This is a genomic window from Nostoc sp. DedQUE05 (assembly GCF_034530955.1).
Taxonomy (GTDB): domain Bacteria; phylum Cyanobacteriota; class Cyanobacteriia; order Cyanobacteriales; family Nostocaceae; genus Nostoc.
This window is the reverse complement of the sequence record NZ_JAVRCB010000044.1, coordinates 1-57671: the sequence shown is the minus strand read 5'-3', so window position 1 is coordinate 57671 and position 57671 is coordinate 1. Positions and strand designations below refer to the sequence as shown.

At 41.8% G+C, this 57671-nt stretch carries 48 protein-coding genes, 1 tRNA gene and 2 other RNA genes (1 of these 51 running past the window's edge); 22 read left to right on the top strand and 29 right to left on the bottom strand.

The window, feature by feature from the left end; translation table 11 throughout:
- Together RMZ42_RS27050 and RMZ42_RS27045 are read right to left on the bottom strand one after the other, a co-directional pair.
- On the bottom strand, positions 1-1198 hold the 5' portion of the coding sequence (locus RMZ42_RS27050; protein ID WP_322674313.1) for a diflavin flavoprotein. Its footprint begins 515 nt before the window's first position; the window shows 1198 of its 1713 coding nt (coding positions 1-1198); the start codon lies at positions 1196-1198; its stop codon lies off the left edge, out of view.
- Positions 1199-1350: 152 nt separating this feature from the next.
- Positions 1351-3090 (bottom strand): diflavin flavoprotein, encoded by a 1740-nt coding sequence (locus RMZ42_RS27045; protein ID WP_322674312.1) that lies wholly within the window; start codon positions 3088-3090, stop codon positions 1351-1353.
- A gap of 1093 nt (positions 3091-4183) precedes the next feature.
- Here RMZ42_RS27045 and RMZ42_RS27040 point away from each other — a divergent pair.
- Positions 4184-4639, top strand: a complete 456-nt coding sequence (locus RMZ42_RS27040) for a helix-turn-helix domain-containing protein (protein ID WP_322674311.1) — start codon at positions 4184-4186, stop codon at positions 4637-4639.
- A gap of 387 nt (positions 4640-5026) precedes the next feature.
- On the opposite strand, the gene ssrA is transcribed toward RMZ42_RS27040, so the two are convergent.
- The 10 genes from ssrA to petL all read right to left on the bottom strand — a co-directional run bounded on the left by ssrA (position 5027) and on the right by petL (position 12308).
- Positions 5027-5417, bottom strand: a transfer-messenger RNA (tmRNA) gene (gene ssrA / locus RMZ42_RS27035).
- Positions 5418-5588: 171 nt separating this feature from the next.
- Entirely contained in the window at positions 5589-6536 is a 948-nt protein-coding gene (locus RMZ42_RS27030) for a F0F1 ATP synthase subunit gamma (RefSeq protein ID WP_322674310.1), read from the bottom strand.
- A gap of 96 nt (positions 6537-6632) precedes the next feature.
- Positions 6633-8147 carry a F0F1 ATP synthase subunit alpha gene (atpA, locus tag RMZ42_RS27025; RefSeq protein ID WP_322674309.1) on the bottom strand — a complete coding sequence of 505 codons (1515 nt, stop codon included), beginning with the start codon at positions 8145-8147 and terminating at the stop codon, positions 6633-6635.
- Between the two features lie 208 nt (positions 8148-8355).
- On the bottom strand, positions 8356-8910 hold the full coding sequence (gene atpH / locus RMZ42_RS27020; protein ID WP_322674308.1) for an ATP synthase F1 subunit delta: 555 nt from the start codon (positions 8908-8910) through the stop codon (positions 8356-8358).
- The gene (locus tag RMZ42_RS27015; RefSeq protein WP_322674307.1) at positions 8907-9479 is read right to left on the bottom strand and encodes a F0F1 ATP synthase subunit B; all 573 of its coding nucleotides are present in this window, start codon (positions 9477-9479) and stop codon (positions 8907-8909) included. Before RMZ42_RS27015 ends, atpH begins: the two co-directional genes overlap by 4 nt.
- Before the next feature lie 193 nt (positions 9480-9672).
- Positions 9673-10104, bottom strand: a complete 432-nt coding sequence (locus RMZ42_RS27010; protein WP_322674306.1) for a F0F1 ATP synthase subunit B' — start codon at positions 10102-10104, stop codon at positions 9673-9675.
- Positions 10105-10286: 182 nt separating this feature from the next.
- Positions 10287-10532: an ATP synthase F0 subunit C gene (gene atpE / locus RMZ42_RS27005; RefSeq protein WP_012411162.1), complete on the bottom strand. Its 246-nt coding sequence runs from the start codon at positions 10530-10532 to the stop codon at positions 10287-10289.
- Positions 10533-10681: 149 nt separating this feature from the next.
- Positions 10682-11443, bottom strand: a complete 762-nt coding sequence (gene atpB / locus RMZ42_RS27000; RefSeq protein WP_322674305.1) for a F0F1 ATP synthase subunit A — start codon at positions 11441-11443, stop codon at positions 10682-10684.
- Between the two features lie 60 nt (positions 11444-11503).
- Positions 11504-11944, bottom strand: coding sequence for an ATP synthase subunit I (locus RMZ42_RS26995; RefSeq protein WP_322674330.1), 441 nt, complete (start codon positions 11942-11944; stop codon positions 11504-11506).
- Between the two features lie 268 nt (positions 11945-12212).
- Complete coding sequence (gene petL / locus RMZ42_RS26990) at positions 12213-12308, bottom strand: cytochrome b6-f complex subunit PetL (protein WP_099101760.1); 96 nt, start codon at positions 12306-12308, stop codon at positions 12213-12215.
- Positions 12309-12528: 220 nt separating this feature from the next.
- On the opposite strand from petL, the gene aroB reads away from it, so the two are divergent.
- The 3 genes from aroB to RMZ42_RS26975 all read left to right on the top strand — a co-directional run bounded on the left by aroB (position 12529) and on the right by RMZ42_RS26975 (position 14914).
- On the top strand, positions 12529-13641 hold the full coding sequence (gene aroB / locus RMZ42_RS26985) for a 3-dehydroquinate synthase (RefSeq protein ID WP_322674304.1): 1113 nt from the start codon (positions 12529-12531) through the stop codon (positions 13639-13641).
- Between the two features lie 111 nt (positions 13642-13752).
- The gene (locus RMZ42_RS26980) at positions 13753-14331 is read left to right on the top strand and encodes a Uma2 family endonuclease (RefSeq protein ID WP_322674303.1); all 579 of its coding nucleotides are present in this window, start codon (positions 13753-13755) and stop codon (positions 14329-14331) included.
- A 262-nt stretch (positions 14332-14593) separates the two neighbouring features.
- Positions 14594-14914 (top strand): hypothetical protein, encoded by a 321-nt coding sequence (locus RMZ42_RS26975; protein WP_322674302.1) that lies wholly within the window; start codon positions 14594-14596, stop codon positions 14912-14914.
- A gap of 157 nt (positions 14915-15071) precedes the next feature.
- Here RMZ42_RS26975 and RMZ42_RS26970 read toward each other — a convergent pair whose 3' ends face one another.
- On the bottom strand, positions 15072-15287 hold the full coding sequence (locus tag RMZ42_RS26970) for a hypothetical protein (RefSeq protein WP_322674301.1): 216 nt from the start codon (positions 15285-15287) through the stop codon (positions 15072-15074).
- A 465-nt stretch (positions 15288-15752) separates the two neighbouring features.
- On the opposite strand from RMZ42_RS26970, the gene RMZ42_RS26965 reads away from it, so the two are divergent.
- Both RMZ42_RS26965 and trxA read left to right on the top strand, forming a co-directional pair.
- Positions 15753-16064 (top strand): hypothetical protein, encoded by a 312-nt coding sequence (locus RMZ42_RS26965; RefSeq protein WP_322674329.1) that lies wholly within the window; start codon positions 15753-15755, stop codon positions 16062-16064.
- A gap of 228 nt (positions 16065-16292) precedes the next feature.
- Positions 16293-16631: a thioredoxin gene (gene trxA, locus RMZ42_RS26960; protein WP_322674300.1), complete on the top strand. Its 339-nt coding sequence runs from the start codon at positions 16293-16295 to the stop codon at positions 16629-16631.
- Positions 16632-16713: 82 nt separating this feature from the next.
- On the opposite strand, the gene RMZ42_RS26955 is transcribed toward trxA, so the two are convergent.
- From RMZ42_RS26955 to RMZ42_RS26940, 4 genes are all read right to left on the bottom strand, one after another.
- Positions 16714-17247, bottom strand: coding sequence for a dihydrofolate reductase family protein (locus RMZ42_RS26955; protein WP_322674299.1), 534 nt, complete (start codon positions 17245-17247; stop codon positions 16714-16716).
- A gap of 211 nt (positions 17248-17458) precedes the next feature.
- Entirely contained in the window at positions 17459-17713 is a 255-nt protein-coding gene (locus RMZ42_RS26950) for a TIGR03643 family protein (RefSeq protein WP_322674298.1), read from the bottom strand.
- A gap of 41 nt (positions 17714-17754) precedes the next feature.
- Positions 17755-19557 carry an ABC transporter ATP-binding protein gene (locus RMZ42_RS26945; RefSeq protein WP_322674297.1) on the bottom strand — a complete coding sequence of 601 codons (1803 nt, stop codon included), beginning with the start codon at positions 19555-19557 and terminating at the stop codon, positions 17755-17757.
- Positions 19558-19643: 86 nt separating this feature from the next.
- The gene (locus RMZ42_RS26940; RefSeq protein WP_322674296.1) at positions 19644-21422 is read right to left on the bottom strand and encodes an ABC transporter ATP-binding protein; all 1779 of its coding nucleotides are present in this window, start codon (positions 21420-21422) and stop codon (positions 19644-19646) included.
- Between the two features lie 212 nt (positions 21423-21634).
- Between RMZ42_RS26940 and RMZ42_RS26935 the strand changes: the two genes are divergently transcribed.
- The gene (locus RMZ42_RS26935) at positions 21635-22696 is read left to right on the top strand and encodes an L-histidine N(alpha)-methyltransferase (protein ID WP_322674295.1); all 1062 of its coding nucleotides are present in this window, start codon (positions 21635-21637) and stop codon (positions 22694-22696) included.
- Positions 22697-23054: 358 nt separating this feature from the next.
- On the opposite strand, the gene RMZ42_RS26930 is transcribed toward RMZ42_RS26935, so the two are convergent.
- Positions 23055-23267 (bottom strand): type II toxin-antitoxin system HicB family antitoxin, encoded by a 213-nt coding sequence (locus RMZ42_RS26930; protein WP_099103575.1) that lies wholly within the window; start codon positions 23265-23267, stop codon positions 23055-23057.
- Positions 23251-23517, bottom strand: coding sequence for a type II toxin-antitoxin system HicA family toxin (locus RMZ42_RS26925; RefSeq protein WP_322674294.1), 267 nt, complete (start codon positions 23515-23517; stop codon positions 23251-23253). The genes RMZ42_RS26930 and RMZ42_RS26925 overlap by 17 nt, the downstream gene beginning before the upstream one ends.
- 525 nt (positions 23518-24042) lie before the next feature.
- Here RMZ42_RS26925 and RMZ42_RS26920 point away from each other — a divergent pair.
- A complete protein-coding gene (locus RMZ42_RS26920; RefSeq protein ID WP_322674293.1) occupies positions 24043-24813 on the top strand; it encodes a pentapeptide repeat-containing protein in 771 nt (256 codons plus the stop codon).
- A gap of 158 nt (positions 24814-24971) precedes the next feature.
- Positions 24972-25595, top strand: coding sequence for a TenA family protein (locus RMZ42_RS26915; protein ID WP_322674292.1), 624 nt, complete (start codon positions 24972-24974; stop codon positions 25593-25595).
- 287 nt (positions 25596-25882) lie between these two features.
- On the opposite strand, the gene RMZ42_RS26910 is transcribed toward RMZ42_RS26915, so the two are convergent.
- Positions 25883-27487, bottom strand: coding sequence for an iron uptake porin (locus tag RMZ42_RS26910; protein WP_322674291.1), 1605 nt, complete (start codon positions 27485-27487; stop codon positions 25883-25885).
- Positions 27488-27900: 413 nt separating this feature from the next.
- Here RMZ42_RS26910 and RMZ42_RS26905 point away from each other — a divergent pair, with 413 nt between their 5' ends.
- The 6 genes from RMZ42_RS26905 (at position 27901) to RMZ42_RS26880 (ending at position 32275) form a co-directional block, all read left to right on the top strand.
- Positions 27901-28833 (top strand): metal ABC transporter substrate-binding protein, encoded by a 933-nt coding sequence (locus RMZ42_RS26905; RefSeq protein ID WP_416211838.1) that lies wholly within the window; start codon positions 27901-27903, stop codon positions 28831-28833.
- Between the two features lie 204 nt (positions 28834-29037).
- The gene (locus RMZ42_RS26900) at positions 29038-29814 is read left to right on the top strand and encodes a metal ABC transporter ATP-binding protein (RefSeq protein ID WP_322674289.1); all 777 of its coding nucleotides are present in this window, start codon (positions 29038-29040) and stop codon (positions 29812-29814) included.
- 47 nt (positions 29815-29861) lie between these two features.
- Positions 29862-30743 carry a metal ABC transporter permease gene (locus RMZ42_RS26895; RefSeq protein ID WP_322674288.1) on the top strand — a complete coding sequence of 294 codons (882 nt, stop codon included), beginning with the start codon at positions 29862-29864 and terminating at the stop codon, positions 30741-30743.
- Positions 30744-30817: 74 nt separating this feature from the next.
- Positions 30818-30890 (top strand) — tRNA-Phe (locus RMZ42_RS26890).
- Positions 30891-31057: 167 nt separating this feature from the next.
- Positions 31058-31747 carry a Uma2 family endonuclease gene (locus RMZ42_RS26885; RefSeq protein WP_322674287.1) on the top strand — a complete coding sequence of 230 codons (690 nt, stop codon included), beginning with the start codon at positions 31058-31060 and terminating at the stop codon, positions 31745-31747.
- Positions 31748-31888: 141 nt separating this feature from the next.
- Positions 31889-32275, top strand: a complete 387-nt coding sequence (locus RMZ42_RS26880; protein ID WP_322674286.1) for a hypothetical protein — start codon at positions 31889-31891, stop codon at positions 32273-32275.
- A 71-nt stretch (positions 32276-32346) separates the two neighbouring features.
- Here the strand turns inward: RMZ42_RS26880 and RMZ42_RS26875 are convergent, their stop codons facing one another.
- Positions 32347-33309 (bottom strand): ankyrin repeat domain-containing protein, encoded by a 963-nt coding sequence (locus RMZ42_RS26875; protein WP_322674285.1) that lies wholly within the window; start codon positions 33307-33309, stop codon positions 32347-32349.
- 380 nt (positions 33310-33689) lie between these two features.
- Positions 33690-35024: a lipid-A-disaccharide synthase gene (locus tag RMZ42_RS26870; RefSeq protein ID WP_322674284.1), complete on the bottom strand. Its 1335-nt coding sequence runs from the start codon at positions 35022-35024 to the stop codon at positions 33690-33692.
- 544 nt (positions 35025-35568) lie between these two features.
- Here RMZ42_RS26870 and RMZ42_RS26865 point away from each other — a divergent pair.
- The gene (locus RMZ42_RS26865) at positions 35569-37950 is read left to right on the top strand and encodes a hybrid sensor histidine kinase/response regulator (protein WP_322674283.1); all 2382 of its coding nucleotides are present in this window, start codon (positions 35569-35571) and stop codon (positions 37948-37950) included.
- Positions 37951-38060: 110 nt separating this feature from the next.
- Complete coding sequence (locus RMZ42_RS26860; protein ID WP_322674282.1) at positions 38061-39362, top strand: response regulator; 1302 nt, start codon at positions 38061-38063, stop codon at positions 39360-39362.
- Between the two features lie 49 nt (positions 39363-39411).
- Here RMZ42_RS26860 and RMZ42_RS26855 read toward each other — a convergent pair whose 3' ends face one another.
- On the bottom strand, positions 39412-39963 hold the full coding sequence (locus RMZ42_RS26855; RefSeq protein ID WP_322674281.1) for a 2'-5' RNA ligase family protein: 552 nt from the start codon (positions 39961-39963) through the stop codon (positions 39412-39414).
- A gap of 214 nt (positions 39964-40177) precedes the next feature.
- Here RMZ42_RS26855 and RMZ42_RS26850 point away from each other — a divergent pair, with 214 nt between their 5' ends.
- From RMZ42_RS26850 to queF, 5 genes are all read left to right on the top strand, one after another.
- Positions 40178-40444: a YciI family protein gene (locus tag RMZ42_RS26850; RefSeq protein ID WP_322674280.1), complete on the top strand. Its 267-nt coding sequence runs from the start codon at positions 40178-40180 to the stop codon at positions 40442-40444.
- Positions 40445-40481: 37 nt separating this feature from the next.
- Positions 40482-40578: signal recognition particle sRNA small type (gene ffs / locus RMZ42_RS26845), an RNA gene on the top strand.
- 25 nt (positions 40579-40603) lie between these two features.
- Entirely contained in the window at positions 40604-40990 is a 387-nt protein-coding gene (locus tag RMZ42_RS26840) for a phasin family protein (protein WP_289795595.1), read from the top strand.
- Between the two features lie 164 nt (positions 40991-41154).
- The gene (locus tag RMZ42_RS26835) at positions 41155-41556 is read left to right on the top strand and encodes a hypothetical protein (RefSeq protein ID WP_194046692.1); all 402 of its coding nucleotides are present in this window, start codon (positions 41155-41157) and stop codon (positions 41554-41556) included.
- 107 nt (positions 41557-41663) lie between these two features.
- Positions 41664-42050, top strand: coding sequence for a preQ(1) synthase (queF, locus tag RMZ42_RS26830; protein ID WP_322674279.1), 387 nt, complete (start codon positions 41664-41666; stop codon positions 42048-42050).
- A gap of 420 nt (positions 42051-42470) precedes the next feature.
- Here queF and RMZ42_RS26825 read toward each other — a convergent pair whose 3' ends face one another.
- The 6 genes from RMZ42_RS26825 to RMZ42_RS26800 form a co-directional block, all read right to left on the bottom strand.
- Positions 42471-45767 carry a filamentous hemagglutinin N-terminal domain-containing protein gene (locus tag RMZ42_RS26825; RefSeq protein WP_322674278.1) on the bottom strand — a complete coding sequence of 1099 codons (3297 nt, stop codon included), beginning with the start codon at positions 45765-45767 and terminating at the stop codon, positions 42471-42473.
- A 292-nt stretch (positions 45768-46059) separates the two neighbouring features.
- Positions 46060-46656: a hypothetical protein gene (locus tag RMZ42_RS26820; protein ID WP_322674277.1), complete on the bottom strand. Its 597-nt coding sequence runs from the start codon at positions 46654-46656 to the stop codon at positions 46060-46062.
- 412 nt (positions 46657-47068) lie between these two features.
- Positions 47069-48148 (bottom strand): phosphate ABC transporter substrate-binding protein PstS, encoded by a 1080-nt coding sequence (pstS, locus tag RMZ42_RS26815; RefSeq protein ID WP_322674276.1) that lies wholly within the window; start codon positions 48146-48148, stop codon positions 47069-47071.
- 228 nt (positions 48149-48376) lie between these two features.
- Positions 48377-49777, bottom strand: coding sequence for a cytochrome c biogenesis protein (locus tag RMZ42_RS26810; RefSeq protein ID WP_322674275.1), 1401 nt, complete (start codon positions 49775-49777; stop codon positions 48377-48379).
- Positions 49778-49808: 31 nt separating this feature from the next.
- A complete protein-coding gene (locus RMZ42_RS26805; protein ID WP_322674274.1) occupies positions 49809-50549 on the bottom strand; it encodes a cytochrome c biogenesis protein CcdA in 741 nt (246 codons plus the stop codon).
- Between the two features lie 57 nt (positions 50550-50606).
- Positions 50607-57248, bottom strand: a complete 6642-nt coding sequence (locus tag RMZ42_RS26800) for a HAMP domain-containing protein (RefSeq protein ID WP_322674273.1) — start codon at positions 57246-57248, stop codon at positions 50607-50609.
- Positions 57249-57671: the final 423 nt, after the last annotated feature.

Genomic DNA, 57671 nt, shown 5'->3' with positions numbered 1-57671 from the left:
CTTGGGCAAAGTCTGTACCTAATTCTTCACAGAACTTGAGGGTAACATCATCAGGTTTAAACTTCACCTTCAAAGTGTCAAAACCGAAGCGATACCCAGCATCCCGGAGTTTACCTTCGATTAAGTCAAAGGCTTCGCCACTCCAGCCGTAGGAACCAAAAACTCCAGCGAGTTTGCTGTTGTCACCACTCGATAACACAATCCCTAAAGCAGTATGAATCGGAGTTGGCGCATGACCACCAATGGTAGGAGAACCGATGATAAAACCCTCTGACTGCGCGAGGTTGATGCGAATTTCATCAGGGGTAGCAAATTCACAGTTAATCGATTTAACTGCAACTCCACCTTTAGTTAATCCCAGAGCGATCGCTTGTGCTAAAGTCGCTGTATTTCCGTAAGCTGAAGCGTAAAGTAGGGCAACAGAAATTTCGCGATCGTTGTGAGAACGGCTCCACTCTCCATAAGCTTTGGTAAGTTCGATTAAGCCGGTGCGTACCAAGGGCCCGTGACCTACAGCATACATTCTCACCTGCAAATCTGATATTTTCTCCAAAGCTGCTTGCACATGAGGAGTTTGGGGAGCCATCAGGCAGTTAAAGTAGTAACGCTGGTCTTCTTTGAGCGCTTCCCAGTTATCATCAAACACATCATCACCACAAAGATGAGTTGCAAATAACTTATCTGTGTAGAGAATTTGGGTTTGCTGGTCGTAGGTACAAAGTCCTTCCGGCCAACGCGGACTCGGAGTGGGTAAGAATTTCAAAACATGACCCTTGCCTAAATCCAGAGTTTCTTTCCCCCGCATCACCAAGACATTTAAATCTTGCTCTAAGAAAGCAGCACGCAAATTGTTCGCACCAGGAAGAGAACAGACAAAAGTTACCTGTGGTGCTAGTTCTAAAATTGCTTTGAGGGTTGCAACTCGATTGGGACTAAAATGACCCAAGATTATATAATCCAAACTTTGTAAATCTAAAGTCTGCCGCAATGCCTCTAAATAAATTTCGGTAAAGCTTTCTGGCGGTGGATCGATAAGTGCGGTTTTATCAGCTTCAATTAAATAGCAATTGGAAGTAGTACCTCTTTCAAGTGCGTATTCAATTTCAAACCGCAGACGTGACCAACTACGCGCTCTGATAGCCTTAGTATTGGTAGCAATTGGTAAAACTTGTACGTCGCGTGGCTTGGAATTGGTCATAGCTGTTAAAAGTTAGCGAATTGGGCATTGGGCATTGAAAATAGGGCATTGGGAATAGGGCATTGGGCATTGGGAATTGGGCATTGGGAACAAAGATAAATAACCCATACCCCGTACTCCATGCCCTATGCCCCGTGCCCCATGCCCAATATTTAGTAGTAATTACCTACTTTGCGATGGCGAACGGCTGTCAATCCATCGTTTTTGGAGACACGACCTTCTTGGACGGTGCAGTATAATATCCAGTGGTCGCTGCATTCCATGCTGGTCTGGATTTCACATTCCATGTATGCCAAAGCATCAGTTAGAATCGGCGAACCGTTTTTCGCAATTTGAGTTTTCACTCCTGCAAAGCGGTCAGCACCAGGATGTAAGCGCTTGAGGAAGTGTTTCTTGAGTTCTTGATAATTGCCTTCTTCCAAAACGTTGAGGACGAAGCGATCGCCTACTTGCATTAAGGAATCAATGGCGCGGTCTTTAGCAACGGCAATTGTGAATCCTAATGGTTGCAAACTCGCTTGCGTTACCCAAGATGCCAGCATTGCACTTGAGACATTATCTTTTTTCGTGGTGACTATATATAGTCCGCTGCTAATGCGACCCAGTGCCTTTTCCATGTTGACATCAAGGGACTTGATTTGCTTGATGTTGCGATCGCGCACTAGCAATTGTCCGATGTCTTTACCCGCTTCTTCACACAACTGGAATGTTGAGGCGCTGGGAGTCTCTTTAATCCGAATGGGTGGAAAAGCTTCTTTGATGCCAGAGTCAAGAAATTGTCTGCGGAGTGTATCAATGGGTTCATCATCCCCACCGTAACATTCAAACAGCCCAAGAAATTGCTTGTTCTTGGCGACAGCTAGCACCGAACTGATACTAGCTTGGGCGGCGGCGGAGGTAGTTGGAGGCATCCCGATAATGATGCCAGCTGCTCTCCCAGCTAATTCTTGAATTTCTTGGCTTTCAGCAGTACTCAGATCCAGTACTTCTACGCCAACGCCAGTTTTCAGGATACCTTCGGCAATTGCGTGACCAAGGCGTTCGCCATATCCATATTCTGAGACAAAAAACAAGCCAACTGTGGTTTCTGCTTTCGCTTGTTTTTGGCTCCAATTTTCGTAGCACCCGGTCAGAACATCTAAATGGTGGTATAATAAAGGCCCATGACCATTGGCGATAATATTAATCTTTCCGAGATCGCCCATCCGCTTCATCGCATTCAGCAACGAACGAGCGTTAGGGCCCATCAAGCAGTCGTAGTAAAATCTAAAGTCAGCTTCGATCGCTTCTAAATCTTCGTCGAAGGTGCGATCGTCACAGAAGTGCATTCCAAAAGCATCACAGGTGTAGAGAATTTGGGTTTTGCGGTCAAAGCTAAAGATTGTATCCGGCCAGTGCAGGTTAGGCGCACTCACGAATTCCATTTCGTGCCCTTTGCCGATATCGATGCGATCGCCAGTTTTCACAACCCGCTTGGAAAAAGGATCGTGTACTAATCCCTCAAGGAATTGCAGCGCAACTTTTGAGGCTAAAACAGTGGCTCTAGGAGCTAATTGAAGGACATCTTCTACCAAGCCGCTATGGTCTGGCTCTGTGTGACTAACAATTATGTAATCAATTGTTTTGGGGTTGACAAGACTTTTGAGGGTCTCTAAATACAAATCGCGAAACTTCTGGTGAGAAGTATCGATCAAAACTGTTTGTTCGCCCCTAATTAGATATGAATTGTAGGTTGTACCGTTTTGCAGTCCGAATTCGATATCAAAGCGATCGCGATCCCAGTCAAGAGAGCGAATCGCCGTTGTGTTAGGGGCAATTTCTACAGTTTGTATAGTTAACCGATGTTGAACGTTCTCTGCGTGGGCCTTGCCGGTCGTAGACATCGTTACCATTATTCGTCTCCGAGCGCAAATTAACAGGTTTTTCTTCTGCCCCCATTCTCTCTATTATTTTTCTTTGAAGTTGTAATGAATATCAGTTTTTTAAAAATTTAACTTGTATCAATTATTGCTGTTTTTTAGCAAAAAATATGACTCAAAAAATATACTAAATATTAATTGATTCCTAAATTTTACTGAGTACTTGTTTTTGCTATTTATCTGGTTTTATCTTAATTTAAAAATATCATAGTAATTATATTTTTAACTAAAAAGATATAATTTTACTATTATTATATTGCTGGTCTACCTACCAAGTCGAGATTACTTTTAATATTTCATATTGTCAAAAAATATATTTATAAAGTAGAAAATAGGAAAATTTATGTTTTTCGGGTACTCACTTAATTAAAAAAGTAGGAAAGGTAGGAAAGGTGGGAAAAGTAGGAAAGGTAGGAAAAGTGGGAAAAGTAGGACAAACCTTATTAGGCTTCCAAAAAGCGTTTATTCAATGGGTATTCAATATCTTGTCTTAATCAAAAATATGGTGCAGAGAATATAAACTTTATGTAAAGTCGATAAAAAAGATATTTTTTTGGAGATAATCAAGGCAAATTTCCAGAGACTAGTTGAATAAAAAGAAAGTAGGCTTGTATATATTTTTCCACTCATCTAAAAGGAAACTAGCATAAAAATAATTTTTAAAGTTTCGATAAACCTCCGTAAGCATAAGAATAATCTCAGGAATTTAATGATACAGTCCTTTATTATCGACTTTAAACATTAATCAAGATAACGCCAACAAATTTTTCTTGTTATAGCTATAAGCTACAGCTTCAGGCTATCAGATAAGTTTACCTATATAGGTTAATGTGTAATCTTGATGTGCCGAACTTCTTATCAAAATCCATTGTTGATGAAAAAATGCAAATTTTGATAGTTTTCCCAAGCCAATACTTATTGCGTAGTAGCCTTATAAACGCCGACATCCCTAATACTTGTAGTTAAGATATTTGAAATGTATCATGAAATACCTAAATAGTTTCAGTATACAGGCGTAAATAGATACAAAAATGACAAAAATTGATTTTGTAAAAGGTTATTGTTTATGGGATGCCGATTAAAAGTGTTTCTCACAGAAGAAGAAAAGCTAACTTTAGAAGAATTGAGAAAAGCCAAAGATGTTCCTCAACGTACTAAGGATCGCGCTCAAGTTTTACTGCTGAATACTCGCGGCTTAAAAAATGAGCAAATTGCAAAAGGCTTGAATTGGGCGATTTCAACAGTGCGTCAAACCCTTCATCGCTGGGAAAAAATGGGTTTAGCAGGTTTATGGGATGCTCCTGGGCGAGGAGGAAAACCACGATATTCAGAATCAGATTTGGTTTATCTCGAAAATTGTTTAGCTCAAGAGTCAGAGACTTATAACTCTAAACAATTAGCAAAAAAACTAGCATCTGAGCGTCAAGTAAACTTGAGTGCAGATCGACTACGACGGGTACTGAAAAAAAGAGGAAGAAGGCTTGGAAGCGCACACAAACCCAGAAACAGCGTGATTAGTTGATTACACCATCTTGGAATCGGATCGCTTGTTTCGTTTGGGTAGCGATCGCTAGATTTTGGTTGAAAACCAAGATTATATTCTTGAAAAGTTCCTGCTTTTTGCAGAGATAATACTTGTTGCGCTTTTTGGTGTTATTTGGGCTTGGGCGCTGAAGTCTACACATTTTTGTTTAAGCTTTGCCGAGAAAATTGTAGAGACACCTTAGCGCAACAGGATAACAGTCCAGTTTCGCATCTTTACCAAAAATTTTGAGCTTCACTGAAGGGTATTGCTATTTTAGCCGTTGAACTCAAGTTAATTGTGCATTATAGAAAATTATGATGGAGTTTTCCATAAAACAAAGTCCACTTACACATCACAGTGTCAAGTGGACTTGTTAACTATTTTTAGTGGATCCGAGCAGAGTCGAACTGCTGTCCAAATTGGGTATTGACCCCCCGCTCATTCACAGGTTTAGCCTTTCTGACCCTCAAGGCGGGAATCGTTCATTATCCCGAACGTAGGATGCTCTGATTTAATCTTAGCCAGCAAGCCAACCAGAGAACGCTTGCTAGAGCATCCGTTGGGGTTTGGTCTTCAGTCCTTAACGGAGTCAAACCGAAGACGCTCGAACCTATAAGAGGTGTTTTAGGCTGCTACTAGAGCATCCTTACGAGCAAAGTTAACGATGTTATTCGCATTTACTTTTTGTTTGAGCCTTTGATTTGCGAGAGGAGACTCACTCTCGACCTGAATCACAGAGCAGCGTTCGCCAACCTGTCGAAACCGTGACGGACCCATGCGCTTCATATTTCAATTATAGTACGCGATTCTTAATTCGTAATTCGTAATTCGTAATTCGTAATTATCAAAGTCAGGATATATGGCTGCCATTACTCAAAATAGCCAATCGTTAATGGTTTTAAAATTAGCGATTGGCTATTTACGACGATCCACAACAAGTATTTTTCTAAGTTAGTGCTTCAGCACCACCAACAACTTCTAGGAGTTCTTGAGTAATTGCAGCTTGTCGGGCTTTATTGTAGGACAGCGTGAGGGTGTTAATCAATTCACCAGCATTTTCACTGGCATTACTCATGGCTGTCATCCGCGCTGCTAGTTCGCTAGCCGCCGATTCTTGTAGCGCCCGCAATAGCTGGTTACTCAGATACAGGGGCAATAGAGAATCGAGAATCTGCACTGGATCTTGCTCAAAGATCATGTCAGGAGCCAACGTGCGGGCTTGGCTAGTCACTTTCTCCCGTTCAACTTCAAATTTACCGCCACGGGTTGTCAAACGGAAGATTTCATCATCGCCTGCTTCTAGACCTTGCGGATCGAGGGGCAATAGAGTTTGTATCACAGGACGGGAGCTAACTAAGGAAAGGAATCTGGTGTAAATTAATTCGATGCGGTCAACTTCTTCCGAAAGGAACAAGGAAAGTAGTTGGTCAGCAATCTGATTAGCTTCTGCTGCGGTGGGAATTTGCTCTAAGCCGCTGTAGGTGGCGTCAATTGGCTGATTGCGGCGCTGAAAGTACTGTGTAGCTTTCCGTCCGACTAACACAAATTGATAGTTTAAACCTTCTGCCTTGATTTCCTTGGCGCGATTTTCTGCACGACGGATAACGTTACTATTGTAGCCGCCGCATAGACCGCGATCGCCTGAAATTACCAACAACCCGACTGATTTAACTTGGCGTTTTCTCAGCAGTGGCAAGTTTGCTTCTTCAAAGCGCAGACGGCTTTGCAAACCATACAATACTTGTGCCAAGCGATCGGCAAAGGGGCGAGTCGCTAGCACTTGTTCTTGCGCCCGGCGCACTCTAGCCGCAGCTACCAGACGCATGGCTTCTGTGATTTTTTTGGTGTTTTTGACCGACTGAATGCGATCGCGTATTGCTTTTAGATTGGCCATATTCTTGAGTTAGGAGTTAGGAGTTAGGAGTTAGGAGTTAAGAGGTAGGAGTATTTCATTAACTTTTAACTCTTAACTCTTCACTCCTCACTTTAATTACGCTGCTGCTTTGAAGGTCTTCTTGTATTCGGTAAGTGCTTCCTTTAAGGCAGCTTCTTCTGCATCACCTAGCGCTTTGGAGGCTCTTACTCCTTCGGCGTACTTACCAGTCTTTAAGTACTCGCGCAAACCTTGGGTAAAGGTTGTGACTTTATCTACGGAAACGTCATCTAAGTAACCATTGATACCAGCGTATAGAATTGCTACTTGCTCGTATACTGAGAGTGGCGAATTTTGTGGCTGCTTGAGGAGTTCGCGTAACCGTTGACCCCGTGCCAACTGGTCTTGAGTGGCTTTATCTAAGTCAGAAGCAAATTGAGCGAAGGCTTGCAGGTCGTCAAATTGGGCTAGTTCCAATTTAATCTTACCGGCAACTTTTTTCATTGCTTTGGTTTGCGCAGCAGAACCCACGCGGGATACAGAAATACCGGGGTTCACAGCCGGACGGATACCAGCGTTGAACAAGTCAGAAGACAGAAATATCTGACCATCGGTAATGGAAATTACGTTGGTGGGGATGTATGCTGAAACGTCACCAGCTTGGGTTTCGATGATTGGTAGGGCGGTCATACTGCCTTTACCTAATTCGTCACTTAGCTTTGCTGCTCTTTCTAGCAAGCGGGAGTGAATGTAGAATACATCTCCAGGGTAAGCTTCGCGTCCGGGTGGACGACGCAGCAGTAGTGACATTTGGCGATAAGCTTGGGCTTGCTTGGAGAGATCGTCATAAATTACCAGGGTAGCTTTGCCTTTGTACATAAAGTACTCGGCAATAGTTGCGCCTGTGTAAGGAGCTAAGTATTGTAGGGTTGCTGGTTCGCTGGCGCTAGCGGTGACGACGACGGTGTAATCAAGTGCGCCTTTTTCTTGCAATGTTTGTACTACGTTGGCGACTGTGGAAGCCTTTTGACCGATCGCAACGTAGACACAAATTACATCTTCTTCTTTCTGGTTGATGATTGTGTCAATAGCGATCGCAGTTTTACCGGTTTGACGGTCGCCAATAATCAATTCCCGTTGACCGCGACCGATGGGAATCATTGAGTCAATAGCTGTAATCCCCGTTTGCATGGGTTCGTGTACAGACCGACGAGCAATGATACCGGGTGCTGGAGATTCAATCAAACGGCTTTCTGAGGATTTGATGTCTCCCTTGCCATCGATGGGGCGACCCAAAGCGTCTACAACTCGTCCAATTAAGGCTTCTCCTACTGGAATCTGAGCAATTCTACCAGTGGCGGTTACAGAGCTACCTTCTTGAATTTCTAGCCCTTCACCCATAAGCACCGCGCCCACGTTGTCTTCTTCTAAGTTTTGGGCGATGCCAATTGTGCCATCTTCAAATTCTAAGAGTTCCCCAGCCATAGCCTTTTCCAGACCATAGATCCGGGCAATCCCGTCACCAACTTGTAGGACAGTACCAACGTTAGCAACTTTGACCTCTTGATCGTATTGCTCGATTTGTTGTTGGATAATGCTGCTAATTTCGTCAGGTCTAATTGATATGCTCATGTGTCTATCTTGTTTGCTTTCGAGACGGGAAAATTCAATAGTTAGGAGTGATGAGTTAAGAGTGATGAGTTAAGACGGATGAGTTAAAAAAGCAAAGGTTAAAAGTTAAAAGTCAAAATAAATTATTGTTTACTTAACTCTTAACTCCTAACTTCTAACTCCTAACTCCTGTACAGACGCGATTAATCGCGTCTCTACTCCTAACTTTCTAGCTATTAGTTAAGCGCAATGAAAGGCGACGCAACTGACCCCGAATACTGGCGTCAATTACCTGCGAACCTACTTTAATGATCACACCACCAATTAACTCACTGTCTACCCTGGTTTCTAGTTCTACCTGGCGAGCATTACTGATGGCAATGACCTTTTGGATAATTGCCTGCTGTTGAGCTTCTGTGAGGGGAACGGCTGAAATTACTTCCGCTAATACGGTTTGATTCAGCTGCCGCAACAGCGCCAGATATTGTTGAAAAATTGATTCCAAGAATGCAATGCGGCGTTTGTCTACTAGCACTAACAAAAAGTTGCGTAAGTAGGGGTTAGAGCCTTCACCAAGTATTTGTTTGATGAGAGCTTTTTTGTTCTCAGCCTGAATAAACGGGTTGCTGAAGAAGTTTTGTAGCTGTTTGTCGGCTCTTAAGAGTCCCAGTAAAGTACGCGCATCTTCCCCGAACTCTTCTGTCAAATTTTTCGATTGCGCTATTGACAAAAGTGCCTGTGCATAGGGCTGGGCTATTTCGGCTGTTGCTACCTGACTTGTCATACATTGCCTCCCAGTTGTGCGATGCTGCGGTCAATTAAACTTTGTTGAGCATCGTCGGCAATCCCGCCTTTGAGTTGCGATTCGACTTTTTGCAATGCTAGTGCAGCAACTCTTTGCCGCAGTTGAGCGATCGCTCGCTCTGTTTCGGTATTTAAATCTGCTGCTGCTGTTTGTTTCAAGCGTTCTACGTCTTGCGCTGCCTTCGCCAACAAGGCTTCTTTCGTCTTTTGGGCGTTTTCTGTGGCCGATTGGCGGATACGTTCTGCTTCTGCCTGAGATTGCTTCAACTGCTCTTGCGCTTGGGAAAGGGCAGTCTTTGCCTCTTTTAAGCGCCCTTCTGCTTCCTGAATTGCGGTGGCAATATTGGATTGTCGCTCGTTCAGGATATTGCTTAAAACTTTACGTCCGAAGTAGAATAAGATGCCAACCAGAATCGCTAGATTAATCAGATTGGTTTCAAAAATGTCTAGGTTTAGACCGAAACCACCTTCTGCTGCGCCTTCTGCCAATTCAGAGTGAACAGCGTTCGCTTCTGCGGCAAGTAATAAGAATGTCCCCATGATACCCATTTACAAGTGCGCTGCTCGCTTGCTAATACGTTGTATTTTTCCCAAGGGAAGGAAATTTAAGTATCTTTTCCCCGTAAGGAAATTAAGTATCTTTCCCCAGAAGGGAAAAAGTGCCTTTATTTGACACTTAAATTTTGCGCTCTGGACTAGGGCCCAGTTGCGCGTATGCTTTCGCAGAGCCGGTCTAGTTAGCTTATCTAACTGGAGTTGGCCCCAATAGTTTTTCTAGAATCTGCCTGCTTAAAGCATCAACTTGTTGCTCTAAGGTGCGAAAAGCTTCTTGCTTTTGTTGTTCTATTTCAACAGAAGCTTGTTCTCGTTGAGACTGAGCTTCCTTTTGGGCTTCAGCGATTTTCTCGGCAGTAATTTTTTTAGCTTCCAGTTGAGCTGCTTCTAGAGTAGCTTGCGATTGTCTACGAGCGTCTGCGAGTTGTTGCTCATATTCGGCGGCTAAACGCTCGGCTTTTGCCAAGCTTTCTTTCGCCTCAAGGGTATTCGTTCGGATATAACTATCGCGATCGTCTAGTACCTTGGTCAGTGGCTTATAGAAAATTGCATTCAACAAAGCTGCCAATAGCAGGAATTGCAATGCCATGAAGGGCAAGGTAGCATCGAAATCAAACATTTGTCTCCTCTTTGGCTGGAGTAGCAGTTTTCATGGCTAGCAACATCATCCAACCTTTCGTATTTTAGAGACCCATAGCCAACAAGGGTCAACTGAACATTATAACTATTGAGATACCCAAAGGATTTTGATTGTAGAGGCGTGATGATTCACGTCTCCACACTCACAAAAATTTTCAGGTATTAGCCGAAAGGATTAGCAAACAGCAATACCAGGGCAATTACTAGACCATAGATAGTCAAGGATTCCATGAATGCCAAGGTTAATAGCAGAGTACCGCGAATTTTTCCTTCTGCTTCAGGTTGACGAGCAATACCTTCTACTGCTTGTCCAGCAGCGTTTCCTTGACCAATACCAGGGCCAATTGCAGCTAAACCAATCGCTAAAGCAGCAGCGAGAACTGAAGCAGCCTGAACTAATGGATCCATGTTGATTTTCCTTGCTTTGATTACAAAACTAACAAAAGTGCGTTAACGATTAGAAACGTGATTTTCACGCTGCACATGAGTTCTTTCGATCGCGCTTTGCGATGTTTTGAGCGAATATGCTCTTGGAACTGTGCTATCAACTGAGAAGTTTAATGCTCCTCATGTTCTTCTCCACCATGCCCCTCCATTGCCTCATGAATGTATGCTCCGGCTAGGGTGGCGAAAACCAGGGCTTGAATGGCACTGGTAAATAAACCCAAGGCCATTACAGGCAGAGGTACAAATAGAGGAACTAGCAGCACCAACACCGCTACAACCAATTCATCCGCCAAAATATTACCAAATAGCCGGAAGCTTAGGGAGAGAGGTTTGGTGAAATCTTCTAGAATTGCGATCGGCAACAAAACAGGTGTTGGCTCTATATATTTCTTAAAGTAGCCTAAACCCCGCTTGCTAAAACCTGCGTAAAAGTACGCTAAGGAAGTTAGCAATGCTAATGCAACAGTCGTATTGATGTCATTGGTGGGAGCTGCCAATTCGCCCGAAGGTAGCCTGATGAGCTTCCAAGGAATTAGTGCGCCTGACCAGTTCGATACGAAAATAAACAGGAACAATGTGCCAATAAATGGCACCCAAGGGCGGTACTCTTTCTCACCAAGTTGGTTTTTTGCCAGATCGCGAATAAATTCTAAGGCATATTCCATCAAATTCTGGATGCCCTTGGGAATTCTTTGTGCGTTGCGAGTAGCAGCTATTGAAGCCACTACTAGAATACTAATCACAAACCATGAGGTGAGAAAAACTTGCCCATGAATTTTAAGATTGCCCAACTGCCAGTAGAAATGATGTCCTACTTCTAATTCGGCGAGGGGAAAAGAATTAAAGGCGTTTAAGACACTAAGCATTTGCATTCTTCAAGCATTTTCCCCAACGAGCGAGGATGGGATTACTATCTTTGTGAGCCTGACTTTTTAAGAATCAGGAATGAACGCAATTTGCACCATATAGACGAGGAGCGTGGCTTTGTAAGTTAGAAATCCCAAAAATATGGGCAAAATCTGTAGCTCACGCCATTGAGTTGCCACGATCATCACTCCAATAAACAGAGCAAAACGAGTTTTACTCAGACTGGTTTTCTGACTACCAAGCTGCTCAACGTCTCTAGCCAACATTTTTAAGTAAACCACACCTGTACACGCCCCAATTAAATAATTTAGGGCAATGTTTAAGGAATAAAAAATCCACACAGAGATAAAAATAACCCCCGTCAAGACAAGCGTGATTACCAACAATCGCTGGAAGAGTTCATGGAACTCTTGCATGGAGTTACCTGATTCTGTGCCTCCAGAACCAGTTTTAGCATCTTGTTGCGTTGTCGGAGTGGGCGCAATTGATTCGTCTGACAAGCTCACGGGACTTGAAACCAGTACAGTTAAATATGATGACTGCACATTCAGTCAGCTGAATCATATCACGATGCGGTAACAATACTTTAGGAAAAAACAATTAACTTCTTGTCAACATCAGGCAGTAAGTACCGACGGACTAAAGCCAACAGCAATTTTACCAAGTCCACGTTGCCGGACTTGGTGAAAAAGTAAAGGTTTTATAGCCTATTTGTAAACTGAGGGCAGGCAAGATGCCCGCCCCCACAAGAGTTTTGGGTTGAATATACCTCGATTAAATTATTTTGGCAGTCCGTAGACCGAACAGCAATCCTACAGATAAGCCAAAGAATAAACCCAAGAAGACGATATAAGATACAATTGCAAACATTTATTGCTCTCCAGAATACTTCCTAAATCTATTGAATCATTAGTTGTTGGGTATTGGGCATTGGGCATTGGGCATGGGGCATGAGGGTAGAGGAGAAATACTTACTAAAACTTCTTTGCTGCTTGCCTGCTTCTTAGCAATCTCCTATGCCCAATGCCCTATGCCCATTTTCTAGATTGCGATACAATACAGCCCACGGACGCTTGTTTGGGGTTGGGCAATGACTTCTGTAATTAATGTAAATCTACCAGAGCAGTCTTATGAGATTGCGATAACTTCGTTGAGCTACGCTAACGCACCTTCGAGTTTAGACCAACTGGGTCAACAGATGGCCAGTCTTAAGTTGGGCAAGAAGGTAATGCTAGTTTCTAATCCGACGATTTTTAAGCATTTTGGCGAAAGAGCTATTACATCCCTAAAATCTGCTGGATTTGAAGTTGCTAGCTGCACTCTACCACCTGGTGAACGTTACAAAACCCTCAATTCCATCCAAAAACTCTACGATGTAGCCTTGGAAAACCGCCTAGAACGTTCTTCTACGATGGTGGCTTTGGGCGGAGGTGTAATTGGCGATATGACTGGCTTTGCGGCTGCAACCTGGCTACGCGGTATTAATGTTGTCCAAGTGCCTACCTCTTTGTTGGCGATGGTAGATTCGGCAATTGGTGGCAAAACTGGCGTGAATCATCCCCACGGTAAAAACTTAATTGGGGCATTCCATCAACCGCGTTTGGTTTTAATTGACCCAGATGTGTTAAAAACTCTCCCTATGCGTGAGTTTCGGGCAGGAATGGCAGAAGTTATTAAGTACGGCGTGATTTGGGATGCCGAATTGTTTGCCCAGTTGGAAGCAAGTAAACGCCTCGACCAACTCCGCTATGTCAAACCTGACCTAATAACCAACATATTAACGCGCTCTTGTCAAGCTAAAGCTGATGTTGTTGGCAAAGATGAGAAAGAAGGCGGATTACGCGCAATTCTCAATTATGGACACACCATCGGTCATACAGTGGAAAGTTTGACTGGTTATCGTCTAGTAAATCATGGTGAAGCGGTAGCTATTGGTATGGTAGCAGCCGGTCAAATTGCTGTGGATTTAGGACTGTGGCAAAAGGAAGACACAGAACGTCAAAACGCTTTAATTCAAAAAGCGGGTTTACCGACTCAGTTACCAGATGGGGTAGATATTGAAGCAATTATTGAGGCGTTGCAATTAGATAAGAAAGTCCAAGCCGGGAAAGTTCGGTTTGTTTTACCAACAGAGATTGGTGTGGTAACAATTACCGATGAAGTGCCATCGGATATTATTCGGCAAGTGTTGCGGGGAATGTAAATAATTTGAAGAAGAATTCAGAAGTCAGAATGGGCTAAACGCCCCGCTACCGCTAACAGGAGTCAGAATAAAAGTTAGTTGCTCTGTCCTTCAATTACGAATTAATGAGTCATGATACTCCAAGCCAAAAATCAATTAACTTTGCAAGAGTTCCTAAATCTTCCACCAGGCGAGGGAGATATCACCTACGAACTTGTTGATGGTGAAGCAATTCCTAAAATGTCACCAAAAAAATTCCACTCTAAACTTACTCGTGCCCTTTTGAATTTGATTGAGCAATGCTGTGAGGGAAAAGGAGAAGTTTGCCCAGAATTAGCTGTTGCATTAACTCGTCGAGGGCGAGATTGGATGCCAATACCGGATATTTTATATATTTCTAATGAACGTTTACCCCCTGATTGGGATAAAGAAGGAGCATGTTCTGTTCCTCCTGATTTGGTAATTGAGATTATTTCCCCAGGGCAAACTTTTGGACAAATGGCGGCTAAAGCCAAAGATTATTTAGATGCTAAGGTGCTGCGAGTGTGGATATTAGATAGTAAAGCCAGAAGCATTACTGTTTTTTATCCCGATGCAGCACCACAAACTTATATGGGAGAAGAACTACTCACAGATTCTTTGTTTGAGGGACTGCAATTTACTGTTGAGCAGGTGTTTCAAAAGGCGAAAATACCATTAGCTACTGAATAGCACAATTCTCTTGCTTTCAACATCCATCGAAATTTCAAGTAGTGGAAGGTTTGTCTAACTTTAACCAGTTGCTTGAGCAACTTATCTGGTTAATTTAGATAGTAGCTGTATTTACGCTGTACTATACTAATAGTTTAGCTGATTAATTGATAATTCATCCATTTGTAGGAGGTAATTAGCAAGGGAATAAGTCTACTTTATTTATAATCAGACCAACACTAATATGGTTGGAAACTGTCTTCACGTAACCGATCTATCAACTATGTTAAACCTAATATTTACCGGATGTATAAAAATAAAACCTTTGGTGCTTTCAACAGCTTTTTTACTGGCTGTACAGACTTGTGCCAATGCTGAACAAGCAGTTCCTAGTTTGACTCCAAGACAAGCTCAACATTTATCCCGTGACTTGGTTCCATATAATTCTCAAGAATTTTTTAGACAAGGAAAAGATTCAATTGAGAGAGAAATTCAAATTCTTAATCAAAGACAACAGCGCCCAATTAAACCTATTCTTAAGATTGATTCAGTACCGCAAAGCAAAAGACCACATACTCAGCAAAAACCCCAACGTCTTATCTAAGTAAGAATCATCACTCTTCTATGGCTTTTGCTTGTCTTGTTAATTCTTAAGCTGTAGCACATAAGCTACATTCCCAGACATCACAATCACTATGCTTTGCTTTTGGGCAACAGAGGTTTTGTATTACCAATAAATTTTGCAACAAAATTTTACAATTTTATTCGTCTAGCAAACTCATCAACGCTTGAATTTCAACGTCTTGCTCTTGCGGCTCTGATAATTGAGATTGTAGCTTTAATAATTGACTCTGTAATTCTTCTGCTACATGAAGCATCTCAGACTCTCGTGCAATTTTTAGCTGATTTTCTTTAATTTTGATTTGTTTAAGCAAGTCATCTTCAACATGAATTGAGTTGTAATGTTGAGCAATCATAGCTTTACATTTATTATCAATCTATGGAGTGCAATTAAATTTTCCACTTATGTATTATTCCACACTTTTGTCATTTTTTAAATATCTGGCGATTTAATCTCGATCGTTCATAGTTTTTAATCTGTTCTCTTCTCAAAATTTTGGGAATATTGACTTCAGGTACTTCCAGTTAAAAAACATCTTATCTTAGGGATGCCCAAATGTGCGCCTATAATACAAATGTACGAATAATTTGGGATAATTTCTTTTTTGTAAGTTACTAATATAGAGGTTATCATCGTGAGGGCATATAGCTAGCTGTGCTAATTTACCTCTGTAGCATATTTATATTTTTATAGACTTTTGCAAAAATGAAAATTATAAAATAAAATTGGTTGGCTTAAGGCAAATTTTTAGACAACACATATTAACTTTTTGGTTAATTTTCCAAGTATTGTAGATATGTTAAATATTATTTTGGGCAGTATGGACTTAAAGTTTCTCAAGAAAAAGATTTATATTTTTATAAAAATTATATCTACAGCGCTGATAACAAGCGCAATTGGATTGGAATCGTGGAATATTTATGCAGTAATAACTAACATTCATGTACCAAGCAGCCTTAATCCAATTTTTTGGATTGAGCGTTTTGCAATGATATGCCATTTTATTGAAAGTATTATAGCAGCTTTTTATGCACCTTCAAGACAAAAGATACCAATAAAATATGCTACTTATACTTTTTTTGTCGGCACAATTGGGTTGTTAGAATTATTTGGTCAGCAGGATGACTGTTGACGCTTCTACGCCTTGAAGGTATGGGTTTTTAGATAGTAATGTGCGTTATGCGATCGCACCCTACGTAAAAAGATTATAAGTAATTAAATATACCCTCGTCAGCAAAAATCATCTGCGGGAGTTTTCCCATGAATGTAGGTAACTAATAAATCTGGCACTCAGAAGGGAGTATAGTTTGTATAGTTAGTTTTTTGCTGAAATTTTAGTTTGCCACTAAGGAATTAAAAAATGTCTACTGATACTGACATAGTTACTTACGTTGAAGAAAGTGAATTTGATGTTGTTTTAAATGGAAGTGAAGAGAAAGTTGTTGTTGTTGATTTTACTGCTACTTGGTGTGGCCCCTGTCGCCTAGTCAGTCCGTTAATGGATCAACTTGCCGAAGAATATAAAGGTCGCGCTAAAGTAGTCAAGGTAGACGTTGACAGGAATAAGCCCATTTTCAAAAAATTCGGTCTTCGCAGTATTCCAGCAGTTTTAATTTTCAAAGATGGTATTTTAGCAGAAACTATAGTAGGGGTTTCTCCTTACGAAGACTTTAGCAACGCTGTTCAGAAGCTTGTTTAGCTAATTCGTAATGACGCTCCTGCGTCGCTAACGCTGCGCTAACGTAATTCGTAGAGAAGATCGTTAAGGATTACGAATTATTTTAACCATTTACTTTTCGCCTATAATGTGCTTGAAGTAAACCACTTGGATATTGTTGTGAGTTAATCAGCTCCAATTTTACTTCAGGGGTAGGTGGTGGAAAAAGATGTATACCGCCACCTAAGATAGTTGGAATCGTTGAAATAATATATTCGTCAATCAAGCTGTGCTGAAGAAACGAATTGATTAATTTTCCGCCACCAACTAGCCAGATATTTTTAAAACCTTGAGCCTCTATATCTGCTAACGCCTGTTTTACTGGGTCAGAAACAAATACAACGTCCTCACGATCGGATTGGAAATTACGCTGGGTGAATACGAAAGATTTTTTTTCTGGATAAGGCCATCGATCGAAACCCAGCCCTACTTCATAGGTTTTGCTACCCAAGGCGATCGCATCAATCGATTTGTAAAAATCAGTGTAACCGTAGTCTTCACCTTCTATATCAAGGATTGATAGCCACTCAATTTTGCCATCGCTGCGAGCAATGTAGCCATCCAAACTAGCTGCAATGTAGAGTGTAACTTTCGTCATTGTGCTTCTCTCTTTGGTAGTTTTCACTCAATGAGTCCAAGCGATGCCTGTGGCAACGCGAAGCGCGATCGCAGCCTTATTTCTTCTACAGCATTTTAGCCCTTGGTGGTTCCGATCGCAAAAGAGTGATGTCTACGATGGTCACTGAGCCAAGTCGTTCGCGGAGCGTCTCGTAGAGAAGTGCGGGCTACGCCTACGCTTACCCAATTATTTAGGTTTTTTGATTATGCGATTTAAACCGGCCTGCAATAAATTCTCGCTGAGATAAATGCTTTGTATTGCGTTTGGTGACTCGCTTTCGCCACATCTTAAAACTAGATTCTTTCATTTCGCGCCTCATTAGGGCGATTACCTCTTTTTCCAATAGCCCAAACTGAGCCTCAATAGCATCAAAAGATGTTCTGTCTTCCCATGCCATTTCAATGATGCGATCGATGCTTTGTGAATCAAGGTTAGGTAACTTCATTCTTCTGCTGGTAATTGATAAATTCTAGCTATATATTTATTTTACTTTTGGTTTTCAAGAACCATTGTGTCTGCTGCACCCAGTTGCAGGGCATATAGGTTGGCATAAACACCCTGCTGATTAATGAGTTCGGCGTGAGTACCCTGTTCGACAATTTCTCCCTGCTGAATTACTAATACCCGATCTGCTTGAGTAACTGTACTGAGACGGTGGGCAATTACGAAACTAGTACGACCTTGGAGTAATCGAGCGATCGCACTTTGTACTAGTGCTTCTGTGCGGGTATCGATGCTGCTAGTGGCTTCATCCAGAATCAGAATTCGGGGATTAATTAATACCGCCCGAGCAATACTGATTAGTTGTCGCTGTCCTTGGCTCAGAGGCGCTCCCCGTTCCCCCAATTGAGTTGTATAACCCTGTGGTAGTGAGGTAATGAACTCATGCACATTTGCCAGTTGTGCAGCCGCTTCGATATCAGCTTGGCTGGCGTAAGGAGCGCCAAAAGCTATATTTTCGGCGACGGTACCGGTGAATAAAATATTATCTTGTAGAACGATGCCAATTTGACGGCGCAGACTCGCTTGAGTCACGCTACGCACATCAAGATCGTCAATTTTCACTGCACCGCTTGATACATCATAGAAGCGCAAAATCAAGTTAATAATTGTACTTTTTCCCGAACCGGTTGGCCCGACTAATGCAACCATCTGTCCTGGATAGGCGTGTAAATTCACTCCTTTAAGAACCAGTCGATCTGGGTTATAGCCAAATTTGACATTTGAGAATGTCACCTCACCTTGAATAGGCGGCATTTCTATGGCATCGGGTGCATCTTTGAGTTCTGACGGTTCATCTAATAATAGAAATATTCGCTCTAATCCGGCAAAAGCAGATTGAGCTTGGGTATAAAACTGGCTGAGAATTTGGATCGGGCGGAAGAACTGCTGGACATAAAGTAAAAAGGATGTGACTACACCCACTGTTGCAGCTCCTGTTACCGCTAGATAACCGCCATAGGCTAGCACGCCAGCCGTTGCTAGTGTGTTGAGAAAATCGATAGAGGGCAAAAAGGCGGAAGTAATTGCCACAGCCTCAACGTTGGCATCTCTATTGGCGGCGTTAAGAACGTCGAATTCTTTGATATTCATCTGTACGCGATTAAATGCTTGCGCTTCTCGCACGCTGCCAATATCTTCTTCTAACTTGGCGGAAAGCTCCCCAATAGTTTGTCGGGTGACGCGAAATCTGACTCTTGCCCAACGTGCAAATAAACTTGTGGTAAAAATCATCAGTGGCACAACTAGATTGCTCAACAAACCAAGTTGCAGGTTGATTGAGAGCATGGCAATCACAATGCCCACCAAACTAAAAGTATTGCCCAGCATTTGGGCGATTGTCAGTCCAAATGCTTGATTCACGGTGTTGACATCATTCAGCAATCGGCTCATTAAATCGCCTGCTTCGCTGCGATCGAAAAAGCTGAGTGGCAGACTTTGGATTTTAATGAAAATATCTTGCCTCAATTGAGCCAGCAATCGCTGCATAATCCAGCCGACTCGAATAATTTGACCCCGAATTGCTAAGACACCAAGTCCATAGTTCAGCCCTAGTAGTCCTAACAACAGCAGCAGTCCTTGCAAATTACCTTGTGCAATCAGATGATCGATCGACCAGCCCAGAAAGAATGGCCCAACCGCCTGAGTTATGGCACCAATTAATACTAATGTCAGGGCGATGGGAATTTCTTTGCGATAAAGTAGCACGTATTGTAAAAAGCGCCGCAGGGTGGAAAATTGCTGACTCGCGTTTTCCTCAGATGCAACAACGGGAATAGTGCCTCTCATAAAAATTTTGGATTTTAGATTTTGGATTTTAGATTAAAAGTCTTGATTACAAGGCTGTAAGCAAAATTAATGATGCTAATTGGAGATCATTTTTTCTCCTTCGGCTTTACCTGAGATTCCAAAATCACACCGTAGAGTGGACTGGTTTGCATCAATTCTTCATGAGTGCCTTGTGCTACCAAGCGTCCTTTATCCATGAGAAAAATGCGGTCGGCATTTTTCACGGTGCTAATACGTTGAGCTACTACAAAGGTTGTACAAGCTTTTTGGCGCATTAAACCATCTAGTTCGGCTTGAATTTGGGCAGCAGTTTTCGCGTCTATAGCTGAGGTACTATCATCGAGTATCAGAATGCTGTAATCGGTTAGTAAGGTACGAGCGATCGCAATTCGTTGTTTTTGTCCACCAGATAAGCCTACGCCCCGTTCGCCCACAATCGTCTCGTAGCCATCAGCTAGACCGCTAATAAAATCGTGCATTTGGGCGGTTTTTGCAACTTCAATCACCTGCTCTAAGGTAGCATCGGGTTTGGCGTAGGCAATATTTTCGCGGATTGTGCCAGAGAAGAGGGTGGTTTCCTGAAAAACAATACCAATATGCGATCTGAGACTTTTGAGTGTGAAACTTTTTATATCTCGTCCGTCAATGCGAACTGCTCCCTTGGTGACATCGTAAAAGCGAGGAATCAGGTTCATGATTGTGCTTTTTCCCGAACCAGTCATTCCGAGAACAGCGATTAGCTCGTTAGGCTTGGTTTCAAAGGATACTTCTTTGAGAGTTTCGGTTGTCGCTCCGGGATAGCGAAAGGAAACATTTTCAAAGGTAATTCTACCACCACAGGTGTCAAAGGGGACAGCACCGGGGCGATCGCGAATTTCTACCTCTGCATCCACAACTTCGTAGACACGTTCGGCGGAAGCAGCTGCTTGAGCGATCGCGGGTGCGGCAAATCCAATCAACAAAATCGGTTGGAGAATCAACGCTAGGTAGGAGTTAAACGCCACCAGTTCGCCAATGGAAAATCTGCGCCCAATCACCTGCGCTCCCCCGTAGGCGAAAACTGCCAGTGTTACCAAATTACTCAGCAAGAATATCAAGGGGAAGGTATCGCGGATGGCGCTAATGGTCTTCATGTTTGCCTTGACTAGGCCATCATTGAGAGTTGTGTAACGCGACCTTTCGGTTGACTCCCGCACAAAGGCTTTTACTACGCGGATTCCTAGCAAGTTCTCTTGCAATATAGCATTGAGGTTGCTCAGTTGCTCTTGTACTTGCCGAAAAAGTTTGTTATTTCGGCTGACGAATCGTGCCATTAACCATGCGGTTATCGGCACTGCTGTTAGGCTAATCAGTGCTAATTGCCAGTTCATTACCAGCAAAACCACCGAAATACTCACCAATGTCACAACTGAACTGACGACCTGAATTAAACTAGTACCAACAAAGGTACGAATTTGTTCAATGTCGCTGGTGACACGGGTTAGTAGTTGGGAAGTCTGCGCCTGGTCATGAAAGCTGAAACTGAGATTTTGAATTTTGCTGAAAATTTTGTTTCGCAGGTCATAAGCAACACCCTGAGACGCTGCTTCTGCTAAATAGCTTTGTCCAAAGTTAAATACACCACGAGCGATCGCGGCAACTACCATCCAGGCGGCGCTATATAGCACAATTTGGAGATTTTTTGGCGCGATTCCCTCATCAATTCCCCACCGAAATAGTTGTGGAGTGAGTGCGTTTGCGATCGTCAACAGCAACAGGCTGACCAATGCTCCAAGCGAAGTCCATCGGTAAGTGCTTAAACTTTTAAGTACGCGCTGGGTTGCCTTTATCGACGAAGTTTCCTGGAGTTCTGGTTGCTGAACCAATGGTATTTACCCCTGTATCATTGGAAAATTATCGTACTTTGATTGTAAAAAAACAATTGACCATTTGATAGTGGTGAATGTGAAATATAGAGTACCTCTCTTGTTTGTGGTGCAAATTCCGAGTTTTGGGACAGTGGCATGGGAGAATACATTTTTAGCAAGCATTGCGGCTAATCAATTTCAAGACCAAAGAAAACCAAAGAACAAGAATAATGGCTCAAAATTTTCATAGCAATTCCCAACTTCCCTGTGATATTTCACCTGCTATCAGTCGCACAGCAAAGCCAAGTTCTGAGTTCTACTCTCTTTTTTCTGAAGAAGAAGTTTCAGGGATAATTCATGCATTAGAAGTCAGACGAGAAATTCCTCTCAAGTATTCTTATAAAGGGAGAGGTGCCAAAATTTGGAACGATTTTTATTTGAAACACGCTATTCCTAGATGGTATGGAAGAGCAAATGTAGAAATTGACCTTTTAAAAGATAATTTTAAATACCTGAATAGTAATATCAAAGCTGGCGATAGAGTAAATATTATAGACGTTGGTGCAGGGAATTCATATCCAGTTAAAAAATTTATCCGCAAACTAAATCAATTAGAAAAAGTTAACAAATATATTGCTTTAGATATTAGTGAAGAATTGCTTCATCTCTCCAAAAGTAATTTCAAAAAATGGTTTCCATTAATCGATTTTCTCAGTTCCACAATTGATATAGAAAGTAGTTGTGTACCCAAAAGTTTATTCCAAAATCAAGCTAGCCTTGAAATTGACGACACAGCAAAAATATTTTTACACTTAGGTGTTACCATTGGAAATCATCAAAATAGAGATGAAGTGTTCAAAAACTTTAGAGATAGCATGGGAAAAAATGATCTTTTAGTATTTACTAACGAGACTGGTTCTAACTCTACATGGGATGGAATAGTTAGAGGTGGCTGCAAGTATCACGTAGAAGAAATATATGGATGGGTTAAAAAAAAGATTGGGATAAAATCTGAAGATTGTGAACTAGTGAGAAAATACGATTTCAAAACAGATAGTATTGTTGCTAATCTGAAACTATGTCATGATTACACTATAAATTTTAGTCGCATGGGTATAGATAAAAATATTGAAATCTCTAAAGGTGAAGAGATTACTATTTGGCGACATCACAAGTATGAAATACCTAAACTATTGCAAGAGCTAGAACGTTCTGGACTACAACTTATTCACTATACTACTAACAAATACAAATCACATATTATGGTAATTTGTAAGGTTGCCAGTAACTAAGTTTTTCACTTAAAGAATGTTTGAAAAGTTATGATTAATGTATCAAATATTCTTTTACCCCACCCTAACCCTCCCCTTATAAAGGGGAGGGAACCGGATTTTCTTGTTTACCCCCAATATATCGGGGGAATTAAGGGGGGTAATTCGACTTGTGGTACAAGCATTTGATCTGAAGTTGACAATAATGGGCAATACTATGTACCCATTCAAATGAGAATCGCTATAACTTAGATACTATAATGGCAGCCAGTAGAAATTTTTAGGTCTTTTAGTGAAAATTTTTCCGAACCGTATCTAATGTGGTATTAAATATTTCTGATGGTGCTAAAAAATCAGTTTAACTTGGTTTGCGTATCAATTAAATATACATCAAACGTGGTCTAGGCTCAGGAACTGGACGCCCCAAATCTTTAGCAGTTTCTATCCATTCCTGCACAACTAATTCTACATTATGCAGTGCTTCTTGATAAGTATCACCATCAGCAGCACAGCCTGATAACTCTGGAACTTCAGCAATAAAAGCTCGATCTAATTCACTCCAGTAGAGAATAATTTCATACCGAAACATCATTTTTACTTCCTAGCTTATATTTGAGAATCACTGCCCGAACTTGTTTAATTTGATAACTTTTGGCTTTTCCTTTTTTATGTTGCAGGTTCAATATCTCCTCAACATCGGCTTTGACAAAAATACGATGATCGCCACGAATCCGTTCTTCAAAGCCTAGTGTATATAAAAGTTGCCACAGTTGGGCGAAGGGGATATCTGTATCAGAAGTCCCAGAGATAATTTTGTCTAAGAGTTTGTCTTGCTGACTCACGTTTTTCTGACTGCCTTAATGTTTCTATAGTCTCATATTTATTTAAAATCAGGGTATCCAAAAGCAAATCTATCATTTTGCTCCTGAGTTAGAGCATCCCTGATGACAATGACTAGTCCAGTTATAGGGCAAACTTTAGGCTTGGATACTGCTCTACTAATTGACTTGATTTTAAAAAATACTAATTATTTGGATGTTACAGATGATTTTTTGGAAGCGATATTTTGCAGTGAGTTTAATTTTGTAACATCAGTTTCGCCTGTAGTAAAGTGTATCATTTATCTTGACGAATGATGCTCATTTACCCTTGTTACTGGGGTTATCAATCTTAATATCGGCTCAATTTATACTTTTCCGACTTTTCTATAATCCTTTAGCGTAAGGTTCCACAGGAAAGGTATCACCAATTTATAAGTGATGTAGGCAACTACAGAGGACAAATTATTGAGATTGCTCATATCATAATGCTGAGGTATAAATCCATCTCAGTTCATACTGCTATTAAGTAAAAAATATTACATAAATATGAAGAATCAACTTCTAAGTGCAGTTGCATTTTTAACCACCATTAGTTTGACAACGACCGTACAAGCGGCTAATTCTGAACATGTTAAACAGTTATTAGCAACCAAACAATGTCAAAACTGTGATTTGACGAGTGCAGGTTTAGTGATGGCTGACTTATCTGGAGCCAATTTGAGCGGTGCTAATCTCACAGGTGCTAACCTCAGCCGTGCAAACTTGAGCGGTGCAGATTTGCGGGGTGCAAACTTAAGTGGCGCGAGTTTATTTGGCGTTAACCTGAGCGAAGCTAAATTTAATGGGGCAAATTTGACGGGTGCTGATTTGAGAAATACTTATTTAGCAAATGCAGAACTAACTGGCGCTTACTTGAATGGGACTAACTTTCAAGGTGCAGTTGCGATACCATCACAAATTGCTTCACCAGCAGATTTTTATGCTTTGGGTGTAGCAGAAGGGCAAAAAGGCAACCAACAGCAAGCAATCAGTTATTTTAATCAAGCGATCGCAATTAAACCAGAATATGCAGATGCTTATCTAGCTCGTGGTGTCGCCCGTTACCAAATACTAGATAGACAAGGTGCATTCCAAGATGCTCAAGTTGCACAAAAATTGTTTACATCCCAAAACAACAGCACTGGAACCCTAACAGCCCAAACTTTTATCAAAGAACTGCAAACACCCGTCAATGAGAAGGTAAGTACTGGTAAACCCAGCTTCGTTGACTTTTTGGGAAGTATTGGCTCAGTCTTGCTCAATTTCTTCCCTTTTTAAAAGAGATAATAACAGTTAACAAATACTTCTCTACGAGACGCTGCGCCTTAAGCGAAGCTATGCCGCAGGCTTTACGGCTTCTCTACGAGACGCTGTTCGCGTTCGCGGTTCCTGAGCGTAGTTGAAGGGCAGTACAAATGACAAATGACAAATAACAAATGACTTTATCTAACGAATTATGGGCAGCAAATCAAGACTTAGCCCAAGCTTGCTTAGAGCATCCTTTTGTTCAAGGTATTGGCGATGGTACTCTTGATCGAGCTAAATTTGCTTACTACGTAGGGCAAGATGCTTTTTTCTTAGAAGCTTTTGCCCGTGCCTACAGTATCGCCGCAGCTAAAGCACCAGACTGGTTAGGTTTCACCACATTTCATAATTTAGCTAGTGGAGTTTTAGAAGAACTACGGCTGCATAGTAGTTATGCTTCTGAGTGGGGAGTCAATTTGTATGCTGTAGAACCGACATCTGCCACCCGCCGCTATACTGATTTTTTGTTAGCAACTGCTTGGAGCAAAGATGTAGGTTTAACTGCGGCGGCGATGTCTCCCTGTATGCGTTTGTATGCCTTTTTAGGAGAAAAATTGGCTGGTAACGGTATTCCCGATCATCAATATGCAGACTGGATTCGTACTTATAGCGGCGCAGATTTTCAACCACTAACACAACAATTAGAAAATTTGGTTGACAATTATGCCGCTACCAACTCTGTTGTGCATTCAACTTATCGTTATGCGATGTTTTGCGAACGCGACTTTTTTCAAGCTGCGTGGATGTTCAATTAAGCAAATTCATATCGAGCAACTTTTTTGACTTTTCCTAAATGTCAAACTCGCGTTGTTTTCAGATATAGCACAAGCCTTGGTGGTTAGGACATTAACAGATGATAAAACTTAGACACAACAAGACTTTTCACCCAATCCCCAGCGATGCACTGAGCTTGTCGAAGTGTCACCAGTCCCCAGTCCCTTGCTATATCAAGCCGGGTAAAAATGCTAAGTTCTATTTTTAAACCTATACACAAAAAAAGACGCAAATTTATCTTTTGCGTCTTCTTTTAAGATTTTAAAAATTAGAAACTGAATGTGGTTCTCAATGCACCAATAACAACATCATCATTCGTGTCGTTGTGATCTGGAGATGTTAACCAGATGACTCCAGGAGTAATGGTGATATTGTCACTCAGCTTATATTGGTAAAAAGCCTCAAGATGATAGGATGTATCAGGATCGCTATCCAACCCTGCGATGTCAGAACTTGTCACTTTCGGCTCCACACCAGCGATGATACCTGCTAAGTTACCTTTTTTACCGAGGTCAGGGAAGCCCAAGGTGACAGCATAGTTCCAAATATCAATGTCTCCACGAGTTCCTCTCAAGCTTTGGCTGTTGGTGTATCCAGCCCAACCACCTAAGACGATGTTATCAGTGATGCCAATGGATGCTTCGACACCGTAAGAATTACTGGAAAATCCGACTTGCTCTTCTGGTAAACCTTGGATAGCTGCTATATTCTGGAAAGTGGCGGCATTGCTACCTGTGAGTAGTGGTTGATTGTAGGAATTGATGTAAGTTAAACCGATAGAAATGCGATCGCTTGGTTTAACTGTCAACTGTGCCAACGCACCGTAAGAACCATTGAACAAACCATTATTGGGTGTAGGGTCATTAGCTGTACCACTCAAATACCCTAGACTTAGTGCCAATTTATCATTGAACTCGTGCGTTACTCCCAACCCCGCGCCATTTATTTGGTTATAAATTGGGTTACGTGTACCAAAGGTGGACAAAGCACCAAAAGCACCATCACCATCAAAGAGATTCACAGTAGTGGTAAGGTCGTCTGCTGCACCTGCATTAGCAATAGCAACAACCTCTGTTTTTTCGCCCAAGGGAAATCTGTAAAACAGTGCATCTATCGCAGCATCAGTAGTACCATCCTCGCCAGTAAAAAATAAGTTACCCTCTGGCGTACCAATATTAGGGCCGAGAATATTATTAGCCTGGATTCTGGTGAACAGCGTATCTTTCCCTGTGAAACTGGTTACTAATTCTATCCGCGCCCGTAACCCTAAAGTTGTATTCTTATCTGTAATTTCCGCACCGTTGACTGTATTTCCTGACAACACATCGCTAACAACTGCAACAACTTGTCCTTGCAATTTAGTTGTAGTTGAGAACTGATTCGCCTCTAATTCAGCAGTTCGCGCTTCTACTGTATCCACACGACCTCGGAGTGTCGCCAGTTCGGCGGAAAAATCTTCTTGCAACTTTTGTAATGTGGCTAAATCTTGTTTGTTAACTAAATCGCCAGTGGCTGTAGCAATAAGTTCGTTAACGCGATCGAGACAAGCATTCAAACCAGCAGCAAACTCATATCGCGTTAATGCCCGATTACCGCGATAAGTGCTATTTGGGTATCCTGCAATACAGCCATAGCGTTCAACCAAAGACTGCAATGCTTGAAATGCCCAGTCGGTTGGTTGTACATCAGAAAATTGAGACACGGAGGTAACTTGCGCTTTTGTCTGAACTTTTGTGTCTGGATTAGCTAAAACTTGCACTTGATTGATTTCAGACATACTAGAAGTTTCACCTGCAAATGTAGCAGTATTCACAAATAGCATGACACCGCAGACTGCTGGACTAACTAGCAGATATTTCCAGAATTTTTGCATTTCTCTCCTCACACCGATCTCCAACTCACACCCAAACCACGTTTTTTAAACGTGTATTTTATGAGAATATTTGTCAGCAATCTTATCAGAAGTCAGGAAACTTTTTAACAAAAAAAGTCAAGAAATCCTAATTATTTAGGGAAAACTAAATTGCAGAGGGCTGTACCGTCTGAAAAAGTTTTGTTGTTACTCATTACACAGCAAACCCAGAATGATATTATGTACTTAAAATGAGAATGAGAATTATTATAGTATAAAGTTTAGAATACTTGCCATTGTCAATAGCGATGATGACAAAGGTAGAGCAAGCATCCGTTTTGAGGAGAAATATCGTGATAGTGAATTGCAGAGAAATTAGAACAGGTAGGCAAAGAAGCGGCATCTTGCCCATAATTACTCTGCTAATATTGTCGATGGCTACTGGGTGTAGCCAATCGAATCCAAATCAGGGAACAACTTCCGAACAGTTACCACAAGCACAAGAAGCTGCTTCTATCCCACAGGCGCAGCCGGGAAAAACTAAAATAGTAGCGACATTTTTGCCGATATATTTGTTTACTAAGGCAGTAGCTGGGGATGTCGCAGATGTAGAAATTCTAGTACCACCTGGTACGGAGGTACATGAATACCAAGCGACACCAGGAAATGTCAAAGCGATCGCTACTGCTAAGGTGTTAGTAAAAAATGGTTTAGGCTTAGAGGAATTTCTAGAAGGTACCGTCAAAAATGCCCAAAATCCCAAATTAACTGAAATTGATGCAAGTATTGGTATTAAACCCTTAAATGAAATTTCACCTGTTGTAAAAACTACGTCAGATGAAAAAGACCACGAACATAGTCAAGGTAATCCTCACGTTTGGTTAGATCCAGTTTTAGCAAAACAGCAGGTAACAAATATTCGAGATGGATTAATTGCTGCCGATCCGGCGAACAAAGCTACTTACGAAGCAAATGCTACAGCTTATATTAAAGAATTAGAAAGCTTAAACAGTAAATTTCAGCAGACTTTGCAGAAAAATCCCAGTTGCACCTTTATTACCTTTCATGATGCGTTTCCATATTTAGCCAAACGCTATAACCTCAAGCAAGTTGCAGTGGTACAAATTCCTGAAGATCAACTTTCACCAACAGATGTCCAAAATGCCGTCAGCGCTGTGAAAAAATACAAAGTTAAAGCTTTATTTAGCGAGCCAGGAGTAGATAATAAACTGCTGAACAGCCTCTCTAAAGACTTGAAATTAAATTTGCGTACTCTGGATTCTCTAGAAACTGGAGAAACAGATCCACAGCATTATTTCAAGGCAATGAAAGCGAATTTGCAAACTCTGGAAACATCGTGTAAATAGATTTGTCATTTGTCATTTGTCATTTGTCATTTGTCAGTTGTCCTTTGTCTTTTATTTAAAGTTACTAAGCATAAACCAATGACTAATGACCAATAACCAATGCCCAATGCCCAATGCCCAATGCCCAATGACTAATGCCCAATGCCCAATGACTAATGCCCAATGACCAATGACCAATGACCAATAACCAATGACCAATAACCAATGACTAATGACATTCCTATTTTGAAAGTAGAAGGATTAGCTGTTTACCAAGGCAGCTATCTAGCTGTTCGAGATGTTTCCTTTGAATTGTTACCAGGAACAGATACAGCCATTGTTGGCCCCAATGGTGCTGGTAAAAGTACCTTGGTAAAAGCGGTTTTAGATTTGATACCTCGAAGTGCTGGGACGATTGAAATATTAGGTCGTCCAATTTCCAGATTGGGGCATTTACGCCACGCATTGGGCTATATGCCGCAAAACTTCATTTTTGACCGCAGCTTTCCTATTTCTGTCAGCGAATTGGTGGGACTGGGATGGACTAAGGAAGGGAAAAAAAAGAATTTATTTTTCTCCAAGCTGTGGAAACAAGACCGAGAAAAATCGGCAGCAGTAACAGAAGCTTTACGGCGAACTGATGCTTATCATTTACAGCATCAAGCTATTGGTACTCTTAGTGGCGGTCAACTGAAGCGGGTTTTATTGGCTTATTGTTTGGTAATGCCTCGGAAACTCTTGGTACTGGATGAAGCTTTTGCTGGTGTTGATGTGCAAGGTGCAGCAGATTTTTACGCTTTGTTAAATGAATTAAAGCGAGAGGAAGGTTGGACAGTATTACAAGTTTCTCACGATATTGATATGGTAAATCGGCATTGCGATCGCGTGCTTTGCCTAAACCAAAGCATTGTTTGTACTGGTAAGCCAGAAATTGCCCTTTCACCGCAAAACCTGTTAGCAACCTATGGCCCAGGTTTCAGCCGCTACCAGCACCAACATTAAAAGAATTCGTAATTCGTAATTCGTAATTCGTAATTAAAGAATGAATTATGCCAGTAATTATAAATTTATTCAATGATTGTCAGATAACTTGGCTTGCGATCGCTAGTAGTAATGACTTGCTAGAGTTGTTACAACTTGCCTCGATACAGCGTGCGATTGTCGGTGCTGCCTTGATGGGAATACTTGGCGGGATGTTGGGTAGTTTTGTCACCTTGCGCCAGTTGTCATTTTTTAGCCACGCGGTTGGTCATGCAGCATTAGTAGGTGTGGCGTTAGGTGTGCTGCTACAAATAAATCCTACTTGGATGCTATTACCTTTTACCTTAGTTTTTGGGGTTATTGTCCTCTACTTCATCGACAAAACCGACTTAGCTAGCGATAGCGTACTTAGCATCGTGCTATCTGGAGCATTAGCGATCGGTTTAATTCTCACGAGCCAAATTAAAGGATATCGTGGCAACTTGATGGCTGTACTGTTCGGGGATATTCTAGCGATCGACACCACAGATTTGATTTTGACGCTGCTAGTCCTTGTGGGAGGTAGCATATTTTTACTATCAACTCTGCGACAGCAAATTTTATTGACCCTTAACCCCGATGTTGCCCAAGTTCAAGGCGTTCCCGTTCAATTGTACCGCTACGCTTTTGTGGTCTTGCTTTCACTCGCCGTTGCTGTGGCGATTAAAGCTGTTGGTGTTTTACTGGTGAACGCCTTTTTGGTCATTCCCGCCTCCACCGCCAAACTGATGAGTCACCACTTTAGCCGCTTTCTAGTCATGTCGGTAATAGTTGGTTCCATCAGCAGCATTGCTGGCATCATGGTCTCAGGTATTTTCAACCTTGCTTCTGGGCCAAGTATTGTTCTTGTCCAGTTTCTCCTATTTGTAGCCGTTTTCGTCTGGTTTAAGTTGAGTTTGAAAGCTGCATAACTATTTTTCTCCAAAGACTTGCTATATTCTTTTATCTTTGCTACATTGATTAATCGTGGCTCACAAAAGCCCCAGCCGGGATAGCTCAGTTGGTAGAGCAGAGGACTGAAAATCCTCGTGTCACCGGTTCAAGTCCGGTTCCTGGCATAGATTACAGACAAAAACACAACTGACATATTGCATAAGCAAAAAAGTTGCCTGCAAGTTGTTTTTAGCTGGGGTGGAGAACGCTATTAGATGCGTTCCTTCCCTGCACCCTTGGCAAGTTGAATTTATCTATAATCAAAGAAACCGAAGCCACCGCGGTAATAGTCATGCTGTCAGAAAACCTTAAAGTCGTTGGGCTTCCAAGCACTGACGAACTAGCCTGCTCGGACGATATACCTGTGGATAATGAGGATCAAAATTTTCTGCCCAACATTCTACTGTTCTTATTAACCTCGATTTGGGCAACGCGCACCGATTGGTTTTTCGGCGTAGACATGGCAATCTACCACACGACAGGGGCTAATGCTAGAGTCCCCATAGTACCAGATGGGTTTTTGAGTTTGGGAGTCGATCGCAAAAAAGGTGGTAAATCGCGTAGAAGTTACGCTGTCTGGGAAGAAAATGAGGTAGTACCAATACTAACATTGGAGATGGTATCCCATTTCCCAGGAAGTGAATACGACGAAAAGTTAGAAATTTATCGGAAACTTGGCGTACTTTACTACATTATTTACAACCCCGAATATTGGCAACGCGATCGACATCAACCATTTGAAATTTACAAATTGGTAGATAAAAATTATCAATTACAAATTGGCGAACCTCATTGGATGCCAGAGGTTGGTTTAGGAATTGGACGACATCAAGGTGTTATTGGTGGAATTGGTCAGGAATTTCTATCTTGGTATGACGAACAAGGAAATCGGTATTTAACGGCAGAAGAAAAAGCAGAAAAGTTTGCACAGCATTTACGTTCTCTTGGCATCGACCCCGATCATTTACCCAGCAATCCGTAAATTAGGTTTGCTTCAAGCTAAAAAGCGGGAAGTTGTCAAGTAGTTGAAATCTTGTTAGCTTTTATGCTTAAAATTGCACAAGAGGTTTATTTAGCATCTACTGACAGCTAAAGTTAACCCTTTGCAGGACTCACCTAAGCAATGCTGACTGAAATTTTACCTTTCCGTTTTGAATTAGACACGATCGCGATCGCTGGAGCGAGTTTGTGGTCATTGGCGCTATATCTAGGTTTTTCCAGAGTCAATGAATGGGTAATCGAGCAACTCAATCGCTGGTTTAACTTTGCCGAGCGATCGCTTTATACCAGCCAGTCAGAATTTGAAAAGACTCGTAAAGCTAGAGAATCCCAAAATGCTTTCTACGCCTCACTGTTTAGCATTGTGCCTTTTTTGGTAGTTGGCGCTTTAGTTAACTGGGGTGTAGAACTCAGTTTAGGCCCTAGTTGGGGAATCAGCTTAGGTATACTTGCGTGTATTAGTTGTGGCATTTTTGAATTGGGACGACGCAATGGCGAATCTTCGGACTAAGTGCTGGCCGATTATAAGTTTACCAAGATTGTTCGAGAAGCTTTTTTAAGGGTGGCTTGATATCATAATATCTATTCTTGTCCTCCATAGCTTTTCAGTAGCCTAATCATTTCTTGAAAATTGATTGATTTTGCATAAGCAAGAGGAGTTTTGCCATTATGATCTTTAGCATTTATATTTGCACCCTTAGATATCAAAAATTCAGATGTTTCTAAAATATCTTTTAAATGAATATGTGCCTTACCTTCTTTAGTATTAATTTGTGCTTTATAGTGTAGTGCAGTTAAACCTTTATCGTTTGTTGCATTAATATTTGCACCTTTTGCAATGAGAAGTGCAGCAATATCTTTTCTGTATGCAAAATCAAGTGGTCTTAAGCCCTCAGAACTCACATTGTTAACATCTGCGTTCATGGAAATTAGTAGTTCGACGTATACTTTACAACCAAATCCAACTGCTGTATGCAATAAAGGAAATGGCGAACCCCAAGCACCTGGGGCATATTTAGGTATCGGCTCATTAATCATCTGAGGCTCTTTTTGAATATCTTTAAATAAAGACTCTATTATTTCCTTCTCTCGACATGTTTCTCTTCTTACAGGAGGAATTAATATTAATGTCTTTTCTTCTTTGATAATTTCTTTTTTTGTAGCTTGCTGTTTTGCATAACTTAAATTCTTACTATATTCAGTAATTTTTTTCTGAGCCATCACATAATTTTCGCTATTATCTGGTATAGTTCTCATCAAATTTATTGCTTCTTGCCATTTACTATAAACTAAATTCCAATCATCCTTAGACACAGATGATTGACTTATAGTAGTAGCGCTAACAGCTGCATCTAGTGCATCTTGAAAAGTATTTTTAGGCGATTCTGAGGAAATTTTAGAATTATTTAGAGGCAAAGATGATTCAGCGTTTGGCGAGGAAATGGGTGATTGTACTGTTAATTGCACTTTTTGTGGTGATGAACACCCAGCTAAAAAAGTTACCAATAAAATACTTGTATAAGCGGGTACTAAAAAAAACCGCATAAGGATAATTGTATTTAAAGTATTACTTTCTATAATTCCCAACCTAAAGCGTAAGACAACACAGCTATACCTTTAGGACTTACGCACTATACAAATCAACCAAAACGTGTACTACGGTATTTAGTCTTTTCAGAGGCTTCAGATAACCCTGATTTATTCCGACATTTGCGATCGCTGGATGCAAAACATGGCTAAAATACCCAAATTGTGTTTAGTACTTATGTACGATGCGTAAGTCCTAACCTTTTTGATTTTTTGATTGGTTGACCATTTATCGTGATGTGTTTGTTACTTATAAAGCCAGTTTGGGCTACATTTGGGCTTAATTTTTGTCTAAGTCCCACTATTAAAAATTCCAATTAAATTCTGCCGAACTGTTCCTACTTCCCAATTTCCTCACCAACAATCTGTGCTATCTTCTGCGCTGCACCGCTTTCACCGCGAATATTTCGGAGTTTAGCGCGCATATTATCCAATTTTTCTGGATTCGCCAAAAAGTCTAAAACCATTTCTCCAATATCTTGTGGTTGAACTTTACCCATAATTTCTGGGACTATCTCTTCTTGTGCCCAGATATTTGGCCATGCTAATAAACCTTTGCGTCTCACAAATCTCAGAAATGACCAATTAATCACCTTAGCGCATAGCGTACCGACTACTGGCAGATTTGCCAACAATCCAGGTAAACCATCCCAAGAACGCATAGCATCAAGTTGCTGCGTTGGTAGTAAAACAATCATTGGCACTCCTAAAGCACCAAGTTCAGCAGTGTTTGCACCCACCGTAGTCAAGCAGATACAGCACTGGGATAATAGGTGATATGCAGGATTTTCTTGCCACACTTCCACAGTTAAGCCCGTTGCAGTTTTGAGCAATGCCTTGCCTTGAGCATCCTCTGGAATAATTAAAGAAGCACCGCCAAAGCCAAAGATTTCAGCAATAGAGTTCTTTTGGGGATTGGCAAAACTAGCTAAAGTTGGTAAATCCAAAGTTGGGGCTACAGGAATCACAAATCTGATTTGCGGTCTTTTTGCATGAATGTATTCGGCAATAGCTAAACATAATGGTACTCCTTGGGCTAATTTTGCTGCTTTTGAACCAGGGAGTAACCCAATTAATTCAGTCTTTTGTCCTACGCTGTGGTAAGTCGCTGACGCATCTATGTCATTAGTCATTTGTCCTTTGTCGTTTGCTAAGGACAAATGACCAATGACTAATGACGAATGACTACTAGCTTCTAGCATCAAATCACCGACAACAGTGAATTTGTGAGCATATTTTGCTGGGACTTTGGCTGCTACTTCGGGTTTCATCACGCCAAAGCGATCGATCCAGTTATGCCAACGAGCTTCCCATTCAGCGTAAACAACTGTGCGGTATCCGAGCTTTTTGCCTATAATCACTGGAAAAATTTGATCGCCGCCCAAAAAAATGATAACACCGCGACTTCTCCAATCCCAATTTTCAAATGTTTTACCCCAAAGCAAAAATTGCCAAAAATGTTCTGCTCCCTGAACTCTATCTACTTCGGGGTAAGAAAGAGCGATCGCTGCTTCTTTACCGCTGGCATTTGAGCAAGGCGATAATACCACAGAAATTCTCACTAAAGAACGGTCATCCCCTAGTTCTTGCCGCAACGCCTTTACTACTGGACGCACCCAGGTTGTTACTTCACCTGGGCCATTTGAAAGGATCAGAATATCTACTTGAGTCATTAGTCAAAAGGTAAGTATTACCTAATTCGTTGTTATGTTACAGGTATATACTGTAGCTTGTTAATGAGATTTGATAACCTCTTTCACATTCAATTTGCATAGAGTCGGCAGTCATTTAATCGCTACCACTGTCACCTAGATGGCGACTCTTGACTTTCGCCTGTTACAAAATAAGCCAAATTTTTGATTTTAAATACCTATTTAACTAAATAAAGTTGACTATTTACGGATACTGAAACATCAGTAATATTATCTAATTTATCAAGAAAAATATAATGATAAATTTGATTATTATATTTTTTCTAAAATGTATTTTTTGAACTTACCCGACGCTCGGCCTATACATACTTCACAATACAGGTATTTAAAGGATGGTTAGCAAAATTTATGGTATTGACAATCGCAGCTATGGGTAACAATCATAACTGCGATTATTAATAGTTTTTTGGGCAATCTAAATATAGCTCTTTTTTTGCTTATAAAACCCATTGTTTAAAGGGTGAACCCTGCGATCAAAGGCAACTCCAGCCCATCTGATATTAAAATGTATTCTTCACGAAATTTACTGATTCGATTTATTCTCGGTGGCACTACTCTTATTGTGAGTATTTCTGCTTATTTTAGCTATCAAGCTGCTCGGAAAATAACGCTACAAGACTTGAGAGGAAAAGCTTTTTTAGAAGTACAGAGAGGAGTTGATGAAATTGAAGAGTGGTTACATATTCGCAAAGTCGAGGTACAAACCCTTGCTCATACTTCAACTGTACGCTCCTTAAACTGGTCTTTAGCAGAACCTTATTTAAAGTCAGAAGTTGAGCGGATCGATGAATTTTTCTTTTTCCAAATAGTTACCCCGGATGGTTCGTATTTTAATACTAAGATTGGTCGGTCAAATAAGAATATTAAGGATCGAGACTACTTTCAAAAAGCATTAGCGGGAAAAAGCAACATTTCCGATCCCTTTATCAGCCGTTCCACAGGTATTCCTTTAATTGCGATCGCCACTCCAATCTGGTCTGATTCTCCTACCAATCGTTCACCGATTGGGGTTTTCCACGGCAATGTTAAAGTCGATCGCATTGCAAAGGTGGTTAACTCGTTGCGCTACGGCAAGAACAGCTATGCATTCGCTCTCAATTCCCAAGGAGAAGCGATCGTCTATCCCAACTCAACCTTAATGTCAACGTTAGAAAAACCTGCACCCAGCCTGCTGAAAATTCCAGATCGGAATTTAAATGCGATCGCGCAGCAGATGGTAAAAAAACAACAGGGAATTCAATTGATGGAAATTGACGGCACTAAAAAGTATGTTGCTTATGTACCGTTACAAGAAGCTAATTGGTCTGTGGCTTTGGTAATTCCGCGCCAAAACATTGAATCTCGGCTACAATTCCTCGATCTGATCGCCCTAATTGTGGGCGGATTGACAGCGATTATCGTCACTGTCTTGTGGCAGGTACAAGCTTTTGAACAAGCTCAACTGAAAAAATCTAAAGCAGCGGCTGATACCGCAAACCGGGCTAAGAGCGAATTTTTAGCCAACATGAGCCATGAACTGCGAACGCCCTTGAATGGTATTTTGGGTTGCGCTCAAATTTTGCTGCGTTCCAAAGCTTTGCCAGAGTCAGAGCAATATCATGTAAACATTATTGAACAGTGTGGCTCTCATCTACTGACTTTAATTAATGACATTTTGGATCTTTCCAAAATTGAAGCGCGAAAACTAGAACTGAATCCTCAAGATGTGCATTTTCCGTCTTTTTTACAGGGTATTGTCGAAATTTGCCAGATTCGGGCAGAACAAAAAGGCATTTTGTTTGTCTATGAACCCACAAGCAACTTACCCACAGGGGTTCATGTCGATGTCAAAAGGTTACGTCAGGTTCTTTTGAATCTGCTGGGAAATGCCATTAAATTTACCGATGAGGGTAAAGTTAACTTCGAGGTTGAGGTAATCGATCGACTGACTGCTGATGAACAGACAGAGAAATATCGGATTCACTTTAGTGTAAAAGATACAGGAATTGGCATAACTCCAACTCAATTAGGCAGCATTTTTTTGCCATTTGAACAAGTAGGTGCAAAAAAGTATCAGATAGAAGGGACGGGGCTGGGTTTAGCTATTACTCGGCAGTTGGTGCAGATGATGGGTAGCGATATCCAGGTTAAAAGTGAGATCGGTCAGGGTAGTACTTTCTGGTTTGAAATTGCGATCGCCCAAGCCAGCGAATGGATACAGTCTGCGATGGCTGTATCCAAGGGACAAATCATTGGCTTTGCAGGTAGTCCCCGCACCATCTTAATGGTGGACGATCGCTGGGAGAATCGCACAGTAATTACAAATTTACTGCAACCATTGGGTTTCAAGGTGGTTGAAGCCAGCAACGGTAAAGAAGGTTTAGAAAAAGCGATCGCCTTGAAACCAGACCTAGTGATTACAGATTTGCTGATGCCAGAAATGGATGGGTTTGAATTGATTAAACACCTACGTCATACCCCAGATATCCACGATGTCAAGATTATTGTCTCTTCTGCTAGTGTCTTTGAAGCCGACCAACATCGCAGTCTGCAAGCAGGAGGTGACACCTTTTTGAGCAAACCTGTACAGGCAAATGAATTACTGCATCAATTAGAGTGCAATTTAGGTTTGACATGGATTTACCAGCAATCTGAGGAACAAAAAATTAATTCTTTGCCTACAACACTTGATACACCAGATAAATTAACTCCTCCTTCCCCCGATGTCTTGCAGGAACTGATGAATTTAGCCAGTAAAGGTAACTTTAATGACATTTTAAAATGGGCAGATAAACTAGAGGAAACAGACGCAAAATTCGCTCCCTTTGCTAACCAATTGCGGCAACTAGCGAGGCAGTTTGACGAAGATTTAATCCTTAACTTTTTGAGCGAAAACTCAAAGGATTAATTTCCCTAAATTTATTTATGGGGATTTTATCGCGTGAATTTGGAATTAGGAGTGTTCTTTTTTAGCGTTTTGCAAAGAAGCAACGTGAATCAATATAGGATAGAAATTTTATGACAGTAACTATAGGCGATCAAAAAAATTCCCTAAATAGCGATCCGAGCAGAGGAATTATTTTAGTCGTGGACGATAACCCTGCTAACTTACAAGTTTTATCGAGCTTTTTGGATCAGTCTAGCTTTGAAGTTTGGGCAGCGCGCAGTGGTGAAAAAGCCATTCAGAGATTAGATAATGATAATTTACCTGATTTAATCTTGCTTGATATCATGATGCCGGGTATCGATGGATTTGAAACTTGTAAATACCTCAAAAGTGAAAGCAATCCTCGTGTCCGGGATATTCCGATCATTTTTATGACTGCTCTTTCAGATACTGCTGACAAGGTTAAAGGATTGCAATTAGGCGCCGTAGATTATATTACTAAACCTTTTCAGTATGAAGAGGTCTTGGTGCGAATAGAACATCAACTGAATCTGAAAAATTTGACTAAAACCTTGATTGACAAAAACGCCGAATTACAACAGATTCAAACCCAACTGATTCAAGCAGAAAAGGTCGCAACCTTGGGTCAAATGACAGCAGGAATTGCCCATGAAGTAAATAATCCCATAAATTTTATCGCTGGTAACTTGAATTTTATTGAAGAGTATTTCCAAGAGGTTGTTAATTTACTCGAACTATATCAGAAGTATCTACCCGATCCCCCAGATGAAATTCAAAATGCTATTAAAACAAAAGATATCAATTATTTGTTAAATGATTTATCCAAAATTATTCAATCTATGCAACTGGGTACAGATCGCGTTACAGAAATTGTGTCATCGTTGAATAAATTCTCTCGACACGGAGAAGCAGGTAAAAAACTGGCTAACCTCCATGAAGGTTTAGAAACTACACTACTCATTCTTGGACATCGACTTAAAGCAAATGGTCATCGTCCAGCAATTAAATTAATCAAAGAATATGGAGAATTACCACTTGTTGAGTGCTATCTAGGCGAACTAAATCAGGTTTTTATGAATTTGATTGGTAATAGTATCGATGCAATTGAAGAAATCCAAAACAATCAATATTTTGATGAAAACTTTCGACATATTGGGATGATTTGGATTAAAACTGAAGCAATTGGAGAGCGAGTTATTCTCAAAATAGCAGACAATGGCTCAGGAATCAGTGAAGCAAACCGGACAAAGATATTCGATGCTTTTTACACTACAAAAGTCATTGGTAAAGGAACAGGACTAGGTTTATCTATTGCTTACCAAATTGTAGTTAACAATCATCACGGGAAGCTAAATTGCCATTCAACACAAGGAGAGGGTACCGAGTTTGTAATTGAATTACCTATTCGATAAATTAGAATCCCAAATTCTACCCACATTGGCTGAATTATCAGTTGCAAGCTCAATTACTACCAGAGAAAAAAGCAAACTCTCGTTTAATATTCCAGCGCTTCCCGTCGTGAAGCAGCAAGGTTAATTTGTCAGCAGTAAACTCAAAATGCAACTGACGATTTTCAAATTCTGGCCAAGCAGCTTTAAAATTCTGCTTTGTTAAATCCCGAAATGCAACCGTTAAATGGGGGGAAAAAGGGCGGGTTTTTGAAACTTTATCAACAATTCCCAAGTTGCTTTCTGTATAAGCCATTAAATCAGCTTGCAAATTTAAAAGTCTTTGACTTTTGACGACATTAATGTATATGACACGAGGTACAAAAGCATCAAACCCTTTAAGTGTAATTGCTACTGGCTGTTGTCCATCGGCAAACTGTTTCAAGGATGCTTCTAATAGTGGCAAGTTAGCATCTGTCCATTCAAAGGGCGGTTGCAGGGTAATATGAGGCGGAGACTTTAGCGCCCCGCTACTAGCATAGCGTGAGGCAAAATACTGCTTAATCTCGTTGGCGTAGTCTTGAATATCTTGCGGTGGTAGGAGGGCAACAAAAAAACGGCTCATTCAATTTTAGATTTTGGATTTGAGATTTTGGATTATGAAATCAATCATTGCTGTTGAGTATTGAACGGCAAACGCTCAAAGGATATTACAGATATAGCGGTGCGTTAGGCTAAAGCTATAGCGCACTTCACTTAAAATTTATTGTATTTGATACTCTGAATCAGCACTGGGTACTTTACGTAAGCTGTCTGTTGTAACTGGAGTTAAGAAGCCAATGCCGTGGTTTGTAAAAATTGAAGAAGGGAAAGTCGATAAATCTACCTTTGACCAATATGTACCTGCTCACAAAGCCTACATTCGGGAATTAATTACTAAAGGACACAAAGCGCGAACAGGCTATTGGGTAGAGCAAAGAGGCGGAATGTTACTGTTTGAGGCAGCCTCAAAGGAGGAAGCAGAAGCGATTGTAGCTGATGACCCCTTGGTAAAACACGGTTGCGTCAACTATCAGCTTTATGAATGGCGAATTGTTATGGAATGACACACACTTACTGAATTTTCATGTTATGTTTATATAAGACCTGGATCTATGCGATCGCAACACCCAAATCTTGTCAGAACCGGAAGGTAGCAGCAACACGGGAGGCTTGTGGTAGGCGTAGTCTCCGGGTCGCCCTATTTTTAGGAGCGGTCAGCAACCATGCCTGGTTTTGGAGATATTGTTCAAAAAGCTTTTTACCTCGGTGTTGGATTAGCTTCTTACGCGGGTGAGAAAGCAGGGGGAAAATTAGCCGAAGTGCGATCGCAAGTCCAAAAACTGGCAGATGAAATGGTGGCAAAGGGCGAAATGAACACAGAAGAAGCCCGCCGCTTCGTTGAGGACATGATGAAGCAAGCCCAACAAGCCCAACCATCTGTTGAAACCTCACCAGAAACGCCCCCTTCTCAACCTCGCCGCATTGAAATTTTAGAGGAAGATGAAGAGCCAACGGTCAAAGAGGCGTCAAATGATGAGAATGTAGATAAATTGCGCGATGAAGTGCTAAAACTGCAAGATGAGTTAAAACGATTGCAACGCGATCGATAAAAAGCATTCATTCTTTGAGCGCAATAAATATAACTAATAAGTGGCATTTTGACATGACACTTTGGATAAAAACTTGATAAGATACATTGCCTAGTGTGTATTTTAGTGCGTCAAGCCAGATAGCACAAAGCGTCCTGTTTATAGCCTGCAAAGGTGTCAAGTTTATGGAACAGTGGCAAAAAGATTTAGTAGAAATCGTCGAAACAGTAGCTGATGAAGTAGAGCGCTTCTTCCTGGGAATGAGTGAAGTGGTAGACGCATTTTTTGAGCTAACGGAAGAAGTCAGCGAGCAAGTACATAATAATATTGTTACTGAAGTCGATCAGTATCTACAGGATTTGGCTGAACCGATGTTAGAAGCTTACTGGGAACTGGAAGACATGGTAGCAGATGTAGATCCGGGTTTTCCTTATTCAGTTGAACCTACATCTGAAAAAAATCCTGCCTGTATTGGTTGTAGTCATTACCACGGTCAAGTTTATGGTGGTAATTTATTAGTTTGTGCTATGCATCCCCACGGGTGCGAAGATGAGAATTGTCCAGACTGGGAGAAGGAAGAGTATTGAGGGGGAGTTAGGAGTTTGGAGTTTGGAGTTAGGAGTTAACAAGCTACAAAATTACTAAAAGGACGTAAAGATAAGTAGAATAACTAATGACAAATGACAAATGACAAATGACAAACCAAGAAATGAAGTATGGCGAACGCGACATTGCCGAAGGTAAACTAATTACCTTTCCCAATCCGCGTGTGGGTAGGCGATATGACATTAACATTACTTTGCCGGAATTTACTTGTAAATGTCCATTTTCCGGTTATCCTGACTTTGCGACAATTTATGTTAGCTATGTGCCTGATGAACGGGTAGTGGAATTAAAGGCACTCAAACTTTATATTAATAGTTACCGCGATCGCTACATTTCCCACGAAGAATCTGCCAATCAAATTTTAGATGATTTTGTAGCTGCTTGCGATCCGTTGGAAGTCATTGTGAAAGCAGATTTTACGCCTCGCGGCAATGTACATACTGTGATTGAAGTGCGTCATCACAAGTACCCATAATGAAACCTTTGGCTTTTAGAGAGGACTTTAGTCCTTTTTACAAGACGCTACGTGATACAAAATCAGGACTGAAATCCTGACTAGAAATATTTTTGAAGGAAGGTTGATTAACCGGACAGGATATATATAAGTAAGTGGGCGGCAAAATTTACAAGTATGTAACGTCAAGTTAACTAAAGCGATTAGAGTTAAATTTTACACGTTTTGTACTGTAATCTCCTTTTTCTCCCTTAGCTTCAATTTAAATATTCGTTCTTATTAGTTTTCTTGTACTATTTTATTTACATTTTGTTGATGTTCTGTGACAGTTGGGGTGCGGAATGTGGGTTCAAAGCATCCTTTACACATTCTTGGCCACTTGTTACTTTTATGACTCTTAGGTTTCATAGGAATTGTTCCCCCTACTCTTGGGATAATGAATCATCGACTACAGGACATAGGAGAGGGAATAGAAGAACTTTGGGGATATTGAGCCACAAGAATAACATCACCTTTACCATCAACAATCCATCCTTGAGCCTCCACAATCTGATTAGTAGATTTAGTAACAGATGTAGATAATTTATCCGTGACTCTCTGTGTTGCTTGTGGGGGCAAATCTACCCAACCAGTAATTACTGCTCGTCCCCGCAGAGGCTCGTTGGGGCTAAGGGGTAATCCACCGCGTCCTGTGGCAATAAAACGACTGGCGGTTTGTCGTCCTCTGGGAGTGCAGCCTTGAGCGATTTGTTGGGATGCATCGACGAGGTTAGAGGGTAGTTGAATTAAGCCGCGACTAGGGTCAGTATCAGGTGTGTTGAGATTTATCTCACCATTTAAGGAAGGCTTGCTTTGGGAGATGGCAGTGATGTCACTTGTTAGCAACTGACTAGGATTTAGCTTGTTCGGGTCGGTTGTATGCAACTGCTGCTCAAGCTCTTGCCGACTGCGCGGCTGTAGCCCAAAGATGCCAGCAGAGTTGATAATAACTTTCCCGCCGCTACCCTCAAAGGCGTTGGCAGTGATATCGCTATTTTCGTTGGGAACTGCAACGATAAAGCCTTGGTAATTTGGGAGGTTATTGATAATGATGTTACCGCCATTGCCACCTAATTTGTCTGTACCTGCGTTGGTGGAGATTTGACTGTTGCGACGGAGTAAAAGTAAGTCGCTATTGATGTTGATATTACCGCCGTTACCGGATGCAGATTCGGCGTTGAGTTTACCTTGGTTGTCTAAAATAATTTTAGGTGAGTTGATTTCGATGTCACCTGCGGTTCCTGAACCAGTAGAACTGACAAATAAGCCACTGCTAACGCCGATATTTTCTACCCGATCGCTAAAGTTATTAACTAGGTCATCATAATTAAAATTACTACCACTAATTATTACTTTATCAGTAGCATTAACAGTTATTTTACCTGCATCTCCTTGCCCTGAAGTACTAGCTGTCAGTGCAGCACCATCGATGATTTCTAAGGAGTTGGTGTATAAATTAATATCGCCGCCTTTTCCTGTTGAGTCTTTGCTGGTAGCAGTCGTTAACAGGCTCCGACCCACAACATCATTGAGGTTGGAGCCTTCAAGTGAAGTTCCACTCAGTTTTATAGAAGTGGCATTAACAGTCAAGGAACCCGCATTCCCTTTCTCTACACTGGTTGTTGAAACTGATGCTTGTGCCCCATCTTGGATAAACAACTGTCCAGTCTTAATTATCAAATTTCCAGCATTTCCTTGACCTGTAGTCCCTGTAATTATACCACTAGGAAACGGACGATCCTTTACGACGTTAGAGACTAAGCCTCCACTAATTCCAATTAGTTGCCTTAAGACATCGGCGGACACTCCTTGCTTTGAGGTGCCGAGGAGTTCTACAGATTCGGAGGCGTTGATAGTTAAATCTCCGCCTTTTCCCAAGCTAGAAGTACCCGATGAGATGATTCCCCCATCACTGACTATTAACTTTTTAGTAGTAATAGCCATGCCGCCCGATTTTCCAGATCCCTGTGTTCCACTAGCTAAGACGCTAGGAATATTATTGTCTCTGCCGATGCCTTTTATTTCTACTAACTTTGAAGCATTCACAGTTAATTTTCCTCCTGGCTTCTCTCCAGCAGTACCTGCTGTCACCCAAGCCCCATCACGGACAATTAATCTTTCAGTATCAATAGTCAAGTCGCCTCCTTGCCCCAAACCTGTAGTTTCATTACGCAATCCACTGGGAACTCTACTGCCTATGGTGAACAGTCCTAGTCCTTGAGAAGCATCATTAGCTGAGGTGCCACTAAGTTCTATAGAGTCTTTTGCGTTCACGAATAAATTTCCGGCTCGCCCTGGGGTAGTACTCCCTGCCGATACTACTGCCCCATTAGAGACAATTAACCGCCCAGTTTCAATGGTCAGGTTTCCGGCATTTCCACTTGCAGTAGGTAGAGAAGAAATTATAAAATTTTTTAAATAAGGAGGAGCATTACGAAGATTCTGGGCAAGAAGATTCTTGACATCCAAGGAAGCGGAAAACAAGCCAATTGGAACAGGAAAATTGGAAGAATTATCGGCGGAATTAATCGGAACATTGATGTCAATTGTACCGTTTGATGAGGAACTGCCAGTTAGTTCTATTGAGTCAGAGGCTTTCACAACTAGATTCCCAGCACTACCACTAGAAGTAGTAGCAGTCGCTACTATTCCATCTTGAATAATCAATTTTCCTGTGTCAACAAGTAAATTACCGCCATTCCCCCTATCAAAAACAGCATTGTAAACAAAGCTATTTTTTACCGTTAATGCTCCTTTTGCACTAAGCATAATATCTCCTGCTTGAGCGTCATCGATACCTGCAAGTAGGCTGATGCCAGCACGCAGGCTACTTCTGTCTAAAATATCTATATTCTGAGCGTGGATAGCAATACTACCGCCACCGTTAGACGCGACATTAACTTCAGCGCCATTGGTGAGCGACACATCTGCTGGCGCTATGTTAGCCGGAAAATTTAAGCTGAAATTATCATCACTGATATTGAGATCAACTGTCCCCTCTTGTGCTAATCCTCCTAACTCCACTCGCCCACCAAAGGCATTCAAGGAGCCACCATCTATTCTCACGTTGCCACCCATTAGCAGCAAACTACGATTATTTTTGACCTTTAGGTTAGCTGAGTTATTTTGAATTGGGGCAGCAATTTGATTGAAAAAAAATGCAGAAGGATTTACATTCAACAGTCCGGTTGGCAGGTTTTTAAGCGGATTTGCACTGAAAATGTCACCATTAGCCAACCCGATGGCATTTGCTGTTGTTCCTACAAACGAACCGTTGAGACTCAGGCTGGCATTTGGCCCAAAGATGATCCCATTGGGATTAATCAAAAACAGGTTAGCATTGCCCAATACTCCCAGAGTTCCTAGAATTTCAGAGCCTTTATCTCCTGTAACTCGACTCAAAATGTTCTTAATGCCGATAGGATTAATGAAATAAACTCCTTCTTTTTCTCCAATATTAAATTCCTTAAAACTATGCAAAAGATTAGCTCCTCTAGTGACTCCACCATCGATCAGGATACTAGATACATCTTTGTTTAACGGAATGATACTAGGTTTAACAATAGAATTTTTAGCTAAGGTATCATCAGCTATGGGTTGGGCAAGAGCACAATTGATAGAGGCTGAGATTGCACCATCAATAATTAACAAACTCCCTAACGCCAACAACCAGTTCCAATCTTTCCAGCTAATAAACATTCAGTAAACTTAACTCCATAAAGCAACAACACTTAGTGAACTACAGATGATTAGCACTAAGGATAAATGAGGAGCTAACACTGCTGAATTACTCATGATATGTTACGAATAATCGTGATGCGATGGTTCGTGTTACTCCATCCTGGAAGTCATTCTGCGATTAGGCACATGCCGCCCAACCTTGTTGTGTTAAGCTGGCTTTGCTTCGGTATTGGAGGAAGCGAAGAGCATTGTAATACTCAAAAACTGTTACAGTTTGACAATCTCGTCGCAAAGGAAGTCGTACATTGCATTACAAAAAAACAGAAAACTGTCCAATAGCATTAAATGGAATGTTGAATTGTGTAATGTCAATAAAATCACCCGGAACCTGTCTTAAAAAAGTAACCCCCTCCACAATACCAACTAAGTCTCCCGATAATGTAGAGATGTTTAAACTTCCGTTTATTACTTGAGTCGTGTAGTTCTGTGCTGCTCCTTCTAGCACAATCTTGTCAATGCCTGGCTCAAAGTTCTGGATTAGAGCATAATCTGTATTACCGCCACCAACGTAAAATTGTTGAGGCGTGGAGGTTAATGAAGACAATGTAGGATGGCCAAGGAGGAATACATCTTGTGCTTGGGTGCCAATTAGGGTATCGATCTGACCGACTCCTGCAACTGTTGCTCCATTTGATAAAACGTCAAAACCAAGTCCAGCAATGAGTTTGTTACCTTCACCAAAGCCAGTTACGGTGTCATTCCCGTTGGTTCCAAAAAAAAAGCCAAAGCGATCGTTCTCAAATTGTCCAAACTGTTCATAGTGTTGTAGTCCTGAGGTAAAAGAGCCAGCATTAACAGCCGCCGCTACATCAGGGTATGCTAGCAAGTAAGCTTGTTCATTGAACATAGCAATAGCCTCCAGATAATAATGGGAATATCAATCAAAAAAGTACTATTTGGTCAGGGTCTGGCAGTTACTTCCATTAAGTTAGAAGCTTATAAATATTGGAAAAACCGCTATCTGAAGTTAATTGAGCAAGCGCACAATTCCTAGCCAAAGCACTCTAAGGAGCAAAATCCAAATCACCGGACATTGCACCCTCCACCAAATAACAGCACTAAACTTCAGTCAACTAGGAATAAAGTTATTAGCTGTTTCCTATTTCATAATAAAACTGCAATGATTATTGGGTTGCTAAAAAATTTCTTATTCTTTACAAAGTTTATAACTAAACGCAATATCTGAACTATCTCCCCTGCTCCCTTGCCTCTTTTTCAACCATTTAGTCTATGTTGCATCCACAGGAGAACTGCTATATTTATTCAGCAATTTTCTTGACGGCAGATTGCACTTGCAGCACAACTTTTTTTGATAAAGGAATATATCCAAGTTCCAAACTGGATTTTTGCCCGTCAATCACAGCCCAATTTACAAAGTTTTTCAGTGCTTGAGCTTTAACTCGGTTTGGATATTGGTGATAAGTTAAAAGCCAGCTGTAAGTGACGATGGGATAAGACTGGGTACCTGTAGGATCGGTGATAAAAGCAATCAAATTATCACCTGGTAATTTTACTGCCTCTAAAGTTTGTGCTACAGATTCTGGTGTCGGCGTAATATAATTACCAGATTTATTTTCTAAAGCAGCCACAGGAAGCTTATTTTGTTTGGCGTAAATGTATTCTACATAGCCAATAGCTCCTGGTATTTGTTGAATCAGGGCGGTAACACCTTCGTTACCCTTTCCACCAATTCCTATTCGCCATGCTACAGATTTACCAGCCCCAATTTTGCTTTTCCATTCTGGGCTGATGGCGCTTAGGTGTTGCGTAAATACGCTTGTAGTTCCACTACCATCAGTTCGATTTACAACTTGAATTGGTAAATCGGGCAAACTTACACCTGGATTAGCTGCACCTATTCTAGGATGATTCCAATTCTTAATTTTTCCGAGAAAGATATCTACGTAAACTTGGCGTGGTAGCCTGAGAGTGGGTGGCACATTGACTTGAGGCGACTGCCCTATAGATGGTGTCAGGTTATAAGCTAGCACAATAGAACCGGCAGTTATTGGCAAAGCAATTACTCCCCGTTTTACCTTGGCTGCTTGTTCCCTTGTAATTCCCACATCACTAGCTGCAAAATCTACAGTCCCGTCGATGAGCTGTTGCACTCCAGCACTGCTTCCGATAGCTTGATAGTTAATTTCTATATTGGGATTTTGCTGGTTGTAATCTGAAAGCCAACGCTCGTACAAAGGTGCGGGAAAACTTGCCCCAGTACCAACAAGGGAAACACGCTTGATGTTTTTTTGCTCGGCAGCGCAAGAAGCAATACTCAACAAGATAGCGATTAAAGGTAGAAGGCAAACCCGTCCCTGAGATTGAAGTTTGGCAGACATAGAAATTTTTTGTTCCAATGTTTAATAAATACCTCTAGTAATTTCAATGTTTGTAGGCGTGTGGGTGTAATTAGTTGTAAATAATTTTGAAACGCAAAGGGACGCGGAGGTTAACGCAAAGGTACGCAAAGTAATCTTCTGCGTCTGCGTTCCTCTGCGATTTCCTTCTCTGGGAGACGCTGACGCTCCTAACGTCGCGAACGCTAATGCGAATGCGCCTTTTTGTGTTTAAACTTCAATCGCTGCCTCTTTCTCTTCACCTTTTGGCTGTGAACTCAGCCGATCTAAAATCTCTAAAACTTCTTGTTCAAAAGCAACTTGGGCGCGATTAGTTTTGCCACCAATATATAAGCGATCGCCTTTTTGCAATGCCCAAATTTGCGAGTGTGAAAAGTAACTCATCACCACACCCAGCATGAGTAAGCCAAACCCTGTGTAAACAATTGGGATGCCTGGGTCGGCTTTAATTTGCAAGCCGGTGCTACCAATTACATCCAAAATTTTCAGCTTCACGCCATTAACTTCGGTGAACATCCCCGCACGAACTGTATCAACAAGTTTGCCAGTGGCATCATAAATTAATACCATCCCTTGCAAGTCTTTCGCTAACAAAGAGACACCCTCGCTCAAATCTGGTTTAGTCGGAACCCAGGTTCCCCAAATGCGTCCGTTACCGTTGGTGTTCAATTGCGCCATCGGCAACTGAAAAATCGGGCTGTTGTTAAATTGGACGCGAACACCTGCAATTCCCCAATCAGTTTGATAGAAAGTTACGCCATGATAGCGCAGAGGCTCGTTGACAAAAATCTTCTTATGGTCAACTTCCTCTCCCTGATTATTCAAGACAGACATATCGGAATAAAATTGATCGATGCCGCCAGATGGAGTGTAGTCAATCCAAAAACGATTGACGCGCACAGACCAATCTTTCGGGACTTGCGCTGCGGCTAAAGGCCCAGCATCGACAATATTTGTCACTTGAAATGTATCGCCACTGGCAACCATTTCCTGAGCCAAAAACCCAGTCATCGCCCCCCAAATTCCCCCTAGCAAAATAGCAACGATCCCAATATGAACAATAATTGGGCCGATGCGTCCGACTATTCCTTTGCGGGCGTAAAGAAGATTTGCTTTTTCTTGATTTGGAAAAATTTTATAGCGGTGTTTTTGTAAGATTTCGCTGAGGGAATTTAGAGAAGCAGTATCTAGTTCTGCACTTAAAGCTAATTTTTGAAATTGTCGTGGTTCTTCGTAATATTTCCAGCGCTGGGCAGCTTTTAAGGCTGGTAACTGACGGGTAAATGAACAAGCAGTTAAACTTGTGCCAAATAAGATCAGTAATGCCAGAAACCACCAGGTACGATATACGTGGTCTAATCCAACTACTTGAATTACTTTCCAAGTTAAGAAACCAAATAAGGCTGGATGTTCTGGGTAATTGGCTTGGTAAAATGCGGGTGATTGACCTTGCTCAATAACAGTACCAGTAGAGCTAAAGATGGCAATCAATAGCAGTAGTGCGATCGCTAATTTTAAGTTAGTCAGTACGGGCAAAAGCTCTTGGCGTAAGAACTGCCCAGGTAATGCCCACCATTTTATTTCTTTGGACGCTGAATCTTCTAAAGTCATTAGGTATAAAATCTAATACAACGTATTGATATTAAAAACTGCCAAGGGGAATCCGAGAAATTAAGGAAAATACACCGAATCCTACCAATAGTGCCCCACTAACTGGGTTAATCCAGCCAGACCAGCGACGCAATTCTAGTAATTTTTTAATTGAAGCTGTAAAAGTACCCGCCAAAATCAACGGTGCTACATAACCGGCTGTATAAGAAAGTAGCAAAACAGCGCCTAAAATTAAGTCTTGTGTACTAGCAATCCAACTTAACAAGCTCGCTAAAACAGGAGTGCTACAAGGGGATGCGACTAAACCGAAAGTCAGCCCCAGCAAATAAGAACGCAATCCTGCTGGCAAATCTGGCGAAATCCAATTGGTTTCATTCAAGGATGGAAATTGTAGAGGCAGTGCTTCTAATAAGTTCAGCCCCATGAGAATGGCGATAATGCTGACGATAATCGGCAAACCAATTCCCACTTGACCATAGACTTTTCCAACTAAACCTGCTATGATGCCTAGCCCTGCTAGTGTAGTTGCTAAACCTAAAGCAAACCAAGTTGATTGGGCAGCTGCTTGCAAGCGGCTTTTGGCTTCATAACCACCGATGTAACCAATGGTAATTGGCAGCATCGAAAGCATACAGGGTGTAAGACTGGTAAGCAAGCCAGCGACAAAGATGATGCCAACGCTTACCCCGCTAAGGTGTGTCAGTTGGTTAGAAACGAGGCTATTGGCAAATTGTTCTAGTTGGTAAATTTGGGTTTGCAGGTTATCAAACATGGGGAGTCTCTGAGCGGGAAATGCTTACTCTGCTTGAATTGTAGCTTAGTTATTCCGTTAACGATATAGCCAAACACGCAATAGCGACAGCAATTGTTCAGTATCTACGGGTTTGGTGATGTAATCTGATGCGCCCGCTTCAATACACTTCTCGCGATCGCCTTGCATGGCTTTAGCGGTCAGTGCAATAATCGGCAAAGATTTAAATTGCTCGTTTTGGCGGATTAAGCGTGTTGTTTCGTAACCGTCCATTTCTGGCATCATTACGTCCATCAAAACAACATCAATATCTGGTGTAGTTTCCAACAGGGTAATCCCCTCTCTGCCGTTTTCAGCATATAAAACCTGGATTTGATAACGCTCCAGCATACTTGTCAGCGCAAAGATATTACGCATATCGTCGTCTACAATTAGCGCTTTTTTGCCAGCGAGTAAGTAGTCTATGGAATGCAGTTGTTCGAGTATTTCTCGTTTGGGTGCTGGTAAATTTGCTTGAACTCGGTGTAAAAATAATGCTGTTTCATCGAGGAGACGTTCGGGCGATCGCACATCTTTAATGATGATTGTTTCGGCAATTCGTCTGAGTTCCGTTTCTTGAGCTTTGCTAATTTCTCTACCTGTGTAGACAATAATTGGTAAAGTTTTACCGTGAGGTAGAAGCTTTATTTGTTCGATCAGTTCAAACCCAGTCATATCGGGTAGCCCTAAATCGAGAACCAGGCAATCAAAATGCTGGGCGCGAATAGCTTCTAAAGCTGCTGCACCAGTGCCCACTGCTGTGGTAGAAACATCGCTATTACCAATCAACTCAACAATACTCAGCCGTTGAGTGTCGTCGTCTTCGACTACTAGCAAATTTTTCACTTGGCGCTCAACAAAACCTTTAATTTTGGTCAACGCCTCGGATATTGTCTCGCTGGTTAAGGGCTTTTGCAGATATGCGATCGCACCTAATTGCAAACCGCGTTGTCTTCCTTCCTCAACGGTCATGATATGTACAGGAATGTGGCGGGTATTTGGGTCATGTTTGAGACGATCTAATACAGTCCAACCATCCATTTCTGGCAACCTGATATCTAGCAAAATGGCTGAAGGTAAGAATTGCTGCGCTAGCATCAAACCTGTAGTACCTGTTTGGGCAGCGATCGCCTTGAATCCTTGCTGTTGTGCCATCTCTAGCAGGATACGCGCAAAATTAACGTCATCCTCAACAATTAGTAACACGCGATCGCCTACACCGATAGTAGTGCGATCGTCATTAATCAGTGGTGAGTGAGGACTTGTACTGAGCGAAGCCGAAGTAGTGAGGAGTGAGGAGTGGGTAGAGACGCGATTAATTGTGTCTGTGCTGGATTGAGTTGATGTTGGCTCAGGACTCGGAACTCGGAACTCTGGACTCAATTGTGGGAAGTAGAATGTAAAGGTGCTGCCTTGGCCGGGTTGACTGATTAGTTTAATTTCGCCGCCAAAGAGACGGGCGATTTCACGGCTAATTGATAAGCCCAATCCGGTGCCGCCGTATCTCCGACTGGTAGAGCCATCGGCTTGCTGAAATGCCTCGAAAATAACTTTTTGCTTGTCGGGAGCAATGCCAATGCCTGTATCGCTAACTGAGAAGGCGATGACATTTTGAGCGCGATTCAAACTTTCTTGGTCTTTGCTCCATCCTTGCTTCGCCACTGCAATCTGTAAGCGTACTTCTCCTTTTTCTGTAAATTTAAAAGCATTGGAGAGGAGATTTTTTAAGACTTGTTGTAAGCGTTTGACATCTGTATAGATGGTTGTGGGCAATTCGGGAGCCAATTCAATTGCGAAACCAAGTCCTTTGCTCTGAGCGATTTGTCGGAAGGTGCGCTCAATCTGATCGCCCAATTCTGTCAATGGCATTTGAGTTATGTCAATTGACATAGTTCCCGATTCAATCTTGGCGAGATCGAGAATGTCATTGATTAATGCCAACAAATCGGTACCGGCTGAGTAAATTGTCTGGCTGTATTCGACTTGTTTGGCGGTAAGGTTGCGATCGATGTTATCTGACAACAATTTCGCCAAAATCAACAAGCTGTTCAACGGTGTCCGCAGTTCGTGGGACATATTGGCGAGAAATTCTGATTTGTATTTTGAAGAAAGGGCGAGTTGTTCAGCTTTGTCTTCTAAAGACATTCTTGCTTGTTCGATTTCTCGATTTTTGCGCTCGACTTCTTTCTTCTGCATCGCCAACAACTCTGCCTTTTCTTCTAATTCGGCGTTAGTTTGTTGTAATTCCTCCTGCTGTCCTCTGAGTAAATCTTCTGAAGTTTTGAGTGATTGTGCTTGTTGTTCTAAGCGCTTGTTAGTTTCCCTGAGTTCGCTTTGCTGGGTTTGGAGTTCTTCAGCCAAAGATTGCGATTGCTTGAGTAATTCTTCAGTTCGCATTGATGCGGCGATCGTGTTGAGGACGATCGCTATACTTTCGGTAAGCTGGTCGAAGAATGTCAGATGAATTTCGCTAAAGCGGCGGAAGGATGCTAATTCGATGACTGCTGTCACTTGTCCTTCAAAAAGTACAGGTAACACCACGGCATTCAGGGGCGTGGCTTCTCCTAAACCAGAGGCAATTCTGACATAATCACTGGGTACATCCGTTAGCAGTATTCGCTCTTTTTCTAAAGCGCATTGTCCCACCAAACCTTCACCCAAGTGGAAGCGGTTAGCTAGATGTCTGCGTTCGCGGTAAGCGTAGCTACTGATTAGTTTCAAATAGGGTGTATGTTCAGCAGACTCCATCAGGAAGAATACGCCGTGTTGCGCTCCTACTAAGGGCGCTAGTTCTGAGAGAATTAGTTTAGATACGGTTTCCAAGTCGCGCTGCCCTTGCAGCATTCGGGTAAACTTGGCTAAGTTAGTTTTCAACCAGTCTTGCTCAGTGTTTTTCTGCGTTGTTTCGCGCAGATTAGCAATCATCTGGTTGATGTTGTCTTTGAGTATCGCTACTTCCCCTAATGCTTCGACGGCAATTGAACGAGTTAAATCGCCTTTAGTTACAGCTGTAGCAACTTCGGCGATCGCTCGCAACTGAGTTGTCAGTGTAGCAGCAAGTTCGTTCACATTATCCGTCAAATCTTTCCAAGTTCCAGCCGCACCAGGTACTCTCGCTTGTCCGCCTAACTTCCCTTCAATTCCCACTTCCCGCGCTACTGTAGTTACCTGATTGGCAAATGTTGCTAAGGTATCAATCATCTCGTTGATTGTCTCTGCCAAGGTTTCAATTTCTCCTTTGGCATCTAACATTAGCTTCCGTTTCAAGTCACCGTTCGCAACTGCGGTTACAACTCTGGCGATACCGCGCACTTGTGCCGTTAAGTTCCCCGCCATCGAGTTAACGTTATCTGTTAAATCCTTCCAAGTCCCTGCAACACCTTGGACTTGCGCTTGTCCGCCTAACTTCCCTTCAGTTCCCACTTCCCGCGCTACCCGCGTTACTTCTGATGCAAAGGAACTGAGTTGATCCACCATTGTATTGGTGGTGTTCTTCAAGTCTAAAATTTCGCCTTTGGCATCGACGGTAATTTTCTTGGATAAGTCGCCATTAGCTACCGCCTTGGTAACTTCCGCGATGTTGCGAACTTGTCCGGTGAGGTTCCCTGCCATCGAGTTAACGTTGTCTGTTAAATCTTTCCAAGTACCTGCAACTCCTCTGACGTAAGCTTGCACGCCCAATTTACCTTCGGTTCCCACCTCACGGGCAACTCTGGTAACTTCTGATGCAAAAGAATTTAGTTGATCCACCATTGTGTTGATGGTGTTTTTGAGTTCCTGGATTTCACCTTTGACATCAACGGTGATTTTCTTGGATAAGTCGCCATTCGCTACCGCCGTGGTAACTTCGGCAATGTTCCGCACCTGTGCCGTCAAGCTTCCCGCCATGAAGTTTACACTTTCGGTCAAGTCTTTCCAAGTACCTGCCACTCCTTTAACTTCTGCTTGTACGCCCAATTTACCCTCGGTTCCTACCTCCCGCGCCACCCGCGTTACTTCCGATGCAAAGGAATTGAGTTGATCCACCATCGTATTAATGGTGTTTTTGAGTTCCAAAATTTCACCTTTGACATCAACGGAGATTTTTTTAGATAAGTCGCCATTTGCCACCGCAGTGGTGACTGTAGCAATATTTCGCACCTGTGCCGTTAAACTTCCCGCCATGAAGTTGACGCTGTCGGTTAAATCTTTCCAAGTTCCAGCGACGCCGCGCACATCTGCTTGTACGCCTAGTTTACCTTCGCTTCCCACTTCCCGCGCCACCCGCGTTACTTCACTGGCAAAGGAGTTGAGTTGATCCACCATTATATTGATGGTATTCTTGAGTTCCAGAATTTCGCCTTTGACGGCAACAGTAATTTTCTTCGATAAGTCACCATTGGCGATCGCAGTTGTCACTTCGGCAATGTTCCGCACTTGTGCCGTCAAGCTTCCCGCCATGAAGTTTACGCTGTCGGTTAAATCTTTCCAAGTTCCGGCAACGTCTTTTACTTCCGCTTGTACGCCCAATTTACCTTCAGTTCCCACCTCACGCGCTACCCTTGTTACTTCTGATGCAAAGGAACTGAGTTGATCCACCATTGTGTTAATGGTGTTTTTCAACTCCAGAATTTCACCTTTGACATCAACAGTAATTTTCTTGGATAAGTCGCCTGTTGCAACCGCCGTAGTTACTTCGGCGATGTTCCGCACCTGTGCCGTTAAGCTTCCCGCCATGAAATTCACGCTGTCGGTTAAATCTTTCCAAGTGCCAGCTACGCCGCGTACTTCTGCTTGCACGCCCAGTTTACCCTCGCTTCCCACTTCACGCGCAACCCTCGTTACTTCTGATGCAAAGGAATTCAATTGATCCACCATTGTGTTAATGGTGTTTTTGAGTTCCAGAATTTCACCTTTGACATCGACGGTGATTTTCTTGGATAAATCGCCTGTTGCAACCGCCGTAGTCACTTCGGCAATATTTCGCACCTGTGCCGTTAAACTTCCCGCCATGAAGTTTACGCTATCGGTTAAATCTTTCCAAGTTCCCGCGACACCGCGCACATCGGCTTGCACGCCCAATTTACCTTCACTTCCCACCTCACGCGCAACTCGTGTTACTTCCGATGCAAAGGAACTGAGCTGATCTACCATTATATTGATGGTGTTCTTCAGTTCCAGAATTTCACCTTTAACATCGACGGTGATTTTTTTCGATAAATCGCCATTGGCGATCGCAGTGGCAACTTCGGCAATATTTCGCACCTGTCCGGTGAGATTACCCGCCATTAAGTTAACGTTGTCGGTTAAATCTTTCCAAGTCCCCGCTACTCCCCGGACTTCTGCTTGTACGCCTAACTTTCCTTCAGTTCCCACTTCCCGCGCAACTCGTGTCACTTCTGATGCAAAGGAATTTAGTTGATCCACCATTGTATTAATGGTATTTTTGAGTTCCAGAATTTCGCCTTTGACATCGACAGTGATTTTCTTGGATAAGTCGCCATTTGCTACCGCCGTGGTCACTTCCGCAATATTTCGCACTTGTGCCGTCAAGCTTCCCGCCATGAAATTCACACTATCGGTCAAGTCTTTCCACGTACCCGCTACCCCCCGGACTTCTGCTTGACCGCCTAATTTTCCTTCTGCACCCACCTCACGCGCAACTCTTGTTACTTCACTTGCAAAGGAATTCAGTTGATCCACCATGATGTTGACGGTGTTCTTCAACTCTAAAATTTCGCCTTTGACATCAACAGTAATTTTCTTGGATAAGTCGCCATTTGCTACCGCCGTGGTGACTTCGGCAATGTTACGCACTTGGGCAGTCAAATTTCCTGCCATCAAGTTAACGTTATCGGTTAAATCTTTCCAAGTTCCTGCTACTCCTTTAACCTCGGCTTGTACGCCCAACTTCCCTTCAGTTCCCACTTCACGGGCAACTCTAGTAACTTCCGATGCAAAAGAATTAAGCTGATCCACCATCGTGTTGACGGTGTTTTTTAGTTCTAGAATTTCGCCTTTAACATTGACAGTGATTTTCTTGGATAAGTCACCATTGGCGATCGCAGTGGCAACTTCGGCAATGTTGCGAACTTGTCCGGTGAGATTACCCGCCATCAAGTTAACGTTATCAGTCAAATCTTTCCAAGTGCCAGCTACACCTTGCACTTCGGCTTGAACGCCCAATTTTCCTTCGGTTCCGACTTCCCGCGCCACCCGCGTTACTTCCGAGGCAAAAGAACCGAGACGATCTACCATCGTGTTAACGATATTCGCAGTTTGGAGAAACTCACCTTGCAGAGGTCTGCCTTCAATTTCTGTAGCGATCGTTTGCGATAAGTCACCATTAGCAACTGAGCGAATTACCCGCGTAGTTTCAGCTGTTGGTTGAACTAAATCTGTAATTAGAGTATTGACAGAAGTAACACAATCTAACCAAGAACCACGAACATCTCCGAGAGAGGCGCGTTCAGCAATTTTTCCTTCTTTGCCAACAACGTTACCAATCCGTTGTAGTTCGGCCGCCATCCGCTCATTCTGGTCAATAATATCATTGAGCGTATCAGCTATTTTCCCCGCCACACCAGTATGGTCTATGGGCATCCGAGCAGAAAAGTCACCCTGTTTAACAGCATTCAGCGTTCTTAGTAGTTGATTTAAATCTAGATTGTCGCTGTCTCTAGTTAACTGTTCGGTTGCCATAGCCTTATCCTTAATCTTGAATCTTGAGGAATTTTTTATATTTTTTGCACCCCGTACTTATTTAGAGTACTTTTAGCCAATGCGTATCACAATAGAGAGCAGGGAATAGAAAATGGATCGAACTAATTTTTATGGGTGCGAGTGTAAGCAGTTAAGAAAGACTGCTAACTAAATGGTATTGCCGTCGATATATCTGGCATACCACTTAGCTAATGATAGCTAGTTGGAATCTGTTATGCAGCATTAATTGTCGGCGATGCCTAACTTGGGCGAGTAAGCGATCGCACGTAGAACAGACGATGATAATTAACAGTACGTTTTATGATTTTTGGAATTTGAGGAAAACAGCAAATCAATAAATTCTAACTGATATCCCTCTTCTGTCACTTTCCGAGTATTCTGAATAAAAGGATTAAAAGAAAA

Excerpts from the sequence above, each read along its gene's own strand:
- RMZ42_RS26945 (WP_322674297.1), bottom strand. The coding sequence starts at position 19,557 with ATGAGAGGCACTATTCCCGTTGTTGCATCTGAGGAAAACGCGAGTCAG.
- RMZ42_RS26895 (WP_322674288.1), top strand. The coding sequence starts at position 29,862 with ATGCCAGTAATTATAAATTTATTCAATGATTGTCAGATAACTTGGCTT.
- RMZ42_RS26900 (WP_322674289.1), top strand. The coding sequence starts at position 29,038 with ATGACTAATGACATTCCTATTTTGAAAGTAGAAGGATTAGCTGTTTAC.
- RMZ42_RS27030 (WP_322674310.1), bottom strand. The coding sequence starts at position 6,536 with ATGGCCAATCTAAAAGCAATACGCGATCGCATTCAGTCGGTCAAAAAC.
- RMZ42_RS27045 (WP_322674312.1), bottom strand. The coding sequence starts at position 3,090 with ATGGTAACGATGTCTACGACCGGCAAGGCCCACGCAGAGAACGTTCAA.
- RMZ42_RS26820 (WP_322674277.1), bottom strand. The coding sequence starts at position 46,656 with ATGTTCAATGAACAAGCTTACTTGCTAGCATACCCTGATGTAGCGGCG.
- RMZ42_RS27015 (WP_322674307.1), bottom strand. The coding sequence starts at position 9,479 with ATGGGTATCATGGGGACATTCTTATTACTTGCCGCAGAAGCGAACGCT.
- RMZ42_RS26975 (WP_322674302.1), top strand. The coding sequence starts at position 14,594 with ATGTTAAACCTAATATTTACCGGATGTATAAAAATAAAACCTTTGGTG.
- RMZ42_RS26970 (WP_322674301.1), bottom strand. The coding sequence starts at position 15,287 with ATGATTGCTCAACATTACAACTCAATTCATGTTGAAGATGACTTGCTT.
- RMZ42_RS26855 (WP_322674281.1), bottom strand. The coding sequence starts at position 39,963 with ATGAGCCGTTTTTTTGTTGCCCTCCTACCACCGCAAGATATTCAAGAC.
- atpE (WP_012411162.1), bottom strand. The coding sequence starts at position 10,532 with ATGGATCCATTAGTTCAGGCTGCTTCAGTTCTCGCTGCTGCTTTAGCG.
- RMZ42_RS26840 (WP_289795595.1), top strand. The coding sequence starts at position 40,604 with ATGCCTGGTTTTGGAGATATTGTTCAAAAAGCTTTTTACCTCGGTGTT.
- atpB (WP_322674305.1), bottom strand. The coding sequence starts at position 11,443 with ATGCAAATGCTTAGTGTCTTAAACGCCTTTAATTCTTTTCCCCTCGCC.
- RMZ42_RS27010 (WP_322674306.1), bottom strand. The coding sequence starts at position 10,104 with ATGTTTGATTTCGATGCTACCTTGCCCTTCATGGCATTGCAATTCCTG.
- RMZ42_RS26860 (WP_322674282.1), top strand. The coding sequence starts at position 38,061 with ATGACAGTAACTATAGGCGATCAAAAAAATTCCCTAAATAGCGATCCG.
- RMZ42_RS26920 (WP_322674293.1), top strand. The coding sequence starts at position 24,043 with ATGAAGAATCAACTTCTAAGTGCAGTTGCATTTTTAACCACCATTAGT.
- atpA (WP_322674309.1), bottom strand. The coding sequence starts at position 8,147 with ATGAGCATATCAATTAGACCTGACGAAATTAGCAGCATTATCCAACAA.
- aroB (WP_322674304.1), top strand. The coding sequence starts at position 12,529 with ATGACTTCTGTAATTAATGTAAATCTACCAGAGCAGTCTTATGAGATT.
- RMZ42_RS26865 (WP_322674283.1), top strand. The coding sequence starts at position 35,569 with ATGTATTCTTCACGAAATTTACTGATTCGATTTATTCTCGGTGGCACT.
- RMZ42_RS26910 (WP_322674291.1), bottom strand. The coding sequence starts at position 27,487 with ATGCAAAAATTCTGGAAATATCTGCTAGTTAGTCCAGCAGTCTGCGGT.
- RMZ42_RS26875 (WP_322674285.1), bottom strand. The coding sequence starts at position 33,309 with ATGCGGTTTTTTTTAGTACCCGCTTATACAAGTATTTTATTGGTAACT.
- RMZ42_RS26880 (WP_322674286.1), top strand. The coding sequence starts at position 31,889 with ATGCTGACTGAAATTTTACCTTTCCGTTTTGAATTAGACACGATCGCG.
- queF (WP_322674279.1), top strand. The coding sequence starts at position 41,664 with ATGACAAACCAAGAAATGAAGTATGGCGAACGCGACATTGCCGAAGGT.
- RMZ42_RS26935 (WP_322674295.1), top strand. The coding sequence starts at position 21,635 with ATGGCTCAAAATTTTCATAGCAATTCCCAACTTCCCTGTGATATTTCA.
- RMZ42_RS26955 (WP_322674299.1), bottom strand. The coding sequence starts at position 17,247 with ATGACGAAAGTTACACTCTACATTGCAGCTAGTTTGGATGGCTACATT.
- trxA (WP_322674300.1), top strand. The coding sequence starts at position 16,293 with ATGTCTACTGATACTGACATAGTTACTTACGTTGAAGAAAGTGAATTT.
- RMZ42_RS26870 (WP_322674284.1), bottom strand. The coding sequence starts at position 35,024 with ATGACTCAAGTAGATATTCTGATCCTTTCAAATGGCCCAGGTGAAGTA.
- RMZ42_RS26950 (WP_322674298.1), bottom strand. The coding sequence starts at position 17,713 with ATGAAGTTACCTAACCTTGATTCACAAAGCATCGATCGCATCATTGAA.
- RMZ42_RS26835 (WP_194046692.1), top strand. The coding sequence starts at position 41,155 with ATGGAACAGTGGCAAAAAGATTTAGTAGAAATCGTCGAAACAGTAGCT.
- petL (WP_099101760.1), bottom strand. The coding sequence starts at position 12,308 with ATGTTTGCAATTGTATCTTATATCGTCTTCTTGGGTTTATTCTTTGGC.
- RMZ42_RS26965 (WP_322674329.1), top strand. The coding sequence starts at position 15,753 with ATGGACTTAAAGTTTCTCAAGAAAAAGATTTATATTTTTATAAAAATT.
- RMZ42_RS26800 (WP_322674273.1), bottom strand. The coding sequence starts at position 57,248 with ATGGCAACCGAACAGTTAACTAGAGACAGCGACAATCTAGATTTAAAT.
- RMZ42_RS27040 (WP_322674311.1), top strand. The coding sequence starts at position 4,184 with ATGGGATGCCGATTAAAAGTGTTTCTCACAGAAGAAGAAAAGCTAACT.
- RMZ42_RS26805 (WP_322674274.1), bottom strand. The coding sequence starts at position 50,549 with ATGTTTGATAACCTGCAAACCCAAATTTACCAACTAGAACAATTTGCC.
- RMZ42_RS26915 (WP_322674292.1), top strand. The coding sequence starts at position 24,972 with ATGACTTTATCTAACGAATTATGGGCAGCAAATCAAGACTTAGCCCAA.
- RMZ42_RS26980 (WP_322674303.1), top strand. The coding sequence starts at position 13,753 with ATGATACTCCAAGCCAAAAATCAATTAACTTTGCAAGAGTTCCTAAAT.
- RMZ42_RS26810 (WP_322674275.1), bottom strand. The coding sequence starts at position 49,777 with ATGACTTTAGAAGATTCAGCGTCCAAAGAAATAAAATGGTGGGCATTA.
- pstS (WP_322674276.1), bottom strand. The coding sequence starts at position 48,148 with ATGTCTGCCAAACTTCAATCTCAGGGACGGGTTTGCCTTCTACCTTTA.
- RMZ42_RS26930 (WP_099103575.1), bottom strand. The coding sequence starts at position 23,267 with ATGATGTTTCGGTATGAAATTATTCTCTACTGGAGTGAATTAGATCGA.
- RMZ42_RS26885 (WP_322674287.1), top strand. The coding sequence starts at position 31,058 with ATGCTGTCAGAAAACCTTAAAGTCGTTGGGCTTCCAAGCACTGACGAA.
- RMZ42_RS26850 (WP_322674280.1), top strand. The coding sequence starts at position 40,178 with ATGCCGTGGTTTGTAAAAATTGAAGAAGGGAAAGTCGATAAATCTACC.
- RMZ42_RS26905 (WP_416211838.1), top strand. The coding sequence starts at position 27,901 with ATGGCTACTGGGTGTAGCCAATCGAATCCAAATCAGGGAACAACTTCC.
- RMZ42_RS26825 (WP_322674278.1), bottom strand. The coding sequence starts at position 45,767 with ATGTTTATTAGCTGGAAAGATTGGAACTGGTTGTTGGCGTTAGGGAGT.
- atpH (WP_322674308.1), bottom strand. The coding sequence starts at position 8,910 with ATGACAAGTCAGGTAGCAACAGCCGAAATAGCCCAGCCCTATGCACAG.